The sequence below is a fragment of the Streptomyces sp. NPDC012466 genome (assembly GCF_042955215.1).
Taxonomy (GTDB): Bacteria; Actinomycetota; Actinomycetes; order Streptomycetales; family Streptomycetaceae; genus Streptomyces.
This window is the reverse complement of the sequence record NZ_JBIBEQ010000014.1, coordinates 56,695-112,200: the sequence shown is the minus strand read 5'-3', so window position 1 is coordinate 112,200 and position 55,506 is coordinate 56,695. Positions and strand designations below refer to the sequence as shown.

The following is a 55,506-nucleotide window of genomic DNA, read 5'->3' as shown; positions in this document are numbered from 1 at the left end:
CGTCCTCCAGGGCGAGTTCGGCGGTGGCCTGGCCGCGCAGCCCGAGCTTGCCGTGGACGGTGCGGCGGGTCAGGCCGGGCGTGTCGGCGGGGACGAGGAAGGCGGAGACGCCCTTGTGGCCGGGGGCGTCCGTGGAGCGGGCGAAGAGCAGGACGACATCGGCCCAGGTGCCGTTGGTGATGAACATCTTGCTGCCGTTGATGACGTAGTCGTCGCCGTCCCGCACCGCCCGGGTCGTGAGGCTGCCCGCGTCCGAGCCCGTGCCCGGCTCGGTCAGGCCGAAGCAGCCGACCGACGCGCCGGAGGTCAGCCCCGGCAGCCAGCGCCGCTTCTGCTCCTCGCTCCCCCAGGCGGCGACGGTCTTGGCGACGAGCCCGAGGGAGACCGAGACGATGCCGCGCACGGACGAGTCACCCCGGCCCAGCTCCTCCGTGACCAGGCAGTACGCGAGGTGGTCGCCGCCGGAGCCGCCGTACTCCTCGTCGATCGTCAGACCCAGGAAGCCGACCTCGCCGAGCTTCCCGACGATCGCCCGGTCGACCTCCTCGGCACGGTCCCAGGCGACGACGTGCGGGGTGATCTCGCGCTCCACGAAGTCCCGCGCGAGCTGCCGGACCGCGCTCTGCTCCTCGCTGAGCTCCAGATTCACCACGAGTCACCCCATTTGAAAACCGTACATTTAAATTAGCACTGCTAGTTTTGCGCCCAGCCCTACTATGTGCGCCATGGCCCGACCGCGCAAGCCCCTGCTCAGCACCGACCGGATCGTCGAGACGGCCCGGGCGCTCGTGGACGCGGAGGGTCTGGCCGCCGTCTCCACGCGGCGGCTCGCCGCCGAACTCGGGGTCAGCGGACCGTCGCTGTACAACCACTTCCGCACCAAGGACGAGATCCTGGAGGCGGTGGCCGATTCGGTGAGCGGCCAGGTGGACCTGTCGATGTTCCAGGACGGCCGGGACTGGCGAACCGCCCTGCACGACTGGGCCGTCTCCTACCGGGCCGCGCTGCGGGACCACCCCAACATCGTCCCGGTGCTGGCCCGCGGCCCCGGGCGCCGCCCGGCCGGACTGCGCCTCGCGGACGCCGTCTACGGCGCGATGGTCGCCGCGGGCTGGCCGCCGGCGCAGGCCACGTCCATCGGCGCGCTGATGCGGTACTTCGTGATGGGCTCCGCGCTCGGCTCCTTCGCCGGCGGATTCGTCGACGACGCCAGTGCCTACGACCCCGCCGACTACCCCCACCTCCAGCAGGCCCACCTCCTGGCCGAGCGGCAGGAGAAGATCGACGAGCGCGCCTTCGAGACGGGGCTGAGGGCCCTGCTGGACGGACTGGCGCGGCAGTACGAGCAGGTGCGGCGGACCTAGGACACCGGACGGGACACTTCGGCGACGGCCGAACAGTCCGTGTTCCATGCTGGTGACATGACGACGAGGGACCCGCAGGCCACCGCCCTGGCACGGCTCGCCGCGCTGTTCGCGGACGAGACCCGGGCCGCGTGCCTGCTGGCGCTGCTGGACGGGCGTGCCTGGACCGCGAGCGAGCTGGCGCGGCACGCGGGTGTCGCCGCCTCGACCCTGAGCGAGCACCTGGGCAGGCTCGTCGCGGGCGGACTGCTCGCCGAGGAGCGGCAGGGCCGGCACCGGTACGTCCGGCTGGCCGATGCCCGCGTCGCCCACCTGGTGGAGGACCTGGCCGCCCAGGTCGCGCCGTCCGCGGCCGTACGGCCGCGGAACCTGCGGGAGTCGAGCGCAGGCTCGGCGATGGCCCGGGGCCGGACCTGCTACGACCATCTCGCCGGGCGGCTCGGCATCGCCGTCACCGACGCGCTGACGGCGCGCGGGCTGCTGGAGCAGGAGACCGGGTTCGCGCTCACCGACGCGGGGCTGGCGTGGTTCGCGTCGGCCGGCATCGGCCTCGAACGGCGGGGCCGGCGTCCCCTGGCGCGGGCCTGTCTCGACTGGACCGAACGCCGCCCGCATCTCGCGGGCGTCGCGGGCGCGGCCCTGTGCCGGCACGCCCTGGACACGGGGTGGTGCGTGCGCATCGGCTCGGAGCGGGCGGTGAAGGTCACGGCGGCCGGTGAACGCGCCCTCCTCGATCTGCTGGGCGTCGAGGCCGCCGCCCTGCGCTAGCCGCCCGTCCGTAATCCGCGAGCCTGCGGCCCCCGCCTCCCCCTAGCCTCAGGAGCATGATGAACAACCCCCCGACGTCGTCCCCCCGCCGGGCAGAGCTGCTGGCCGCCGCCGCGGCCGCGGTCACCGTCGTGCTGTGGGCGTCCGCCTTCGTCTCGATCCGCAGCGCGGGTGACGCCTACTCGCCGGGCGCGCTGGCACTCGGGCGGCTGCTGGCCGGCGCCCTGACGCTGGGGATGATCTGCCTGGTGCGGCGGGAGACGTGGCCGCCGCGCCCGGCCTGGCGCGGGATCGCGATATCGGGCGTGCTGTGGTTCGGCTTCTACATGGTCGCCCTGAACTGGGGCGAGCAGCAGGTCGACGCCGGCACGGCCGCGCTGGTGGTGAACACCGGGCCGATCCTGATCGCGCTGCTCGGGGCCCGGCTGCTCGGCGACCCGATGCCGCCGCGGCTGCTGGCGGGGATGGCGGTGTCGTTCGCCGGTGCGGTGACCGTGGGTCTGTCGATGTCCGGCGAGGGCGGTTCCTCGGTGCTCGGGGTGGTGCTGTGCCTGCTGGCGGCGATCGCGTACGCCGGTGGCGTCGTGGCGCAGAAGCCGGCGCTGGGCTCGGCCAGTCCGCTGCAGGTGACGACGTTCGGGTGCCTGGTCGGCGCGGTGCTGTGCCTGCCGTTCGCGGGGCAGCTGGTCCAGGAGGCCGCGAAGGCACCGGCCTCCGCCACCCTCAACATGCTCTACCTGGGCGTCTTCCCGACCGCCCTCGCCTTCACCACGTGGGCCTACGCGTTGTCCCGGACGACCGCGAGCAAGATGGGCGCGACGACGTACGCGGCGCCCGCGCTGGTCGTCCTGATGTCCTGGCTGTTCCTCGGCGAGGTGCCGGGGCTGCTCACGCTGCTCGGCGGTGCGCTGTGCCTGGCGGGCGTGGCGGTGTCCCGGTCGCGCGCGCGGTCGGCGGCCCCGGCCGGGGTTCCGGGAGCGGTGGTGGAACCCCGGCCCGAGCAGACCCCGGACTCAGCTCGCTGACTCGGCCTCCCCGCGGGCCTCGGTCGCGGTCTCCCGCTCCGCCGCACGTGCCCGGTCCGCGAGGATCTTGATCGACACCAGGGCGATCACCGAGAGCGCGACGATGTAGCCGGACACGGCCATCGAGGTGCCCGTCGTCTCCAGCAGCAGCACCATCATGAAGGGCGCGAGCCCGCCGCCCGCGACGGCCGCGATCTGGTAGCCGAGGGAGGCGCCGGTGTAGCGCATCTCGGGCGTGAACAGCTCGGCGAAGAGGGCGGCCTGGGGGCCGTACATGATGCTCAGGAAGCAGCTGGCGACGAACGTGCCGACCGCGAGCCACAGCAGCGAGCGGGTGTCGATCAGCAGGAAGAGCGGCACCGCCCACAGCGCGATGCCGACCGCGCCGAAGGCGTAGACCCGGATGCGGCCGACACGGTCGGACAGCGCGGCGGCGGCCGGGATCAGCACGAGCTGCGTGAGGCTGACGCAGAGGGAGACGGTGAGCACCGCGCCCTTCTTCATGTCCAGCTCTCGGGTCGTGTAGTCGAGGACGCCGGTGATGAGGATGTAGAAGGTGGCGGTGTTCACCGCGAAGGAGCCGCCGGCCAGGAACACCGTGCCCAGGTGGCCGCGCAGGATCGTGCGCAGCGGCGAGTTCTGCTCGGACTTCTCCTTCTCGGCGAGCGCCCGTTCGGCCTCCCGGAACGCCGGGGTCTCCTCGACGCGCGTGTGGATGTACCAGGCGAGGGCGAGGACCAGCAGGCCGACCAGGAACGGTACGCGCCAGCCCCAGGCCGCGAACGCCGCGTCGCTGGTGAACGCACCGGCCAGCAGGAAGACGGTGTTGGCGGTGACCACGCCGATGGGGACGCCCAGCTGGACGACGCTGCCGTAGACACCTCGCTTGCCCTCCGGGGCGTACTCGGTGGCCAGGAGCATCGCGCCGCCCCACTGGGCGCCGACGGCGACGCCCTGCGCCACCCGCAGCAGGACGAGCAGGATCGGGGCGGCCACACCGATGGTGTCGTACGTCGGCAGCAGGCCGATGCCGGTGGTCGCCACGCCCATCAGCGTGAGCGCCAGGACCAGCATCGGTTTGCGGCCGCGCTGGTCGCCGAGGTGGCCGGCGACGATGCCGCCGATGGGGCGGGCGAGGAAGCCGACGGCGAAGGTCGCGAACGAGGCGAGGACGCCTGCCGTGGCGTTGCCGGAGGGGAAGTAGAGGTCGCCGAGCACGAGGGCGGCGGCGATGCCGAAGACGAAGTAGTCGTACCACTCGACGGCCGAGGCGAGTGCCGCGGCGGTGGCCACCCGGCGGCGGTTGCCGACGGCGGGCGTGGTCGTGACGGGCTGAGCGGAAGGTGCCGTGTCCATGTGGTGCACGCTCCGGGGAGTGCGGGGACGGAACGGGGGGTGGCGCGGGTTCCGGGGAACGTACTGACCGGACGGTATGTGCGTCAACGGGTCGTGCACCAGGACTTTTGCCTGTACTTGGCATCGACTGCGGGGCCGGACATGCCGAAGACCCCGGCCTCGCGAGGAGTCCGGGGCGCCGCGGAGACGGGCCTAGAAGACGACCAGGGACCGGCCGCCCTTGCCCGCCAGCATGTTCTCGAAGGCCGCCGGGATGCCGTCGAGGGAGATGCGTTCGGTCACCAGCGCGCTCAGATCCAGACGGCCGGCCCGGATGTGTTCGGCCAGCACCGGGAGGTCCTGGGCCGGGTCGGAGTTGCCGTAGACGCAGCCGGAGAGGGTGCGGCCCCAGTGGAAGATCTCCAGGGCGTTGAAGGTGACCTGCTGGTCCTTGCCGCCGATGCCGACGACCGTGGTGCGGCCGCCGCGCCGGGTGGAGTCCCAGGCCGTGCGGATGCTGACCGCGCGGCCGGCGCACTCCACGGCGACGTCCACGCCCTGTTTCCCGGTGAGGCCGCGGATCTCGCGGGCGGTGGTGTCCGAGGCGACGAGGTAGTCGGTGGCGCCGGCCGCCCGGGCCAGTTCCTCCTTCTCGGCGGACACGTCCACCGCGACGATCTTCGAGGCACCCGCGATCCGGGCCGCCTGGATCGCGGACAGCCCCACTCCGCCGACACCGAACACCGCGACCGTCTCGCCCTGCCGGACGCGGGCCGAGTGATGGACGGCGCCGTAACCGGTGAGGACCGCGCAGCCGAGGAGAGCGGCGTCGGTGAGCGGGACGCCGTCCGGGACGGGCAGGACGCAGGACGTGGAGACGACGGTCTCCTCGGCGAACGCGGCGACGTTCAGGCCGGGGTGGAGGTCGGTGCCCTCGGTGGTGCGGGCGTAGACGTCGGCGGCGCCGCCCAGGGCGTTGGCGCACAGCCACACCTCGCCGAGCGAGCAGGCGTGGCAGGCGCCGCAGGACGGCGCCCAGTTGAGGACGACCCCGTCGCCGGGCGCGACATGGGTGACGCCCTCGCCGACGGCGACGACCGTGCCGGCGCCCTCGTGGCCGAGGACGGCGGGGACGGGCACGCGCATGGTGCCGTCGGACAGGGACAGGTCGGAGTGGCAGACCCCGGCTGCGGCGAGCCGGACGCGGACCTGGCCGGGGCCGGGGTCGGGCAGGTCGATGCCGGTGATCTCCAGCGGGGAGCCGACAGCGGGCAGGACGGCGGCGCGGACAGCCATGACGGAGGGGACTCCCTGGGGCTAGGGCCTGTCGTTCGGATCAGGCCACAGGAAACTGACGGTACTGGTCGATGCCGCGTCTGCGGCGCGATCCGGACGGCGTCCTAGAACTGGAGGGACTTGGTCTGGAGGTACTCGGTCAGGCCGTGCACGCCGAGTTCGCGGCCGACACCCGACTGCTTGTAGCCGCCGAAGGGGGCGAGGGGGTTGAAGCGGCCGCCGTTGATGTCGACCTGGCCGGTCTCCATCCGGCGCGCGAAGGCCACCGCCTGGGCCTCGTCCCCGGCCCAGACGGCGCCGGCCAGGCCGTACACCGTGCCGTTGGCGATGCGCAGGGCGTCCTCCTCGTCCTCGTACTTCAGGATCGACAGGACCGGACCGAAGATCTCCTCCTGCGCGATGGTCATGTCCTCGGTGACGTCGGCGAAGACGGTCGGGCTGACGAAGTAGCCCGTCTCGCGCGGGGCCCCGGGGCCGCCGGCCACCAGCCGGGCACCCTCGGCCACGCCCTTCTCGATGTAGCCGCGCACCCGGGCCTGCTGCCTGGCGTTGACGACCGGCCCGATGCGGTCGCCGTACTTGGCGGCGGCGGCCGCGGCCAGCTCGACCGCCTCGTCGTACTGGTCGCGGTGGACGAGCATCCGCGTCCAGGCGCTGCACGTCTGCCCGGAGTTGGACATGACGTTGGCGACCCCGACGTTGACCGCCTTGGCCAGGTCGGCGCTCGGGAGGATGACGTTGGCGGACTTGCCGCCGAGTTCGAGGGCGACCTTCTTCACCTGCCCGGCGGCGATCGCCGCGATCCCCCGGCCGACGGCGGTGGAGCCGGTGAAAGAGACCAGGTCGACTCCGGGGTGCTCGGCGAGGGCCTGGCCGGCGACCGGGCCGAGACCGGTGACCAGGTTGAAGACGCCCGCCGGGAACCCGGCCTCGTGCACCGCGTCGGCGAGGAGCCGAGCCACCAGCGGGGTGTCCTCGGCGGGCTTCACCACGACCGTGCAGCCCGCCGCGAGGGCCGGGGCGACCTTGGCGACGATCTGGTGCAGCGGGTAGTTCCAGGGTGTGATCGCGGCCACGACGCCGACCGGCTCGTGGTGCACGACCGAGTTGCCGGTCTTCTCCTCGAAGGCATACGTCGCCGCCAGTTCGGCGTACGAGCCCGCGACCGCGATCGGCACACCCGCGTGGACGGCCTGCGAGAACTTCAGCGGCGAGCCGAGTTCCGCCGTGACCGTCTCGGCGATCTCGTCCGCGCGGGCCACGAGCCCGTCCCGCAGGGCCGCCAGACGCGCCGCGCGCTCGGCGGGCGGGGTCGCGGCCCAGTCCGGCAGGGCGGCGCGGGCGGCCCGTACGGCGTGGTCGACGTCCTCGGCGGTGCCTGCCGGGACCGTGCCGATGACCTGCTCGTCGACCGGGTTCACGACCTCGATCACGTCCTGGCCGGCGGCGGGGCGCCAGGCGCCCCCGATGTACATGCCGTCGTGTGCCTTCATCGCGCTTTCCTCCGGGGCGGGGCGTCGTCGTCCGACACATAAACTAGCGGCGATAGTTTTTCGGCGCCAGACGTCCCGGGGTTCCGGCCCCCGGGCATGCCGGGCCATCACAGCACGGTGTGCGCCTCGCCCGGGTGTGCCGCTCCTCACTCCCCCAGGTCGGGAAGGCGCGCCGGGTGCGGGCAGATGCGGTCGCCGTTGTGGTCGAAGACGAAGAGGTGGGCGAGGTCGACCAGGAGCGGCACCTGCATGCCGTGGCGCAGGGCCAGGTCCGGGGTGGTGCGGACGATGAGGTCCCCGGGCAGGCGGGCCTCGGCGGTCACGGCGCCGCTCGGGGTGTCCTCCGGGCGGTCCAGGGCGACGACGGGTCCGGCCCGCCCGGCTCCGGACCGCTCCCGCAGCCGGGTGAGGACCGAGCCGTCGCGACGGCGCCGACGGACGGGGCGGCCGGGGCGGGGGCGCGGGGCCTCCAGCTCGGGGACGACGGCGGGGCTGGAGCCGGTGTTGAAGTGGACCAGGATCTCGTGCCCCTGGAACTCCACGTGCTCCACCAGGCCGGTGATCGGCACCTCGCCGGGGCGGGCCGCGCTGTGCTTGGCGATCCGGACGGCCTCCGAGCGCAGACCGACGATGACCTCGCGGCCCTGCTGGACACGCAGCAGCTGATGGTCCAGGGAGAGCGGCTCGGGCAGGCGCAGGAACTGCTTGCCCAGGCTGATGGTCATCGCCCCGTCGAGCGGGGCGCGCACCAGGCCGCGCAGCAGGTTGATGCGCGGGGTGCCGATGAAGGCGGCGACGAAGACGTTGCTGGGCAGCGCGTAGACCACGCGGGGGGTGTCGATCTGCTGGAGCACACCGCCGCGCAGCACGGCGACCCGGTCGCCGAGCGACATGGCCTCGGCCTGGTCGTGGGTGACGTAGATCGTGGTGACGCCCAGCTCCTGGGTGAGCCGGGAGATCTCGGCCCGCAGATGGGTGCGGAGTTTGGCGTCGAGGTTGGACAGCGGCTCGTCCATGAGGAAGGCGGAGGGGTGGCGGGCGATGGCCCGGCCCATCGCGACCCGCTGGCGTTCGCCGCCGGAGAGCTGACCGGGGAGGCGGTCGAGGAGGTCCTCGATGCCGAGCATGCGGGCGGTGGCGTCGACGCGGGGGCGCGGGTCCGCGCCCGGGTCCTCGATCCGCAGCGGGAAGCCGATGTTGGCACGGCTGGTCATGTTCGGGTAGAGGGCGAAGTTCTGGAAGACCATCGCCATGTCCCGGCCGGACGGCGGCAGGTCGTTGGCGTACCGGCCGTCGAGGAGCAGCCGGCCCTCGTCGATCTCCTCCAGCCCCGCGATCATTCTGAGCACGGTCGACTTGCCGCAGCCGGACGGGCCGAGCAGCACGAGGAACTCGCCGGGCGTGATGTCCAGCGAGAGCCGGTCCACCACACGGACGCCCCGCGTGTAGGCCTTGCTCACGTCGTGCAGGGAGATGGCGCGTGTCATGAGGGGCCCCCGAGGGGTCATCAGGGCGCTGGTGCTCCGCGGTCGGAAGCCCCGTGCGGGTCGTACGGGGCTGTGCGTCACGGAAGTTAACGGAATGTGTGCGGCCTGGGGAAGACACCGGGCAGGATCGGGGGCTCCGGTCCATCTGGTGAGAAGGCGGACGGCCCGGTTCAGGCCCCCGGCGGAACGGCCCGGGTCAGCGGATGCCGGTGAGATGGGCGAAGACGACCAGGTTCCCCGAGTAGCCCTTCCTGCGGTCGTAGCTGCCGCCGCAGGTGATCAGGCGCAGTTCGGGGCGGCCCCGGGTGCCGTACACCTCCTGGCTCGGGAAGTGGGCCTTCTCGTACGACCTGATCTTGTCGACCGTGTAGACGGCGACCCGTCCGTCGGCGCGGCGGGCCTTGACGATGCGGCCCCGTTTCAGCTCGGTCAGTCCCGCGAAGACGGCGGGCCCGCTGTCCGTGTCCAGATGCCCGACGGCCACGGCGGTGCCCTGTTCGCCGGGCGAGGCGCCGTGCCGGTACCAGCCGACGAGCTCGGGGTCGTCGTCCGGGGGTGCGGTGAGGCGGTGGTCGCGATCGAGGCCGAGGTCCATGACCGGGGCGTCGAGACGGAGGTAGGGGATGAGCAGGCGGGTGGCCCGGGAACGGGGCAGGGGGCGGAGACCGGCCGGGGGGCGGGGCTTCCGGGCGGCGGGTACAGGGACGGCGGGCTTGGCAGCGGGGCGTGGGGCGGCGGCTGCGGGGCGCTTGGTGTAGGCGGGCTTGTCCTGACGGGGCCCGGGGGTGGAGGGCCGGGGTGTGCGGGGCCCTTGGGCGCGGGGCCCTGGGGTGTGTGCCGCGGCCTTGCGCGACGCGGGTGCCGGGGGCGGGGCGGCGGCGCGGGGGCCGGATCCGGGGGCGGCGGAGCGGGCGCCGGGGGCTCCCTGTCCGGCGGCCTTGCCCGTGCCGGGAACGCCCGGTGGGGCACCTGCGCCAGGGGCTCCCGGCAGGGCAGCCGTACCCGTGCCGGAACCACCCGGATGGGCGGCCGTGGCGAAGCCCGGCGGGAGGGCCGTGACCGTTCCGCCGGGCTCTTCGCCCCGGTCCCAGCAGACACCGACCACCACCAGCAGCGAGACGGCCACCACGATCGTCCGCGTCAGCCGGTACGCACGCCTCCGGTACCAGGGCCGGCGGGACCGGCGGGACCACGCCCCGGGGACGTCGGCGGACGCGGTGTGCCGCCCCGGCGCGACGGCGCCGCCACCGCCTCCGGAACCCCGCCGGACCACCGGGGCGACAGCGGACCCTGACCCACGCCGGACCACCGGGGCGACAGTGGACCCGGCCCCACGCCGGAGCCCTGCCTCCGCGACCGTCCCGGCCGCACCCCGCCCTGTCGCCGCGCGGCCGGCACCGGCCCCGCGCCTAACCACCGCGGACGCAGCACGTCCGGGATCGCCCCCGCGCCTCGTCCCGGAGCCGGCGGCAGCGCCCCGTCGGCCGACCGGAACCGCGGCAGCCCCGGTTCCGTCCCCGCGCCGCGGCGACGCGTCGGCGGAACGGGAACCGGCCTCACGCCGCACCGCGGGGGCGGCGCCGGCCCCGGCACCACCCCTGCGCCTCACCGACCCGGCGGCAGGCCCGAGCGCGCCCTGTCCCGCCCGGGCGGAGCGATCCGTGGAACGTGGCCTACGCGGCGCCATCGGGGCGGCGACGGAGCCGGAACCAGACCGTCCCGGCGACGGCGGCCAGGCCGACCGCGGCCGCGCCGGTGACCGGCGTGAAGGCCTCACCGCGGGCGATGCCGCCACCGCCCGCCGGCGGGCCGCCGACCGGTGTCGTCGGCTTGGAGGTCGGGCAGTCGACCTTGAACACCTTGAACTTGCCGGCGCCGTGGGCCTGGTCGGTGAGCCACGTCAGCTTGTACTGCCCGTTGGGCAGATCGACGGCCGCGGTACGGCCCTTGCCGGTCGGGTCGGCGGTGAAGGTGCCGGTGCGTGTGGCCCCGCCCGGGACCTCGGGCTCGGTCTGGATGGTCCAGTTGACCTTCTCGCCCGCGTCGAAGTTGAACGCGGAGAGGTAGAAGTCGCAGACCTTCGGGTCGTTGCGCTGATTGTCCGAGGCCGTCGTGCTGGCGTGGATCTTGACGTCTCCGTTGTCCCCCGGGACGGGAGCGGCGACGGCGGACACCCCGCTCAGGGCGGTCCCTGCGAGGGTGAGGGCGGCGAGGGCGGCGGTGCGGGTGCCGGCACGGCGCGCGAGGGGTACGACGGGCATGAACATGCCTCCAAGTCAGATGATTTACATACAAACACCTCGTCACCTGACTCTCTGTCACCTCACCGCCGAAAAGGCGGCAGCACCGCCCTACGACGCGTCAGATATCGCTCTTCCGGCGCAGCGGCACCCCGCGCCGGAGGCCCTTTCGCGGCCCAGGGACCTCACCACCCGCCTCCTCCTGCTCCCGCCGTGACCGGACGGCGACTCCGGCCGACAACAGCAGGAGCACTCCGAGCATCACGAACGGCGCCGCCACGCCCGCGACTCCGGCGATCAGCCCGGCCCCGGCGGGCGCGGCGACCTGGCCGAGCCGGTTGCCGGTCAGGCGCAGGGCGAGGGCCGTGGAGCGGGCGTCGTCGGGGGCGGCCTGGACGACCGTCGTCATGGACAGCGGCTGGCCGACCCCGAGGCAGAATCCCAGTGCGGCCAGCAGCAGTCCGAGCGCCCACACCGGCACCGGCAGCGCGATGCCCGCGCACAGCAGGGCCGCCAGCAGACAGGTGAGCGTCAGCAGCAGGGTCCGGCCGAGCAGCCGCAGCAGGGGCGTCAGCACCAGGCGGCAGGCGATGGTCGCCGCCGCGCGCAGACTGAGCAGGACGCCGATCACAGACGGCGCGATGCCCCGGTGTTCGCCGACCACCGGCAGGTAGGCGGTCAGGATGTCCGTCGCGGACAGCACGGCGAGGCTGATGAAGATGCCCGCCGGTACCCCCCGGGTGCGCAGGATGCCCCGGACCGGGATCCGGTCGGCCTTGTCCGGGCGGGACGGGGACGCCGTACGGCGGTGCTCGATGCGCCACAGGGAGGTGAACGCGACGGCCGCGGTCGCGCCCGCCGCGATGAGGGCGAGCGCGCTGCTGCCGGCCATGTCATCGGCGCCGATCAGCGTCCCCGCGGCGACCGGGCCGACCAGCTGGCCGAGGGCGGCGCCGATGGTGAAGTGGCCGAAGTTGCGGTCCTGTTCGTGCGGCGCGGACTGGCGGGCGACGAGGGACTGGGAGCCGATGACGAAGCACAGGTGCCCGAGTCCCATCACCCCGCTCCACAGGGCCATCGTCCCCAGGGAGCCGGCGACGCCGCTGAGGGCACAGCCGCCGGATATGAGGACGACGCCGACCGGCAGCAGGGGCGCGCAGCGGCCGTGGTCGGTGCGACGGCCGAGCGGCACGGCGGCGAACAGGGGCAGCAGCGCGTAGACACCGGCGATCACACCGATCGCCCGCTCGTCCGCGCCCAGCGCGAGGGCCCGGTAGGAGACGGCGGGCCGGGCCATCGACACCGCCCCCTGCGCGAAGCTGAAGGCGATGACGAGGCGGAGCAGCCAACCGCGGTTCCCACCGGGCCTCACGACGACGTCCTCCATGAAGGGCTCAGATGATCCCGAAGAGCATGCCCGCGCCGAGGATGACCAGACAGGTGAGGGCGGCCCACTTCACGACGAACTTGGTGTGGTCGCCGAACTCCACCTTGGCCATGCCGACCAGGACGTAGACGGCCGGGACGAGCGGGCTGGACATGTGCAGCGGCTGGCCGACCAGCGAGGCGCGGGCCATCTCCAGCGGGGTGACCCCGTGTGCGGCGCCCGCCTCGGCGAGGACGGGCAGGACACCGAAGTAGAAGCCGTCGTTCGACATGAAGTAGGTGAGCGGCAGGCTCAGGATGCCGGTGACGAGGGCCATGTGCGGGCCCATGCTGGCGGGGATGACGTCCACCATCCACTTGGCCATGTGGTCGACCATGCCGGTGCCCTGGAGGACGCCGGTGAAGACGGCGGCGGCGAAGACCATGCCGGAGACGTTCAGGACGTTGTCGGCGTGGGCGGCCAGGCGGGCCCTCTGCTCGGGGATGTGCGGGAAGTTCACCGAGAGGACGAGCGCGGCGCCGATCAGGAACAGCACCGGGATCGGCAGCCACTCCATGATCATGGCGGTGAGCAGGGCGACCGTGAGCAGCGCGTTGAACCAGTAGAGCTTGGGGCGCAGGGTGGCCCGGTTCGGGTCGAGGCCCTGGAAGCCGTCGTCGTCCGCGGAAGCGGTGGAGTCCTCGGCGTGCCCGGGAGCGTCCGTGCCGGAGCCCGCGCCACCCGTGACGCCCGCCGCGGCCGTGCCGCCCTTGCGCATCGAGACCTTGCCGTTGCCGTCGCCGGAGCCGCCGGAGCCGACGAGGACCGTCTCGGCCTCCTTCTCCTCCTCCAGCACCTCGTCCAGCGTCAGCACGCCCAGCCGCCGGCGCTCGCGCACACCGAGCACGTAGGAGAGGCCGAAGACGAAGAGCAGGCCGACCAGGAGCGCCGGGATCATCGGGACGAAGATGTCGCTCGCGTCGAGCTTCAGCGCGGTCGCGGCGCGGGCGGTCGGGCCGCCCCAGGGGAGGGTGTTCATGACGCCGTTGGCCATGGCGGCGACACCGGTCATCACGACCAGGCTCATCTTCAGGCGCTTGTACAGCGGGTACATCGCCGAGACGGTGATCATGAAGGTCGTCGAGCCGTCGCCGTCCAGCGACACGATCGCGGCGAGCACGGCGGTGCCGACGACGATCCGCATCGGGTCGGCTTTGCAGAATTTGAGGATGCCGCGGACGATCGGGTCGAAGAGACCGACATCGATCATCACACCGAAGTAGACGATCGCGAACATGAGCATCGCCGCGGTGGGGGCGAGGCTGGTCACGCCGTCGATGACGTAGTCGCCGAGTTTGGCGCCCTTGCCGACGAACACGCAGAACAGCGCGGGAATCAGCACGAGCGCCGCGATCGGCGACATCTTCTTCATCATGATCAGGACCAGGAAGGTCGCGATCATGGCGAAGCCGAGGATGGTCAGCATGAGTGGATACCTAACGTTCGCCCTTGAACTCCCACCAGGGCCGGCGGTGTCCGAGACGTTAGGTCCGTTCAAGCAGCGTTAACAAGACGTTGACGTGCGAGCAATAAGCGCAAAACTGCTGGTCACAGCTTTGCTCAGGTCAGAGCGGTGAGCTTTTCGGTCACGGAGGCGCCTCCCGTGGCCGGCGCGGGGGCCACCTCGACCGGTACCGCGTTGAGGACCGCGTTGCCCGACAGCGGGTCGAGCAGCCGGCCGTCGAGGAGTTGGTTGACGTTGACGCCGGGGTCCGTGGAGGCGTGGCTGAGGCGGGTGCCGGGACGGTTGTGGCCCCAGCCGTGCGGCAGGCTCACCACTCCCCGGCGCACCGCGTCCGTGACCTCGGCGGGTGCGGTCACCTCTCCCCCGGCGCCCTTGACCCGTACGGCGGCCCCGTCCTCGACGCCCAGCCGCTCGGCGTCCTCCGGGTGGATGTGCAGGGTGCAGCGGTTGGAGCCGCCGGTGAGTGCGGGCACGTTGTGCATCCAGCTGTTGTTGGAGCGCAGATGGCGGCGGCCCACCAGGACGAGTCCCTCGGGGCGTTCGGCCAGGGCCGCGCGCAGGCGGGGCAGGTCGTCCGCGATCGGGCCGGGCAGCAGTTCCACCCGGCCGCTGCGGGTCTTCAGGGGCTGGGGCAGACGGGGCCGGAGCGGGCCGAGGTCGATGCCGTGCGGATGCGCGAGCAGCTTCTCCAGGCCTAGCCCGTCCGGTCGCGCGCCGAAGCCGTCGCCGTAGGGGCCGAGGCGCAGCATCATGTCGAGCCGTCGCTCGGGGCCGGTGTCGCCGGTGAGCCGGGCGGCGAGCTCGCGCGGGTCGCCGCCGTGGACCGGTGAGTGCGGCTCCTCGACCGCCTTCCCGAGGGTCTGGTCGATGACCATCTGGTCGACGGCCGCCGGATCGGCCCCGTGCATGCCGGTGACGGCCAGGATCAGCCGCGCCAGGATCTCCGTCTCGGCCATGCGGCCGGGTTCCAGGGGGACCGCGGGGCGGGTGTAGCGGACCTGGTTGCGGACGGCGAGGGTGTTGAAGGCGAAGTCGTGGTGCGGGCTCTGGGAGGGCGGCGGCGGGGGCAGCACCACGTCGGCGTGGCGCGAGGTCTCGTTGAGGTACGGGTCGACGCTGACCATGAAGTCGAGCGAGTCGAGCGCCTTGTCGAGCCGGTCGCCGTCGGGCGCGGACAGCACGGGGTTGGCGGCGACGGCGATCAGCGCGCGCACCGGCTCGCCCTCCTCGGTGGCGGTGTCGATCTCCTCCGCGAGGGCCGCCAGGGGCAGTTCGCCCTTCGCCTCGGGGTGCCGGCTCACCCGGGAGTGCCAGCGCCCGAGGGCGAAGCCGCGGCCGGGTCCGGCGGGGCGCGGGGTCTTGTCGGTGGCCGCCTGCGGGAAGAGCGCGCCGCCGGGCCGGTCGAGGTTGCCGGTGAGGATGTTCAGCACGTCGACGAGCCAGCTGGCGAGGGTGCCGTGCGGGACGGTGCAGCTGCCGATCCGGCCGTAGACGGCGGCGGTCGGGGCGGCGGCCAGTTCACGCGCGAGGGCGCGGATCGAGCCGGCCTCGACGTCACAGGCCTCCGCGACGGCCTCGGGGGTGAACTCCCGCAGCGCGTCGGACAGTTCCTCGATGCCCTGGGTGTGCGCGGTCGGGTCGACGAGATCCTCGTCGAAGAGCACCCGGGCCATCGCCGCCAGCAGCAGCGCGTCGGTGCCGGGCCGGATCGCGATGTGCCGGTCGGCGAGCTTGGCGGTGCGCGTGCGCCGCGGGTCGATCACGACGAGCCTGCCGCCCCGGGCCTTGAGCGCCTTGAGTTTGCCGGGGAAATCGGCGGCGGTGCACAGGCTGCCGTTGGACTCCAGCGGGTTGGCGCCGATCAGCAGCAGATGGTCGGTGCGGTCGAGGTCGGGAACGGGGATGGCGTTCGCGTCGCCGAAGAGGAGGCCGCTGGAGACGTGCTTGGGCATCTGGTCGACCGTGGAGGCGGTGAAGACGCTGCGGGTGCCGAGACCGGCGAGCAGGACGGGCGGGTAGAGGGCACCGGCCATGGTGTGCACGTTGGGGTTGCCGAGGACGACCCCGACGGAGTGCGGGCCGTGGCGCTCCACGACGGGCCGGATGCCTGCGGCGACCGCGTCGAAGGCCTCCTCCCAGGTGGCCTCGCACAGCTCGCCGTCCCGGCGCACGAGCGGCGTGCGCAGCCGGTCGGGGTCGGAGTCGACGGCCCCGAAGGAAGCGCCCTTGGGGCAGATGAAGCCCCTGCTGAACACGTCGTCGCGGTCACCGCGAGCGTGGGTGACGCGCGTCCCCTCGATGGTGAGGGTCAGGCCGCAGGTGGCCTCGCACAGGGGACAGATACGCAGGGCGGTGCGGGACACGGGTCCTCCCGGGGGGCGGCGGCTACGGTGACGCGCTGACCCGCCCGAGCATACCGACCGGTATGGACGGCGGGGAGGCCCTGGCGGGATCGGGGTCAGTCGAGCGCCCGCGCCAGATAGGCCCGCAGCATCTCCCGGGCCTCGTCGATGATCCGCTCGTCCCCTTCCGGTGCGACCCGGAACGCCAGGTGCACGAGGGTGTCGGCGGTCTCGACGGCGATGAGGAAGACGCGGCGCAGATCCTCGTCGGGCTCGCGCCCGAGATATCCGGAGAGGAGTTCGGTGAGACGGTCGGCGACGCGGTGGTTGGGTTCGGCGCGGCGGGCCCCGACCGGGATCTGGTTGCCGAAGTCGACGAGCGAGAAGCCGGGCGCGGTGCGCTTCATCTCCAGGTACTCGTCGAGCACGGCGTCCATGGCGGTGCGCCAGCCCCCGGCCTGACCGGCCTGCTGGAGGCGCTGGGTGACGCGTACCGAGTACCGCTCGAGGTTGCGCTGGGCCAGGGCGTCGACCATCTGCCGCTTGTTGCCGAAGAAGCGGTAGACCGAACCGATCGGGACCGAGGCCCGCTGGGCGACGGCACGGGTGCTCAGGGCGTCGTAGCCGACCTCGTCGAGAAGGCCGGCACAGGCGTCGAGGATCCTGGTCAGACGTTCGGCACTGCGCCGCTGCACGGGCGCACGACGGAGCGATGTCGCGTGGGGCACGGGCTTCATGATGCCGCTCCGGCGCGCTCCGGTGAACCTCGCCCCCCGATGTCCGTCCCCTGGGTCCGGGCCTTGCGGCGGGAGGCGGCGTCCGGTGTCACGCCCGGGCCGGGCTCCGAGGCGGTGATGTCGGCCGTGCTCTCCACGGGCTTGCCGTCCACCGCCCAGACGGTGGCGTCGTCGGCGTAGAGGCGGGCCGTGACGCGGTGCGTGCCGCGCGGCACGAGGCGGGCGTCCAGCCGGTACGCCGGGGCGCGGAGGCGGGCGACGGGACGGCCGTCGACGTAGAGGTGCGCCAGGCCGCGCCCGGCCACCGCCCGGGCTGCCGCGCCGGCCGGTGAGAAGCGGAAGTTCCGCACGGTCAGGCGTACGTCCCAGCCGCCGGCCGCGTCGGGCTGCACCTCGATCCCGACGTCGGGTGCCTCCTCCGGCCCGACCTCCCGGAAGGGCCGGCCCTCCGGGTCCCGGTCCTCCAGGATCTTGCCGACCGGCGAGGGCGACGCGGCGTCCTCGCGGGCGTCACCGGAGCCACAGCCCGCGGATCCGGCCAGAAGGAGGACACAGCCCGCGAGCGCGGCAACAGATCTCCGTGTCCACGACATGTCGGGGAGCGTAGAACACACGTCCGGCCCGGCGGATCGTTCTCAAGTCGGGTTCAGGTCATCCGTCATGAGGAGGGGCGCGCCCCTCTTGCGTCGGGGAAATCGCAATCCTACGGTACTGCATAGGAATCAACGGCAAGGGAGCAGCGATCATGGGCGATGGGGGCACCACCCGCGCGAGCGGGTTCGAGCGTGGGGAAGCGCGGAAGACCGCCGAAGGGCTGACCTACCTCTCCGGCTTCGGCAACGAGCACAGCTCGGAGGCCGTACCGGGGGCCCTGCCCGAGGGCCGCAACTCGCCCCAGCGGGCCCCGCTCGGGCTGTACGCGGAGCAGCTGAGCGGCTCGGCCTTCACCGAGCCGCGGGCGCACAACCGCCGCTCGTGGCTGTACCGGATCCGGCCGTCGGCCGCGCACCCGGCGTTCACCCGGACCCACAACGGCTCGATCCGCACCGCCCCCTTCACCCAGACCGTGCCCGACCCCAACCGCCTGCGCTGGAACCCGCTGCCCGACCCGGCGCCCGAGACCGACTTCCTGGCGGGCCTGTGGACCCTGGGCGGCAACGGCGACGCCACCCAGCGCACCGGCATCGCCGTGCACCTCTACACGGCCAACGCCTCGATGCACCGGGTCTTCGGCGACGCCGACGGCGAGTTGCTGATCGTCCCGGAACGCGGCGGGCTGCTGCTGCGCACGGAGTTCGGTCTGCTCCACGCGGAGCCGGGACATGTGGCCCTGATCCCGCGTGGGGTCCGCTTCCGCGTGGAGTTGCTCGACGAGTCCGCCCGCGGCTATGTGTGCGAGAACTACGGCGCGCCCTTCCGTCTCCCGGACCTGGGCCCGATCGGCGCCAACGGACTCGCCAACCCCCGGGACTTCCGCGCGCCCGTCGCCGCGTACGAGGACGTCGAGGGCCCGGTCGAGGTCGTGAACAAGTTCTGCGGCAACCTGTGGACGGCCACCTACGACCACTCCCCCCTGGATGTGGTCGCCTGGCACGGCAACCACGTGCCCTACGTCTACGACCTGCGCCGCTTCAATGCGCTCGGCACCATCACCTACGACCACCCGGACCCGTCGATCTTCACGGTGCTGACCTCCCCGTCGGACACCCCGGGGCTGGCCGGGGCCGACTTCGTGGTGTTCGCGCCGCGCTGGCTGGTGGGCGAGGACACGTTCCGGCCGCCGTACTTCCACCGCAACGTGATGAGCGAGTACATGGGCCTGATCGAAGGCGCCTACGACGCCAAGGCCGAGGGCTTCGTCCCGGGCGGCGGCTCGCTGCACAACATGATGTCGGCGCACGGCCCGGACCGGGAGACGTTCGACCGGGCGAGCGCCGCCGAGCTGAAGCCGCAGAAGATCGACGACGGCCTGGCGTTCATGTTCGAGACGCGCTGGCCGCTCACCCTCACCCCGCACGCGGCCCGCGCGGAACACCTCCAGCAGCGCTACGACGACGTCTGGCGGGGACTGGAGCGGCACTTCCGCCCCTTGCACTGATCATTTCCTACCGGTACGGATGGCCCGTGACCTCCTTCGCCCCGGACTCCATCGTCCTGAACCGCAAGCTGCCGCTGTGGTACCAGGTGTCGCAGTCGCTGCGCGCCTCGATCCTCGGCCGCTCGCCCCGGGACCCGCTGCGGCTGCCCACCGAGGAGCAGCTGGCCGGGCACTACGGCGTGAGCGTGCTGACGATGCGGCAGGCGCTGAAGGAGCTGGAGGACGAGGGGCTGATCTCGCGCCACCGCCGACGGGGCACGTTCATCGAGCCGGACGCGCGCAGGGGCTCCCCCGTGCGCCTGCTCGGCTCGGTGGACGCGATCGTGGCCCAGCAGTCGGGCATGACGACCGACCTGCTGGACCACGGCACCACGCCGGTGCCGGGCGAACTCGCCGAGTTCTTCCCGGATGTACGGGAGGTCGCGACCTACCACCGGCTGCGGAGCGACGAGACGACCGGCGAGCCGACGAACCACGCCCGCAACTACGTGCGCCCCGAACTGGCCGCACGGATCGACCTGGACGACCTCGTGCGCTGGCCGATGACCAAGGTGCTGCGGGACGTGGTGGGGGCGGACATCAGCCGCATCACGGACACCGTGGAGGCGCGGCTGGCCGACCCGGAGACCTCGAAACTGCTCCAAGTCCCGCTGCTGAGCCCGATCCTGCACTACACCGGCGTGACGTACGACGCCGGGGGGCGGCCTCTGGACGTGGCCGTCATCCACTACCGCGGTGACCGGTTCTCCTTCACGGTGACCCTGGACGCCACCTGACCCGCGCGTCCTCGGCAGGTCGTACGATGCCCTGCGTGACGCACGACGACGCTCCGCTGCTGGCGGACCTCATGCCGTGGTCCGTCGCACCGCCGCGGCTCGGCCGGGGCTGGCCGGCGGCGCCCGACGCGGCGTCCCTGAAGGCCCGCTGGGACACCTTGGTGAAGGCCGAAGGGCCCGACCGCGAGACCCTGTTCGAGCCGACCCGCTCGCGCACGCTGCACACGGCGGTCGGCCGGCTGCCCGGCCGGACCGGCAGCGGCACGGAGAAGCTGGCCCGCGCCGCGGGGCCCTGCCCGGAGCCGGTGCGCGTCCTGCTCGCGCCCTACGACGAACAGTGGCTGATCCCGGACCAGCGGCTGATCGACGCGGCCCGGCCGGAGCTGTGGCGGGTGGCGGACGAGCGGCAGGTCTTCGTGGTGGAGGCGCCCGGGACCACCCCTCCCCTGCTCGCCACCTCGTTCCTCCCGCTGCTGCGCCCCGGCCGCGTCCGCCCGCTGTACCGGCGTCCCGGGGGCCGCGAGCCGAACCTGGCCCCGGGCCTGCTGGAGCACCTCGGCACCCGTCTGGGCGGCACCCCGGCGCCGCTGGACGTGCTGGCCTGGATCACGGCCACGGCCCGCCCCGACCTCACCGTCCCGCTCACTGGGGACGCCGCCGAGTGGGAGCGGGGCCTGGAGCTGGGCCACCGGCTGCTGTGGCTGATGCGCCGCGACGGCGAGCGCCCGAAGCTCCCCGGCGGCCGCCGCCCCTACGTCCGCGCCCCGCTGCCCTCCCGGCCCGTGGCGCTGCGCTACGACCGGGACGAGGAGGCGCTGTTCCTGGACGAGGGCCGCATCTCCCCCGTGCCGCCGGAGGCCTGGGACTTCGAGGTGGGCGGAGTCCGCGTCCTGGAGCAGTGGTTCGCGACCCGCGTCGCCGTCCCCGAGCCGGGCACCCTGGCGGCGATCCGTCCCCTGACCTGGCCGCAGCCCTGGACGTCGGAGCTCTTGGAGCTGATCACCGTCCTCGCGCTCCTGGCCGAACTGCGCCCCTTGGAAGAGCCGGAGATCCCCGACCCGGTCACGGCCACGGATCTGCGCACGGCGGGCGTCCTGCCGGTACCGGACGCGGCCCGCCGGCCGGCGTCGGTGCTGGAGGAACCCGAGGAGGGCCCCGAGGGGCAACTGGCGCTCCTCTAACGCCGCTCGGGGTCGAAGGCGTCCAGGACGCGTTCGAGGGCCCGCCGGAACACCGCCTCCAGATCCACCGGCCCGCTCTGCTCCATGAAGGCCGCGGTCATCCGCGGATACGCGCCGGTGGCGAGCTGACTGCCCAGATAGGCCATGCGGACCGCGTTCTCCTCCTCCGCCGACCACGGCACGGAGCGGGTGCGTTCGGCGGTCGCGATCTCGTTCCCGGTGTACGTCGTCACGACGCCGTTGAGCAGCGCGATCAGCTCCGTCTTCGTGCCGGCCGGCACGTCGAGCGGTTCGAGGCAGGCCAGGCAGTGCTCCAGATAGCGCAGGGTGTTGGGGCTGAAGCCGAAGACCCCCGGCATCAGGCGCGGCACCCAGGTGTGGCGGCACATGATGGCGCGCGTCTCCTGCGCGTTGCGGAGCATGTCGGCACGCCAGTCGCCCGTGGGTTCGAACATCTCATGCTCGGCGCCGATGGCGTCGATCATCAGTTCGTACAGGTCCTCCTTGCGTGGGACGTAGTTGTACAGCGACATCGTGCCGCAGCCCAGCTCGGCCGCGACCTGCCGCATGGTGACCCCCTCCAGCCCCGACGCGTCGGCGATCCGCACCGCCGCCGCCGCGATGTCGGCGCGGGTGAACGCCGGTTTCGGCCCACGGCCGGTGCGCTCGGGGCGCGCCCAGATCACTTCGGGTACGGCCGCTCGGCCCGCCATCGATCATCACCTCGGCCACCATCCTAGTTACGTACAGCGTACGTAGTGCGCTATGGTCACACCATGACTTCTACGTACGCTGTACTTAGTGAGGGTCTGGAGAAGCGGTTCGGGGAGGTCCGTGCCCTGCGCGGCCTGGACCTCGCGGTCGCCGAGGGCACGGTCTGCGGGATCCTCGGGCCGAACGGTGCCGGGAAGACGACGGCCGTAGGGCTGTTGACCACGCTGCTGCGGCCGGACGCCGGCTCCGCCCGGGTCGCGGGGCACGACCTCGTCCGCGAGGCCGCCGCCGTACGCACGAGGATCGGCGTCACCGGGCAGGACACCTCCATCGACGGGGACCTCACCGGACGGCAGAACCTCCAGTTGTTCGGCCGGCTGCACCGGGTGCGCGGTCCGGCCGGCCGGACCGCGGAACTCCTCGACCGCTTCGGCCTGACCGAGGCCGCCGACCGCCCCGCCGCCACCTACTCCGGCGGCATGCGCCGCCGCCTGGACCTCGCGGCGAGCCTCATCCGCCGCCCCGACGTGCTGTTCCTGGACGAGCCGACGACCGGCCTCGACCCGGTCAGCCGCACCCTCATCTGGGACGTGGTGCGCGGCCTGACCGCCGAGGGCACGACCGTGCTGCTCACCACCCAGTACCTGGAGGAGGCCGACCGACTGGCCGACGACATCGCCCTGGTGGACCGGGGGCGGGTCGCGCACTCCGGGTCTCCGGCGCAGCTCAAGTCGCTCGTCGGGGCGCACGCCGAGGTCGTCGTGCCGGACGGGGATGTGCTCGCGAAGGCCGCGGCCGTGCTCGACCGGCTGACGGGCGCGCAGCCGTCGTTCGACCACGAGCGCAACGCCGTCGGCGCGGTCAGCAAGGACCCGACGCTCACGATCCCGCTGCTGGTGCGCGCCCTGGACACGGCCGGCGTGCCGCTGCTCGACGTGAGCCTGCGCCCGCCGACCCTCGACGACGTGTTCCTGCGTCTGACGGAGACCACGCCCGAGACGACCGACGAGAAGGAGCGTGCCGCATGAGCATGCTGGCGTACGACGGGACCGCGATGCTGGGCCGCCAGCTGCTGCGGATGCGGAACAACCCGGGGCTGCTGATCCTCACCCAGACGATGCCGATCAGCATGCTGCTGTTCTTCGGCTACGTCTTCGGCAGCGCGCTGGCGGTGCCGGGCGAGGCCTACCGGTCCTTCCTCGTGCCGGGTCTGCTGGTGGCGACCGCCTCGGGCGGGATCATGACCGGGATGTTCCAGGCGGCCCAGGACACCCACCGGGGCGTGACGAACCGCCTCCGCACCCTGCCGATGAGCCGGGCTGCCGTACCCCTGGGGCAGGCCGCCGCGGACGTGGTGGCCACGGCCGTCGGGACGGTGCCGTTCCTGCTGGTGGGACTCGCGGTGGGCTGGCGGGTCGAGGGGGGCCCGCTCCAAGCGCTGGGGGCGTTCGCGCTGCTGATGCTGTTCCGCTTCGCGTGCACCTGGGCCGGGATCTACCTCGGCCTGCTCACCCGCAACGAGGAGGCGGCCGGCCAGCTGGGCGGAGCGACGTTCCTGCTGCCGCTGCTGTCCAGCGCCTACATCCCGACGAGCGGGCTGCCGGGCTGGCTGCGGACGGTCGCCGAGTGGAATCCGATCAGCGCGGTGGCCACGGCCCTGCGCTACCTCCTCGGCAACGCGCCCGTGCCGGACGGGGCGGCCTGGCCGGTGACCCATCCCCTCGCGGGGTCGCTGATGTGGTGCGCCGTGCTGCTCGGGGTGTTCGTGCCGCTGGCCGTGCGCCAGTACGCACACGGGGAGCGGTGAGCGGGCGTCCGCGGACGTCGCCCCCGGTCACTGCCGGGCGGGGATGGGCACCGACAGGGGGCGTGCCGCGCTCGGGAACACACCTGGCGCCGCTGCGTGCCGCGGGGTGACGGACGACGGGTGTCGCAGCGCTGTCGCCGGGGGCGGTGTGACCGCCCGAGCGCGGGCCCCTACCTGCTTCCGAACAGCGAGCGACGCAGCCGGCGCAGCGGCGCGAAGAGCGAGACGCGACGCACGCGCGCGCCCCTGCCACTGCGGTCGTGCGGCCGACGCGCGGTCAGTTCCCGCATGAGCGAGGTCGCCTCGACCGTCTCTCGCTGAGGGACGGCGGGACCGCCCAGCACCGAGAGGTGGCGGTCGAGGCGCGAACTGGTCGCGCTGCTCCCGCAGGTGATCGCAGGGACCCTGGCCCTGCTGCGCACTGTTATCTGATCCATGTCACTCCCCACCCGTACGAGTCCACCCGGCCCGGGCAGGTTAACCCTATCGCCCCGTCCGGGCACTCGTGTATCGCGGTCACAGGATTCACCTTCCCCATAAGGGGGTTGACGATGTATCTCCGATTACTCTCCGAATCCAACAGATTTCAGGGCGAGTTGGACGATCGGCTGGGTAGTGGGCTGCGGCGATCCCCCGGCGGGCTCGACGGTCACGGCCAGTGACGTCGCCGAGGTGCCGAGATCCGTTGCGACCAGGGGCGTGTCGCCCTCGAAGAGCCCCAGGGAGCGCGGTTGCGCGCCCGGGCGCATGAGCCACAACTGGTGCACGCGGCCGCCCGACGGGTCGCCGTATCCGCCCAGGGTGACCACCGCACTCCCCTCCGTGGCGGAAGCGATCACTCCGATGGTGCGCCCCCGCCCGTCCCGGCCGCTGCTCGCGCGGGCGTCCGGAGCCGCCAGAACGTGGGCGATCTCACGTGACCGATCTTGCTCGGCGGCCAGCCGGTCCTGCGCCCGGTTCGCCTGCACGGCGAACAGTGAGGCGACGACGAGGGCCGCGGCGGCGGTGGCCGTCGCGAAGGGCACGAACAGCGGGATCCGGCGCCGCTGCCGCTGCCGGGGCGGCGGCCGGGTGCCCCACACGTGCGGCGGCAGCTGCGTCGCACGCGCGCGGGCCGGCTCGCGCGCCGCACCCTGCGGTGCCGGATCCTGCGGAGTCGTTTGTACGGCGAGCATGACCCGGTCGCGCAGCGCGGCGGGGGCCGGGGCGGCCGTGGACCAGGCGAGCCGGACGGCGTCCTCGGTCAGGGCGCGCACCTCGGCGGCGCAACGGCCGCAGTCCCGCAGATGCTTCTCGAAGCGCACCCGCTCCGGCGGCCCCAGGGCGTCGAGCGCGTAGGGCGCGGCGAGCGAGTGCAGGTCCTCGCGGCGGAAGAGGCTCATGCCACACCTCCGAGGCACTCGCGCATCCGGGTCAGCCCGTCGCGCATCCGGGTCTTGACGGTGCCCAGCGGCAGGGAGAGCTGCTCGGCCACCTCACGGTACGTGTAGCCCTCGTAGTAGGCGAGGGTGACGGACTGGCGTTGCAGGACCGTGAGCCGGTCCAGACAGCGGCGTACCCACTCGCGTTCGAGTCCGGCCTCGACCTCCTCGGTGACCTGGTCGAAAGCGGTCTGGTTCGCGCGGAGCGCCTCGCGCTGCTCGCGCTCCCCGGCCGCGCGGGCGCTGCGCACCCGGTCGACGGCGCGGCGGTGGGCGAGGGTGAGGACCCACGACATCGCGCTGCCCCGGCCCGGGTCGAACTTCGCCGCGGACCGCCACAGTTCGAGCAGCACCTCCTGCGCCACCTCCTCCGACTGGGCGGGATCGCGCACCACGCGCCGTACGAGCCCGAACACGGGGCCGGACACCAGTCCGTACAACCCCTCGAAGGCCTGCTGGTCCCCGCCCGCCACACGCAACAGCAGTTCGTCCGCCTCCATTCGGTCCCCCTCTCCGAGGCCGCACCGGGCCTGTCCCCTCGCACGAGGCATTCGCACCACACACACCTCCGGCAGGGGTTACGGATCAGCGCGCCGAAAACGCGGGTCGCCCGGCGATGAAACAACTTCCCCCTCTCGCCGTAAGAACGTTTGAGATTCGACCAATCCGCTTCGCCGACCGCTCCGAATGGCGTGTGTCAGGCAAGTTGGCACGGAGGACGGACGGCATGACACCTATCTCCAGGACCGGTGCGGGACGCGCGAGCATCGCGACCGTGATCTGTGGCGCGCTGGCCACCGGCGGGCTCGCGGCCGCCGGTGTGACCGCGCTGGAACCTGAGGCGGCCTCCGCCTCCAGCCACCGCGAGGCCCCGCTGATCTCGGGAACCCCGCAGTACGACAACACCGACGTGTACGCGTTCGTCAGCCCGGACAAGCCGGACACGACGACCATCGTCGCGAACTGGATCCCCTTCGAGGAACCGGCCGGCGGGCCCAACTTCTTCCCGTTCGCCGAGGACGCCCAGTACGACCTGCGCATCGACAGCAACGGTGACGCGAAGGAAGACCTGCTCTTCCGGTACACGTTCAAGACGCACACGAAGAACGACAAGACGTTCCTGTACAACACGGGCCCGGTCGAGAGCCTCGACGACCCCGACCTGAACATCACGCAGACGTACGACCTCGAACTGATCAAGCTGCGGAACCTGAAGGCCGTGTCGAAGACCAAGGTCGCCGACGACGTGCCGGTGGCGCCGTCGAACGTCGGCAAGGCGTCGATGCCGGACTACAACACCCTGCGCAAGCAGGCGGTGCACAAACTCGCGGGCGGCGCCCAGACGTTCGCCGGACAGGCCGACGACCCGTTCTTCCTGGACCTGCGCGTCTTCGACCTGCTGTACGGCGGGAACCTCTCCGAGGTCGGCAACGACACCCTCAAGGGCTACAACGTCAACTCCATCGCCCTGCAGGTCCCCAACAGCTTCATCACCGAGTCCCACGAGCAGCCGGTCGTCGGCATCTGGTCGACGACGCAGCGCAAGAACGCCCGGGGCTACTTCTCGCAGGTCTCGCGCCTCGGCAACCCGCTGGTCAACGAGGTCGTCAACCCGCTGAAGGACAAGGACACGTTCAACGCGTCCGCGCCGCGGGACGACGCGCAGTTCCTGAAGAACGTCACCAACCCGGAGCTGCCCAAGCTCATCGAGGCGATCTACAAGATCCCGGCGCCGAAGGAGCCGCGCAACGACCTGGTCGACGTCTTCCTCAAGGGCGTCAAGGACCTCAACCAGCCGCCGCACGTGACGCCGTCGGAGCAGCTGCGCCTCAACACCTCGATCAAGCCGGCCGCGAAGCCGAAGCGACTGGGTGTCCTCGACGGCGACAACGCCGGCTTCCCCAACGGCCGTCGCCTCAGCGACGACGTGATCGACGCCTCGCTCCAGGTCGTCGAGGGCGAGCTGCTGGGCGCGAAGAACGACCTCGGTGACGCGGTCGACAAGAACGACAAGGACTTCGAGAAGGCCTTCCCGTACGTCGCCCTGCCGACGGAGGGTTCACGCGGTCCGCTCGCCAAGGGCGTGGACGGCGGCAACGACGTCCGCAGCCAGCTGGGCGACGCGCTCCAGCCGGCCGGTGCGCAGGGCTCGGACGACATGCGCCTGATCGCCGCGTCCGCCGGTGCCGGAGCGGGCGGCATCGTCCTGGTCGGCGCGGCACTGATGTGGTGGCGCCGCATGCGGAACCGGGCGTACTGACCCGCTCCGCTCTCCCCGCCGGCGCGGCCCGTACCCCCGACCCCCCACGGCACGGGCCGCGCCCCCGAACCCCGCACCAGCACATCCGACCGAGGAGAGGTCATGCCTCCGCGTACGACCGACAGCACACCGCAGAGGCGTGACGACGACGGAGCGCCGTCGACGGCCCCGGAACCCGGGAACACCGGGGAGCGGGAGGCTTCGGCTGCCGGAACGGAGGCCGGCTCCGGTACGGGCGGCGACGACACTCACGGCGCCCGCCCCACCGAAGGCCGCTCCGGACCCGGCACCGGTCAGCGGGTCGCCACCCTGCGGCGGGCCGCCGACGGGGGGCGACGGTGGCGGGCGCTGCACCTGGCCGGGTGCGCCGCGCTGCTGGCGGTCGCGGTGACCGGTGGGGCCATCGCGGTCGGGGGTGTGCAGGACCGCGGGGCCGGCGTCACCGCCGTGTCCGCGGCCGGGGCGTTGTCCCCGGGCGATCTCGCCCGGGGGGACCTCGACGCGGGCATCGCGTCCCTGCAGAGGCATCTCCGCGCCCAGCCGAGGGACTTCGGCAGTTGGGCCACCCTCGGCGTCGCCTACGTCGAGCAGGCCCGGACGAAAGGCGATCCCTCCCGGTACCCGCAGGCCGAGCGCGCCCTGAAGCGCTCGCTCGAACTGGAGCCCGGCAACGACCAGGCCCTGGCCGGCCGGGCCGCCCTCGCCGCCGCCCGCCACGACTTCCCGGGTGCCCTGACGTACGCAGGCCGGGCGCTCGAACAGAACCCGTACAACGAACGCGCCCTGTGCACCCGTATCGACGCCCTCGTCGAACTCGGCCGGTACGACGACGCCGCCGAGGCCGCCGACACCGCCGACGACAGGCGCCCGGGCGTGCCCGTCTTCACGCGGTACGCGTACGTGCGCGAGCTGCGCGGCGACGTCCGCACGGCGCGTGCCGTACTGGAGCGCGCCCTGGACTCCGCGAACGCGCCCGCCGACGTCGCGTACGTCGCCACCGCCCTCGGTCAACTCGCCTGGAATCAGGGCGAGTACAAGACCGCGCTCGGCCACTACGCCCGCGCCCTCGCCGCCGACGACGCGTACCTGCCCGCCCTGGAGGGCCGTGCCCGCGCCCACGCGGCGAGCGGTGACCGGGCGGCCGCCGTGCAGGGGCTGGAGCAGGTCGTCGCCCGCTTCCCGCTGCCCGGCCCGCTCGTCGCCCTCGGCGAGCTCTACGAGGACCGCGGCGCCGACGGCGACCGGGCGAAGGCCGGCGACCAGTACGCGCTCGTCGACGCCTGGACGGCCCTCGCCCGCGCCGGCGGTGTCAACGCCGACCTCGACACGGCCATGGCCGCCGCCGACCACGGTGACGGGAAGGAGGCCCTGCGAGCCGCCCGCGCCGAGTGGGACCGGCGCCACAGCGTGCACACCGCCGACGCCCTCGCCTGGGCCCTGCACGTCAACGGCCGTGACGAGGAGGCCCTGCCGTACGCCCGCCGGGCGACGGCCACCGGCTATCGCAACGCCGTCTTCCTCTACCACCGCGGTGTCATCGAGCGCGCCACCGGCGACAAGCGCGCGGCCCGCACGCATCTGAAGGCCGCGCTGGACCTGAACCCCGGCTTCTCGCCCCTCGGGGCGCGTGAGGCCCGTACCGCACTCAAGGACCTGGAGGGGAACCGGTGACCCTGCGCCGGCTGTTCGCGTCCGGCGCCGCCGTCCTCACGGCCGCCTGCGCGCTCACCCTGCTGCCCGCCGCCACGGCGAGCGCCCACCCGCTGGGCAACTTCACCGTCAACCGCTACGACGGCCTCGTCGCCGCCCCCGGTGAACTGCGGGTCCACCACGTGGAGGACCTCGCCGAGATCCCGGCGACGCAGGCGGGTCCGGACATCGAACGGCTGGGCATCGCCCTGTGGGCCCGCGAGCGGTGCGCCACGGCCGCCGAGGACAGCAGGGCGACCGTCGACGGCCGTGGGGTGGCCCTCACCGCCGAGCGCAGCCACGCGCGCGTGCGGCCCGGGCAGGCGGGGCTCGACACCCTCCGTGTGGAGTGCGAGCTGACCGCTCCTCTCCCGTCGGGGAAGGGGACCGTGTCCCTCGGCTTCCGCGGCGCGGGTGCCTCCACCGGCCCGGGCTGGCGGGAGATCACGGCTCGGGGCGACCGGATGACGCTCGCCGCGTCGGACGTGCCGGAGAAGTCGATATCGGCCGAACTGACCAGCTACCCCGAGGAGTTGCTGTCCTCTCCGGCCGACACCGCGTCGGCCGCCCTGCGCGTGCGCCCGGGCGGCGCCGCCCTGGGCGAGGAGGAGTCGGACGCCCCCGCGGCCTCCGTGCTCCCGCGCGGCGCGGATCGCTGGACGCGCGCCCTGGACGACCTGGTCGCCCGACAGGACCTCACCGCCGGCTTCGCCGCGCTGGCCCTCCTCATCGCCGTCGTCCTGGGTGCGATGCACGCGCTCGCCCCGGGCCACGGCAAGACCATCATGGCCGCGACGGCGGCGGCCCGGGGCGGCCAGGCCCGGATGAAGGACGTCCTGCCCATGGCCGCCTCGGTGACGGTCACGCACACCCTGGGCGTGGTCGCCCTGGGCCTGCTGGTCACGGCCGGCTCGGCGGCGGCGCCCTCGGTGATCGCCTGGCTCGGCGTCGCCAGCGGTCTGCTCGTGACCCTGGCGGGCGCGAGCCTGGTCCGCCGCGCCCTGCGCAGCCGCGCGCACACCCAGCACCCGCACGGCCGTCATCACGACCACGGAAGCCACACGCACGGCCACGACCACCCGCACGACCACGGTCACGGCCCTGACCACAAGCACGACCACGACCACGACCACCAGCACGATCACAGCCACCCGCACGATCACAGCCACCCCCACCCGCACCCCCACGCGATCGAGCACACCCACGGTGGTTCCACGCACAGCCACCCCGTCGCCCCCACCCTCCGCGGCACGATCCTCATGGGCTTCGCGGGCGGTCTCGTGCCCAGCCCGTCGGCCGTGGTGGTGCTGGTCGGCGCCGCGGCCCTCGGGCAGGCCTGGTTCGGTCTGCTGCTCGTCGTCGCCTACGGCGTCGGACTGGCGCTCACCCTCACGGCCGCCGGATACGCCGTCGTCAAGGCGGGCAGCGGCATGACCCGGCTGCTGGACCGGCGCCCCCGCTGGACGGCGGGCCCGATGGCGGCCCTGGTGCGCCGGACCGCACCGCTCGGCTCGGCCTTCGCCGTGGTGGTCCTCGGAGCCGGACTCGTGTTCAAGGGGGCGGCATCCGCACTCGGCTGAGTTACGTTCGTGAGGCATCGGACGTCAGGAGAAAAGCGGACGTCGTGAGGAAATCCGACCTCATGGGGAAAACACACCTCATGGAGATTTCGCCCGGCTGCGAATGGGGGCGCCGTGTTCGAAGAACCGGGCCATGAGCGCGTGATCGCGGGCCGCTACCGGCTCCTGGCACCGCTCGGTGAGGGCGGTATGGGCACGGTGTGGCGCGCCCTCGACGAGGTGCTGCACCGTGAGGTCGCCGTCAAGGAGGTGCGCGCCCCGGCCGGTCTGGCGGGCGACGACGTGCAGCGGATGTACGCACGCCTGGAGCGGGAGGCGTGGGCGGCTGCCCGGGTCACCAACCGCAACGTGGTGACGGTGTACGACGTGGCGACGGACGACGGCCGGCCGTGGATCGTCATGGAACTGGTCCGCGGTCTCTCCCTCGCGGAGGTCCTGGACGCCGAGGGCCCGATGGCACCGCAGCGTGCCGCGCACATCGGCGCCGAGGTGCTGGCCGCGCTGCGGTCCGCGCACGAGGCCGGGGTGCTGCACCGCGACGTGAAGCCGGCCAACGTGCTGATCTCGAACGACGGCCGGATCGTGCTCACCGACTTCGGTATCGCCATGGTCGAGGGCAGCTCCGCCCTGACCATGACCGGGGAGGTCATCGGCTCGCCCGAGTTCCTCGCCCCGGAGCGGGCGCTCGGCCGCACACCGGGCCCGGAGTCCGACCTGTGGTCGCTCGGGGTGCTGCTGTACGCGGCGGTCGAGGGCCACTCCCCCTTCCGTCACGACACCCCGCTGAGCACGCTGCGGGCGATCGTCGACGAGGAGCTGCCGCCGCCGTACCGGGCCGGTCCGCTCGCTCCGGTGATCGAGGGGCTGCTGCGCAAGGATCCCGAGCAGAGGCTGCCGCCCGAGCGGGCCGAGCAGGATCTGCGGGTCGTCGCCGCGGGCGGCTCGCCGGGCGCGGACACCACACGGGCGGTTCCGTTCCCGCCGGCGGCCGCGGGTCGTCCCGAGGCCGCGCCCACACCCCCGATGCCGTTCCCGGGCCGGCCGGCGGCGTCCGGTTCGGGTGCCACCACGACGGCCACCGGCCCGGACCGGGACCGCCGGGCCGGCCGGGTGCTGGTCGCGGGCGTGATCGCGCTGGCGCTCGCGGTGGGCGGGCTGACGTACAAGCTGCTCAACGACGGAGACGGTTCCGGCGGCAACGACCGGGGGGCCGGGGAGAGTACGCCCACCGCCATCAAGAGCCCGCCGCGCAACACCGGGACGGAGAAGTCCAGCCCGTCGCCGACGCCGAGCAGGACGAAGGAGAGCAGTCCGCCGCCGCAGTCGGTGCGGGTCGCCCTGGAGGGCCGGCGCACGGACTACTCGGGGACGTGTCCACCGCCCAGCGCCCAGGCGCCCGAGTTCACGGCGACGCTCACGGTGGGGCGGCTGCCGGCCGAGGTGAGCTACCGCTGGGTGACGCGGGACGGACAGGTGCTCGACGGGGGCTGGAAGACGCTGTCGTTCACGGAGGGCGGCGGCCGTTCGAAGCGGGACACGGTACGGGTGACGACCGAGGCGGAGACCGGGACGTTCGCGAACGAGATCAGCGTCGAGGTGCGCGAGCCGGTGCGGACCACGTCCGAGTCGGTGCCGTTCTCGGTGACGTGCGAGACGGAGACCCCGACGGGCGGGGCCTCCCCTTCTCCTTCTCCTTCCGGCACGGACCCCGAGCCGGAGTCGGAGTCGGACTCGAACTCGGACTCCGGCTGAGCGGTCAGTCGTTGTTGTTGAGCACGGGCAGGTAGCCGCCCGACTGGCCGGGTGCCTTCGGGTGGTACGACTCGCCGATGTTCAGCCAGCTGACGCTGTGCAGCCAGGAGTCGCCGGAGCAGATCTCGTGGCCGGTGAAGGTGGTGCGTACGTCACCGAAGGCGAAGCCGTGGTCGGCGGAGCGCTTGGCGATGGCGGTGTTGAGGTGGTCGGAGGCGTCGTTGATGGCCTTGCGCTTGGTCTCGGACAGGCCGAGGCAGGTGGCGCCGAGCTTGTAGAAGCGGGGGTAGCCGAGGACGACGACCCGGGCGGCGGGGGCCTTGGAGCGGATCGCCGCGTACACGCTGTCGAGTTTGCCGGGCAGCGTGGAGTCCACGTACGCCCGGGCGGTGTTGATGCGGGAGACGCAGGAGCTGTCGGACTGGGTCACGCAGGTCGTCATCACGTCGGCGAAGCCGGCGTCGTTGCCGCCCACGCTGATCGAGACGAGGGCGGTGGAGGCGCTGAGCGGGGCGAGCTGACTCGCCAGAACATCACCCGTTCGGGCGCCCGAACAGGCCGTGAAGTCGAAGGTCGAGGGTGAGTGGGCGGCGGCCCAGAGGTAGGGGTACGCCTTGGTGCTGCGCTTGCAGTCGCCGCTGGAGCTGATGTAGCTGCCGGCTCCGACTCCGGAGGAGTAGGAGTCACCGAGGGCCACATAGCCGCCAGTTGCGGCGAGTGAGGACGCCTGCGCCGTCGCTGCCCCGGTGAGGGCGGTGCCGACGGCGAGGAGGAGCGAGCTCACGAGGACGACAAGTCGGGAACGTCTCATGGAACCTCCCTTTAGCAGGATCTCTGCCGTAACCGTCGTAGCAGCTACGCGTGTTGACAGGAAGTGTCCATGCCAAGCCTTTTCGGCCTCTCCCCGGACACTTGGCGCATTCACCACGGCTCGTGCCACACACCGGACCTCTCTTGTTACGTGCTCATGACAGGTTTGTTGACTGATGCTCAACTCCCTTGTTCTACGCCGGTAGTTGGACGACGCTTTACTCCGGCCGGGAGCGGAACGCGACACTCCCCGGCCCGTGTGCGCGAACACGCGCACACCCCCCCACATGACGCGCGTCCCACCCAGGCGCGCGCCGCCTAGAGGAGGACTCCCTCGTAATGGCACAACTGCGCAGCAAGAGACTCGGGTTCGTCGCACTCACCTCGCTGGCGACCGCCGCCCTCGTGGGCGGGCTCACCACCCTCCCCGCCCAGGCCGCACCCGCCGAGGGCCGGGTGCTCGCCGCCGACTCCCCGACCGCGATCAAGGACAGCTACCTCGTCACGCTCAAGAAGAGCGCGGGCCTGAAGGCGGCCTCGGCCGCGGGCAAGGGCCTGGTGAAGGAGTACGGCGGCTCGGTCGACAAGACGTTCGGCAAGGCACTGAACGGCTGGTCCGCCACCCTCTCCGCCACCGAGGCCCGGCGGCTCGCCGCGGACCCGGCGGTGGCGTCCGTCGAGCAGAACCAGCGCGTCACGCTCGCCGCCACCCAGAGCAACGCCCCGTGGGGACTGGACCGCATCGACCAGACCTCGCTGCCGCTGTCCGGCACCTACACCTACCCGGACAGCGCGGGCAGCGGTGTGACGGTCTATGTGATCGACACCGGTGTGCGCATCACCCACCAGCAGATCAGCGGCCGCGCCTCCCACGGCTACGACGCCGTCGACGGCGACAGCGACGCCTCCGACGGCAACGGCCACGGCACCCATGTGGCCACCACGATCGCCGGCTCCACCTACGGCGTGGCCAAGAAGGCGAAGATCGTGGGTGTGCGCGTGCTGAACAACAGCGGTTCCGGCACCACGGCCGGCGTGATCGCGGGCATCGACTGGGTGACGAAGAACCACTCCGGTCCCTCGGTCGCCAACATGTCGCTCGGCGGCGGCGCCTCCGCGACCCTGGACACGGCGGTCCGCAACTCCATAGCCAGCGGCGTCACGTACGCCGTCGCCGCGGGCAACAGCAGCACCTCCGCCTCCTCGTCCTCCCCGGCCCGGGTCGCCGAGGCGATCACGGTCGGAGCGACCACCAGCACGGACGCCAAGGCGAGCTACTCCAACTACGGATCCGCCCTGGACATCTTCGCGCCCGGCTCGTCGATCACGGCCGGCTGGCACACCAGTGACACCGCGACCAACACCATCTCCGGCACCTCGATGGCGACCCCGCACGTCGCGGGCGCGGCGGCGGTCTACCTGGCGGGTCACACCTCGTCGACCCCGGCCCAGGTCGCGACGGCCCTGGTGAACGGCGCCGTCACCGGCAAGGTCACCAGCGCGGGGTCCGGTTCGCCGAACCGCCTGTTGCAGATCGTCCCGTGACCGACGTCCGCACCCGCGCCCGTACCCGCACCTGAACACACGTTCCCCGGAGGCCCTGATCGCCTCCGGGGAACGCATGTTTATGAAACGGGAACGTGCAACTTGCGTCGCACGAGCGGTCCCTCGCAACGACCAAACCAACAAAAACGTGAGAGGCCGTTCCAGGTCTTGCCATACGGGTTCAATCGTCAATACCGTCATACATCTCACCCGCATCGGTCCGTCAGTACGCGGCTCCAGGGGAGGGCTCAAGGACCGCGACGAACCGGCGCGGGGCGCGGTAGGGGGGTGCCGTGCTCGGTGACCGCAATTGTCTCCGGGCCGTGCCGCGCGGTCGGCTGCCGTTTTTTCGCGGCCGGCCAGTTTTGCCAGCTCACCCGGCGTGCCCGAAGCTCCATCTCGGCGTGCCACGGGTGAGAACCCCCCTTTCGAACCGGACTGGATCCGGACTGCCCTGGGGGGGCGGTCCACCGGACGAGAGGGACCAGACTCATGAGTTCCGTACTGCAGCCGGCCGCGACGGACCCGCATCCGCCGACCGCCGGGAAGTACCGGCCCGTCTCCACCCACCTGGCCATAGCGCCGCCGGTGAGCGTGGTGATCCCGGCCATGAACGAGGCGGAGAACCTTCCGTACGTCTTCAAGACCCTGCCCGACTGGATCCACGAAGTGGTCCTGGTCGACGGCAACTCCACCGACAACACCGTCGAGGTGGCCCGCGAGCTGTGGCCCGAGGTCAAGGTGGTCGAGCAGCGGGGCAAGGGCAAGGGCGACGCCCTGATCACCGGCTTCCAGGCCTGCACCGGCGACATCATCGTGATGGTCGACGCGGACGGCTCGGCGGACGGCGGCGAGATCCTCTCCTACGTCTCCGCATTGGTCTCCGGCGCGGACTTCGCCAAGGGCTCCCGCTTCGCCAACGGCGGCGGCACCGACGACATGACCTTCATCCGCAAGCTCGGCAACTGGGCGCTGTGCACGGTCGTCAACCGCAAGTTCGGCGCCCGCTACACCGACCTCTGCTACGGCTACAACGCGTTCTGGCGCCACTGCCTCGACAAGATCGACCTCGACTGCACCGGCTTCGAGGTCGAGACGCTGATGAACATCCGGGTCGTCAAGGCCGGGCTCAAGGTGCAGGAGATCCCGAGCCACGAGTACCTGCGCATCCACGGCGTCAGCAATCTGCGGGCCGTGCGGGACGGGCTGCGCGTGCTCAGGGTGATCCTTCAGGAACGTTCCAACCGCCGCGCCCTGCGCCGTCGTTCGCCCCACTCGCCGATGCTGGACACCATGCGGGGAGAGGTGTCTTGAGCGGTCCCGGCATCTCCGTCGTGATCTGCGCGTACACCGAGGACCGCTGGGAGGACGTCCTCGCGGCGGTCTCCTCGGTCCGCGCGCAGTCACGGCCGGCCCTGGAGACGCTGCTGGTCGTCGATCACAACGAGACGCTCCGGGAGCGTCTGGCCAAGGAGTACAAGGAGTCCTCCGACGGCACCGTGGTGCGGGTGCTCGCCAACGCGGGCCCCCGCGGCCTGTCCGCCGGCCGCAACACCGGCATCGCCGCCGCCCGCGGCGAGATCGTGGCCTTCCTCGACGACGACGCCGTGGCCGAACGCGACTGGCTGCGGCACTTCGCCGAGGCGTACGACGACCCGCGGGTGATGGCGGTCGGCGGGCGCACCGTGCCGGTCTGGGCGTCGGGGCGGCGGCCGGTCTGGTTCCCGGAGGAGTTCGACTGGGTGGTGGGCTGCACGTACCGCGGCCTGCCGCGCGGCAGGGTGCGGGTGCGCAACGTGCTCGGCGGCAACGCCTCGTTCCGCCGCAGCGCCTTCGACGCGGCGGGCGGCTTCGCCACCGGCATCGGCCGGGACGGCGACAAACGCCCACTGGGCTGCGAGGAGACGGAACTGTGCATCCGCCTCAGCCGCGCCCGGCCCGACGCGGTCCTGCTGATCGACGACCGGGCGGTGATCCACCACCGGGTGCCCGAAATCCGGGAGCGGTTCCGCTACTTCCGCACCCGCGCCTACGCGGAGGGCCTGTCCAAGGCCCTGGTGGCCCGGAGCGTGGGGGCCGAGAAGGGCCTGGAGTCCGAGCGCCGGTACGCCACCCGGGTCCTGCCGGCCGGGGTGGCCCGGGGTCTGCGGGACGCCCTGCTGGCCCGGCCGGGCGGTGCCGGACGGGCCGGGGCGATCGTGGCCGGGGTGCTGACGGCGGCGGGCGGTTACGTCGTCGGCAGCGCCCGGGCACGCCGGAGCGGGACCACGTTCGCGGTGCCGCGGGTGGAGGTGACGGCCCGTGAGTGACGCCCGCGTACCGATCCTCATGTACCACGCGGTCGCGACCGACCCGAACGAGGCGACCCGCGCCCTGTCGGTGACCCCGGAGGCGTTCGCCGAGCAGATGGCGGTGCTCGCCGACCGGGGCCGCACCCCGGTCACCACGGCCGAACTGGCGGCGTGCTGGCGCTCCGGCCGCGCGCTGCCCGAACGGCCGGTCCTCATCACCTTCGACGACGGCTACGAGGGCGTGCACCGGCACGCCCTCCCCGCGCTCGCCAAGCACGGCTTCCCGGCCACCCTGTTCGTCTCCACCGGGTGGCTCAGGGGCCCGTACGACACCGGAGGCGGCCTGGACACCATGCTGGACTGGGACCAGGTCCGCGAACTCGCGGCGGCGGGCGTCGAGATCGGGGGGCACAGCCACAGCCACCCACAGCTCGACCAGGTCTCCGAGGCCACCCTGCGGTTCGAGCTGATCCACTGCAAGGAGATCGTCTCGGACCAACTGGGCGCCGTACCGGCCTCGTTCGCCTACCCCTACGGCTACTCCAGCCGCCGGGTCCGGCAGGCGGTGCGCGAGACGGGGTACGCCCAGGCCCTCGCCGTCGGCAACGGCCTCGCACGCCGGGCGCAGGGGCCGTACGCCCTGCGGCGGGTGACGGTGCGCCGCAGTACCGGCGTCGAGGAGTTCGAGCGGGTGGTCGAGGGCCGCGCGATCGCCCGTACGTTCGCCCGGGACCGTGTCCTGACCAAGGGGTACGCCGTGGTCCGCAGGACCCGGCAGGCACGCCGGCTGGTCTCCCGGACCGGGGGCTGACCTGCGCGGGACGACATGCCGCGTGCACAGGGAAACCGGGTGCACGCGGCGCCCCCGTGCCGGATCATGGCGGCATGTCTGACAACCCGCACGAGGCGCTGCCGATCCGGCTCAACGTCGACGACTCCGACTCCCCGTCCGACGTCGTCGACGCGCTGTTCCTCGGCCGCTTCGCGACGGGCGAGCAGCCGTTCTCCCACGCGGTGAACATCGACCGCGTCAGGTCCGGGGCGACGCTGCTGCCGTCCGGCGCCCGCCTGCTGCGCGTCGCCCGGGACGACGACCGCAGCGCGACCCTAGCCGAGGGCGACGGCTGGACGCTGCTGGTCTCCCGCTGGAACCGGGGCGCCGACGTCACGGTGACGGCGACCAGCGAGGAACTGGCGAAGAAGGTCCTCGACCAGGCCACGGACGGCGCGGCGGACGAGCCCGAACCGCAGCCGGAGAACGTCACGATGGGCTTCTGGTACGTCTCCCCGCGCCGCGGCCCGCACCGCACGACCCGCCAGATCGCGGCGGGCACCTGGGACGAGGTCCGGTCCAACTACACCGCGCCGGTGGCGGACGCCATGGACCGCCTCATGAAGACGACCCCCGAGGACATCGCGGGCCGTCTCCTGCTGCTGCACGGCCCGCCGGGCACCGGCAAGACGTCGGCGCTGCGGACGCTGGCCCGTTCCTGGCGCGACTGGTGCCAGGTGGACTGCGTCCTGGATCCCGAGCGGCTCTTCTCCGACGTCGGCTACCTCATGGACATCGCCATCGGCGAGGAGGACGCGACGGGCAAGGGCCGCTGGCGGCTGCTGCTCCTGGAGGACTGCGACGAGCTGATCCGCGGCGAGGCCAAGCACACGGCGGGCCAGGCCCTGTCGAGGCTGCTGAACCTGACGGACGGCCTGCTCGGCCAGGGCCGCAACGTCCTGGTCGGGGTCACCACCAACGAGGACCTGGAGCGCCTGCACCCGGCCGTGGTCCGCCCCGGCCGCTGCCTCGCCCGGATCGAGGTCGGTCCGCTGACCCGCGGCGAGGCGGTGAACTGGCTGGGCCGGGAAGACGGGGTCGGCCGCGAGGGCGCGACGCTGGCGGAGCTGTACGCGCTGCGCCGGGGCACGTCCCCGACCTCCCTGCCGGAGCCGCGCGGGGGCGTCGACGCGGGGCTGTATCTGTAGCGAGGCCACCCGCCGGGGTCGCTCACAACCGCTTCTCACCTCCCTGTTAACCGGGCGTGCCACAGTGTCCGGCGGAGCGACGCCGAGCTCCGCATGGACCAGGGAGGCATCCGATGGCACACACGGCACCCACCGTGTTCAGCGAACCGGCCCACCGCGTCGCGCGGTGGGTCCTGCCCGTCGTCCTGGGGGTCGTCTACGGCAACTGGGTCGCGGTGAACCGGCGTCACGGCGGCCCGATCACCGGACCGGATGTGGCGTCGGGCGTGTGGAGCGCGCTGGCCTTCATGGCCCTGTGCATCGCCGTGGTCCAGGCGACCCGGCGTCTCAGGCGCGACCTGCACGCCCTGCACGCCCTGCTCCGGGCCGTGTTCGCCGGCGCCGCGCTGGGCTTCCTCTACAGCCAGACCGGGGACGACCTCCGCCCGGTGGTCATCACGGCGCTGCTGGTCACGGCAGCCGTCTTCCTGCTGCTGTTCTACCGCTTCCACACGCGCACCGAGGTGTAGCGGGGGCCGGAAGGCCGGGCCGCCGCTGCCGCCCTCCAGGGCGCCTGGTGTTTTCATAGGGGTATGACCCTGTTCGTCGGCACGTCCGGGTGGCAGTACAAAGACTGGCGGGACGTCCTGTACCCGTCCGGGCTGCCGATGCGGCTCTGGCTGGAGGAGTACGCGGGGCACTTCGCCACCGTCGAGATCAACAACGCCTTCTACCGGCTTCCGGCCCGGGAGACGTTCGAGGACTGGCGGGGACGGGTGCCCGCGGACTTCGTCGTCGCGGTCAAGGCGAGCCGCTATCTGAGCCACATCAAGCGGCTCAAGGACCCCGAGGAGCCGGTGCACCGGCTGATGAGCCACGCGGCGGGCCTCGGCGACCGCCTGGGTCCGGTCCTGCTCCAGCTCCCGCCCACCCTGCGCGCCGACCCGGGCCTGCTGGACGCGTGCCTGGCCTGCTTCCCGGCCCCGACCCGGGTCGCGGTCGAGCCGCGCCACGACTCCTGGTGGACACCGGAGGTCCGCCGGGTCCTGGAGTCCCGGGGCGCCGCCCTGTGCTGGGCCGACATCCTGGCCCGCCCGGCCACACCGCTGTGGCGCACCACCGACTGGGGCTACGTCCGCTTCCACCAGGGCCGTGCCCGGCCCTGGCCCCGCTACGGCCGCCGCTCCCTCGCCACCTGGCTCGACCGCATCGCCACGACCTGGTCCGACGGCGAGGACGTCTTCGCGTACTTCAACAACGACCCGGGAGGCGCCGCGGTGGCGGACGCGACGGCGTTCGCACGGGCGGGGAGGTCGGCGGGTCTGGACATCACACGGACACCGGAGCGGCTGACGCAGCCGTCCGGCTGAGAGGCCCTACGCCTCGTGAGCCGCCCGCAGGGCGTCCCGGACCGCTGCGAGCGCGACATCCTCGCCCAGCCCGAGCCTCCTGGCCCGCTCCGCGTAGGTCTGTGCGGCCGCGGCCAGTTCGCGGTCCGCCGCCGAGCCGGCCGCGGCCACGAAGGTGCCGTTGCGGCCCCGCGTCTCGATCACCCCGTCCGCCTCCAGCGCCCGGTAGGCCTTGGCGACCGTGTTCGCGGCGAGGCCCAGCGACTCGGCCAGTCCCCGCACGGTCGGCAGCCGGTAGCCCACCGGCAGCGCACCCGACCGCGCCTGCTCGGAGATCCGCGCCCGCACCTGCTCGTAGGGCGGGGCACTGTCGTCGATGTCGATCTTCAAGGTCACACGCCGATTGTCGCGCACCCGGCGGAAAATGAGAGGCACCCCCGAGGGGTTCACACGTAGCGTGCGCCTCCATGACCGTGATCGTGCGTGACCTGCGCCCCGATGTACCAGCCGACGCCGAGGGGTTCTCCACCACCCGCCGCCTCGCCCTTCCGTACATGCTCTCCACACCCGAGTCCGTGGTGCACACCCTGACGCACGCCCACCCGGACGCCCACTTCGGGCAGCTCGTCGCCGAGGAGGACGGTGAGATCATCGGCACGGCTCAGGTCAGCGTCGCCCACGACAGCCCGGAGCCGGGCCAGGGCTCGGCCAACATCTACGTCCGTCCCGGCCACCGGGGTCGCGGCGCCGGTTCGCTCCTGCTGCGCACCGCCGAGGAGCGCCTGGGGCGCCTGGGCGTCACGAAGCTGTTCACCTGGGTGCTGGACGAGCCGGACAACCGTGCCTTCGCCGAGCGGCACGGCTTCCGGGCCAGCCGTTCCGCCTGGTTCCTGCGCCTGGACCTGGCGGCCGGCACCCTGCCGCCCCGCCAGGACCTTCCGGCGGGAGTCGAACTGCGCACGGCCACCGACTTCGCGGACGACCCGCGCCCGATGTTCGAACTGGACGCGGAGACCTCGTCGGACGAACCGAGCGACATCGACGTGGAGTTCACGGACTACGAGGCCTGGGTCGAGGAGCACTGGAAGCACCCGCTGCTCAACCGCGACCTGACCACGGTCGCGGTCGTCGACGGCCGCCCCGCCGCGTTCAGCGTGGCGTACACCGACGGCGACTCCCGCTACGGCACCGCCATGACCGGCACCGCCCGCGCGTTCCGCGGCAGGGGCCTGGCGAAGCTCGCCAAGAACGACTCCCTGCACCGGGCACGCGCCGCGGGGTACACGGAGGCGTTCACCGGCAACGACACCGGAAACGAGCCGATGATCGCCATCAACAAGTGGTTCGGCTACGAAGTCTGCGCGAAGGAAGTGCGTTATGTCCGCGAACTCGGCTGACGGGCCCGCCCGGCTGGACGTCGTCCTCGTCAAGGCGGGCCGTACGAAGATCCGTTACACCGGCGAGCTGCTGGCGGACGACGGCACCCGCGTCGCGGTACGCGCCCCCTGGGCGGGCTCCGGCGTCCGCGACTTCGGCTTCGTCCGCTTCGAGCCCGGGGACGTCTTCACGGAGTACTACTGGCGCGACCGCTGGTACGCGGTGAAGGAGGTCCGCTCGGCGACGGGCACGCTGAAGGGCTGGTACTGCGACGTCACCCGCCCCGCCCGGCGCTCCGGCCCGGAACTGGTCGTGGAGGATCTCGACCTGGACCTGTGGCGCTCCGCGGACGGCACGGACGTACGGCGCCTGGACGAGGACGAGTTCGCCGAGAGCGGCCTCGGCGAGTCGGACCCCGAGGCGGCACAGGCCGCCCTGGCCGCGCTCGACGAGCTGGAGTCACTGGCCCGCGGGGGCGGATTCACCGCGCTCCTGGCCTGACGCCCGGGCCTGCGCGATCACCGCGTACCGCTCGTCCGCCACCGCCCCGCCCCACAGCAGCGGATCGCCGGAGAGCCGCTCCACGCGTACCTGCCCGGCGATCGGACCGAGCAGGCGCGTGATCCGCTCGGCCGGTATGCCGACCGGCGCGTCGCTCCCCCACACACCCTCGACCAGCACGAGCCGCCCTCCCGGCCGCAGCAGCCCGCACCAGCGCGCGAGGGCGCGGCCGGGGTCGGGCAGGGCCCACAGGACGTGCCGGACGAGCACGGCGTCGAACCGCTGCTCCCCGACCGGCGGTGACGCGGCGTCCCCGACGAGGAACACCGCGTCGCGTCCGGCCAGCTTCTCCCGGGCGAGCGTCACCATCGCCGGGGAGAGGTCCACGCCCGTGACGCGGTGCCCCTGCTCGGACGCGAGGAGTGACAGGCTGCCGGTGCCGCAGCCGAGGTCGAGGACGTCGCCCGCGCGCCCCGGCAGCCAGCCGCGCAGCCGCCCTGCCCAGGCGCGGCGCACGTCGGGGTCGCGCAGGCCGTGGTCGGGTTCGTCGTCGAAGGAGGCCGCCTCGGCGTCCCAGTCGACGTCGAAGCAGGTCACCGGCTCACTGTCGTTCGTCATGGCCCAAGAGTGACACCCGCCACTGACACTCGAATCGTGACTGCCGCCACTGACAGACCAGGAGCGATGAGTAACCCTCCCCCGAAAGGTCTACCTCCGTGAGAACGCGGAACCCGGTAGACCCTTAAGGAGGCAGCCATGCGCCGTGTGACCGTGCAGAAGCCCCTGAAGAAGACGGACGTCCGCCGGGTCCGCGACGAAGCCGACGAGCGCCCCGCGGGGCGCCCGGAGGTCCGCAAGGACATCGCACGCACGTGGTGGCCGGACGCCTGAGCGGCCGGTGCCGGTCATGAGACGCGTCGCAGCGGCCGCCCGCGGGGGTCAGAGCAGCCGCTTGCGGTAGTGCACGCGGTCATAGGGCCCGTCCACGCGGCGCTCCACCCGTTCGTAGCCATACCGCGGGTAGATCTTCTGGTTCTCCCACATCAGCGCGTTGGTGTAGAGCCTGATCTCGGGCAGCCCCAGCGCACGCGCGTGTGCCTCCACGAACCGCAGCAGGCGCCGCCCCACTCCCCCGCCGTGTGCGGTGGGGTGGACGGCGATGGTGTCGAGGAAGAGGTGGTCCTCGAACGCCTCGACGACGACGAGCCCGGTCACGGGATCGCCCGTCACGAACACCTTGCCCGCGGCCACGTTCGCCGCGTGGTCCTCCTCCATGGGTTGCGGCACCCGCCCGATGCGCTCGATGTAGGGGCGGAAGGCCGCGTCGACCACGTCCGCGACGACCGGTACGTCGGCGGCCCCGGCCGGCCGGATCTCCTCGTCTGCCATGCCGTGACGGTACCTACCTGATGACAGTCCGAACACTCCCTTAAGCGGGCCATAAGGATCTCCTCCCCCCGCCCTCAGCAGGCGATTTCCCGGTTTTCAGGGGCTAGCTTCGGGACCACCCCACGGGATCCGGCCCCTTCGGGCCCGGCCCTGTCCCCTGCACCGTTTCGAGGAGTTCCCGCATGCCCGCACGCCGCAAGGCCGCCACCGTCGCCGCCCTCGGCGGCCTCCCGTTCGCCCTGACCGCGCTGACCGCCGCCCCGGCCGCCGCGCACGGCTCGATGGGCGACCCGGTCAGCCGGGTCGCGCAGTGCTACGCCGAGGGCCCCGAGAGCCCCAGGTCGGCCGCGTGCAAGGCGGCGGTCGCGGCCGGCGGCACCCAGGCCCTCTACGACTGGAACGGCATCCGCATCGGCGACGCGGGCGGCCGGCACCAGCAGCTCATCCCGGACGGCAAGCTGTGCAGCGCGAACAGCGAGGAGTTCAAGGGCCTCGACCTGGCCCGCGCCGACTGGCCCGCGACCGGCGTGAACAGCGGCTCGCACACCTTCAAGTACCGCGTGACCGCGCCTCACAAGGGCACCTTCACGGTGTACATCACCAAGCCCGGCTACGACCCGGCCAAGCCGCTCGCCTGGAAGGACCTGGATCTCGCGCACCCCGTCGCGACGTCCACGAACCCGGCCGCCACCGGCGGCTTCTACACGTTCTCCGGCACCCTGCCCCAACGCTCCGGCAAGCACCTGCTGTACGCGGTCTGGCAGCGTTCGGACAGCCCGGAGGCCTTCTACTCCTGCTCGGACGTCAGCTTCGGCGGCGATGGCGGCGCGGCGGGCGGCGCCGCCCCGGCCCCCTCCGCCTCCGCTCCCACCAACGAGCAGATCGAGGAGGGCAACGGCAAGTCGACGATCGAGCACCACGGGCACGGTGACGACGACCCCAGCACCTCGGCCGAGCCGGCCGCGGCCCCGAAGGGGAGCACTGCGGTCCGGCCGAAGGCCGCCGCATCCGCGCCCAACCGGCCCGAGGCGGCCGGTGCCACCGAGAACCTCGCCGAGACCGGCGGTGACAGCGGCACCACTTACCTCGCGATCGGCGGCGCGGCGGCCCTGGCGCTCGGCTCGTCGGCCCTGTTCCTGTCGGCCCGGCGCCGGACGGAGAGCGCCGGACGGCACGGCCGGTGAACCACGGTCCGGTGGACGGGGCCCGTTGACCCGGTCCACCGCCCCCTGACCAGGGGCCTGTCCGGCGGCTCAGGCCGGACAGGCCCCGAACGTCTCCCTGACACGTGTCATCCGGTGACACGTGTCATTCGAAGGCCGATGCACAGGTGGTGGGCCTGGCCCGCCCCGGATCGAGGGCGTTGGCCACCTCGTGGAAGGCGACCCGGTCGAGCAGCCCGACGGCCACGTGCTCGGACAGGTCGACGGGGCACAGGTCCTGGAGCAGGACGTTGCGCACGTCCGGCCCGTTCAGGTACTGGCTGCGCCACGGTGTGACCACCTCGTCGTACCGGGTGGCGATGACGGTGTAGCGCACGCCGGGCACCGTGTCGCCGCCCGTGTTGAGCTTGGTGAGGAAGGCGGAGCCGGTGACCTGGTCGGCGAGGGCGGGGGTGTTCTTCGTCAACAGGTCCGCGGCGCCGGGGAAGTAGGGCAGCAGGTGGGTGAGACCGCTCAGGGTGGTGCCGTGGTTGCTGGGCGCGATACCGACCAGGGCGTTCACCTTGGCTGCCCCGCCGAGGAACCTCACGTAGTAGCGGGGCATCATGCCGCCCTGCGAGTGCCCGACGACGTCGGTCTCGGTGGCGCCGGTGGCCGCGAGCACCCGGTCCACGAAGTCCTTCAGCTGTCCGGCGGACTTCTCGACGGGTCCGAGGCCGTGGAAGAAGGGGACGCCCTCCAACTGGCCGTAGTCGAGGGAGAAGACGCAGTAGCCGCGGACCTTCAGGTAGGGGGCGAGGCCCAGCCAGTTGTCGACGGAGTTCCCGAGGGTGCCGTGGACCAGGACGACGGGGCGGGGGTGGGCGGCGGACGGCTTGCAGGAGTAGTCGTTCCAGCCTCCCCCAAGCTCTCGGCTTCGCTCGAGCAGGGGGGACCCCCAGCTCGGGGCGCCGGAGGCCTGGGCGGTGGTGGCGGGGACGGTGACGGCGGCGGCGGTCAGCAGCAGCGCGGCCAGGGGTCTGAGCACTCGTTTCCAGGGCAGCATCGGGTGATCTCCTTGCGGCTCAAAGGGGGCGCGACGGCACTGGGCCCTGTGATCCGGATCACGAGGATGCTGTTCACTCGTCAAGTTACGGGCGAGTAGTCAAACTGGGAAGTTACGCGTCAGTAAAAACTTCCAGTGATAACCGCCGCCGGGGACCCACCCTCACCAGGCGGGCCGAATGGGCCCGCGAGGAGCGACGCGCAGCAACTGCTCTCCCAGGAGGCGCAGTTCCTCCTCCCCCACTACCGCACCCCATTCCCGCACCACCTCGGCCGCCGCCTCTTCCGCGGCCCGCGTGCAGTCCCAGCCCCGCCCGGTCAGCACGACCAGCCGCGCCCGCGCGTCCCCGGGGTGCGGCCGCCGCTCGGCGTACCCCTTGCGCACCATCTCGTCGACGAGCTGGCTCGCGGCCTGTTTGGTCACCCCGAGATGGACGGCGAGGTCGGTGACCGTCGCGCCGTCCGGAGCGAGCCGGGCGAAGGCGAAGCCGTGCGCGGGCCGCAGCCCCTCGAAGCCACGGGCGATCACGCCCTCGTGGATGCGTTGCGTGAGCCCGCCGGCGGCGGCGAGCAGGGCGGCGGACAGGGCCATGGCCTCGGAGTTGTGCACGCATGCATTGAAACACCCTTGACGCGATGGTCAAGCTGCTTGACTATATAGTCAAGCAGCTTGACCACTTGGAGGCCTCATGCCCATCGTCCGATCGTCCGAAGCCGTCACCCACGAGATCCACGGCGCCCGTTTCGTCTCGTACGCCACCCCGAGCAGCGGCAGCAAGGAGCTGTGCGCCTGGCGCGGTGAGCTCCCGCCCGGCCTCAAGGCGCCCGCGCACACGGTCAGCCGGGAGGAGATCTTCCATCTGCTCGACGGCGAACTGCTGATCACCCTCGACGGCCGCACCGAGCGGATCGCCGCGGGCGACACGGTGATCATCAACCCCGGCGCCACCCTGACCGTCGAGAACCCGACCGACCGGACCGCGTACTCCTGGGTCACCACCTCGATCGGCCTCGAGGCACGGCTGGCCGACGGCACCCGCATCGTGCCGCCGTGGGCCAACTGACGTCACGCGGAAGGCTCTACGCCGCCCGCCCCCCTAGCCCCCCGGGCATCACCGCCCGCGGCCCGAACTTCGCTCGCGCGCGATCCGCGACCTCCTCGATACGGCGGACCTTCTCGTCCACCGGGTCGAAGGTCAGCTGATGGGAGGCCTGGTCGGCGGGGTCGAGCCCCTCGGCGCGCAGGGCGATCGCCCGCACCCGGGCCCGCTGCAGTCCGAGCGCCTCGTACATGCCGTACACGGCCCTGGTCAGCGCCGGGGAGTGCGCGGTCGGTTCGGGCAGGGTGCGACTGCGGGTCGTGGCGGACCGGTCGGCGTAGCGCACGGTCAGGGTGAGCGTGCGGCAGACCTTCTCCAGGGCGCGCAGCCGGGCGCCGATCTCCTCGGCGGCCGACAGCAGCGCCCGGCGGTGCCGGTCCGGGTCCAGTTCGTCGCGCCCGAAGGGGCGTTCCGCGGCGAGGGACCGGGAGACGGCGTTCGGCACGACCCGGCCGCGGTCGACGCCGTTCGCCTTCTCACGCAGCTCGCGGCCGGCCTTGGCGCCGATCAGCCGCTGGAGCGTGGACAGCGGTGCGGCGGCGACCCGGCCGAGGGTGTCCAGGCCGTAGTCGCCCAGCGTGCGGGCGGTCGCGGTGCCCACGCCGGGCAGCTCGGCGACGGGCTTCTCCGCGAGGAACTCCGTGATGGCGCCCGGCTCGTCGGGCACCGCACACGTCACCCCGGGCACGGCGTCATGCAGCGCCATCCGGGCCAGCATCGGCCCGGGCCCCGCCCCGATCACGCAGTCGACGCCGTACAGCGCGAGCGACCGCACCCGGATCACCGAGGCCAGTTCGACGGCGTCCCGCCCGAAGTACCGCTCGGCGCCGCGCAGGTCGGCCAGCGCCCCGTCCGGTGGCAGTGCCTGGACGACGGGGGTGAACTCCTCGAGCATCCCGAGCAGCTGGGGCAGGTCGGCCTCGCTCGTCGGAGGCAGCTGGAAACGTACGCAGAGGATGGTCATCCCGCACTCCCCGGACTCTGGTGCCACAACTTCCTCGTGTTCGCGGGCCCTTCGCCCGCCGGACGCAGATCGGCCCAGGGGTGCATCTCGTACCCCGTGGGCATGCGGATCTTCCGCTGCTCCATCGGATCCCTGGCCGCGGAGCCCGTCGGCGCGGGCGCTCCGTCCGACCCGGCGAGCCGCCGGCGCGCGGCACCCTCGCCGTCGTCGCCGGAAGCGTCATCGCCGGAACCCTCATCACCGGTACCTCCTCCGCCGGGGCCGGCCAGCCGGGCCGCGACCCCCTCCAGCCCCTCCTCCCGGCGCACGTCCAGCAGATCCGCGAGGTTCCAGGCGGCGGCGCCCACCACGCTGAGGCTGCGCGGGCCGCGGCGCTGCACCACCCCGCGCACCAGCAGCAGCCAGGAGTGGAAGACGGTGTGGGCGCAGGCGTCGTGGGAGTCGTCGAAGAAGGCGAGGTCGACCAGGCCCGTGCCGTCGTCCAGGGTGCTGAAGATGACCCGCTTGCCGGACCGGATCGGCGGTGTCTGGGTGGCCGCCTTGGCGCCCGCGACCAGCACCGTCTCCCCGTGCCGGGCCTCGCGCAGCCGCCGCGCCGACACCACGCCCAGCTCGTCGAGGAACTGCCGGTGGTCGTCCATCAGATTGCGTGAGGCGTCCATGGACAGCACGCCCAGTTCGGCGCTGAGCCGTTCCGAGGAGGTGAGATCGGGCAGCCCGGCCGGAGCGGTCTTCCGGCCTCCGGCCAGGGGGAGCTGCCCGCCGCCCGCACCCCGGGCGCCCCGGTGCAGCTCGGTCAGATGCAGTTGCAGATCCCGGCGGTTGGCGCCGAACGCGTCCAGCGCTCCCACCTGCGCGAGCCGCTGGGCCAGCGGACGGCTGGGGCGGCCCCGCTCCCAGAAGTCGACCAGTGAGGCGTACGGCTGCCCCTCGGCGATCCGGGCCGCCTCGGCCTCGCTGATGCCGTGCACGTCGGAGAGCGCCAGCCGCAGCCCCCACTTACCGGACACCAGTTCGATACGGTGTGCGACTCCCGATGTGTTCACATCCAACGGCAGCACGGGCACCCCACGCCGCCGCGCGTCCGCCAGCAGCAGCCGCTTGGGGTACATCCCGGGGTCGTGCGTGAGCAACCCCGCGTAGAAGGCAGCCGGGTGATGGGTTTTCAGCCACGACGACTGGTACGTCGGCACGGCGAAGGCGACGGCGTGCGCCTTGCAGAAGCCGTACGACCCGAAGGCCTCGACGATCTCCCAGGTCCGCTGGATCGTTTCCGCGTCATAGCCGTTCGCCGCCGCGTGCTGCGCGAACCACACCTTGATCCGCCCCTGCGACTCCGCGTCCGACAGCCCGCGCCGCACCCGGTCGGCCTCGCCGCGCCCGCAGCCGGTCATGATGTCGACGATGTCGATGATCTGCTCGTGGAAGACGACGACCCCGTAGGTCTCCTTCAGCGGCCCCTCCAGATCCGGGTGCGGATACCGGATCGGCGCCCGTCCGTGCCGCGCCTCGATGAACGGCCGCACCATGTCGGCCGCGACCGGGCCGGGCCGGAACAGCGAGATGTCGACGACGAGGTCGTGGAAGCCGGCCGGCTGGAGCCGCCCGACCAGATCCCGCTGCCCGGGCGACTCGATCTGGAAGCACCCGAGCGTCTCGGTGGACTGGATCAGCCGGTACGTCGCGGGGTCGTCCGGGGGCAGCGCGTCCAGATCGACCCTCTTCCCCGAGACCCGCTCCACCTCCTGCACCGCGTGCGCCATGGCCGACTGCATCCGCACCCCCAGCACATCGAGCTTCAGCAGCCCGAGCTCCTCGACGTCGTCCTTGTCGAACTGCGACATCGGAAAGCCCTCGCCGCTGGTCGGCATGACCGGGGTACGGGCCAGCAGGGAGGCGTCGGACAGCAGCACCCCGCACGGGTGCATGGCGACCCCGCGCGGCAGGGCGTCCAGCGCCTCGACCAGCTCCCACAGCCTCCCGTACTTCTCCTTCTCCCCCGCCAGCGCGCGCAGTTCGGGCAGTTCCTCCAGCGCGGCGCGGGCGCCCCGTGCCCGGATGTGCGGAAAGGACTTGGCGATGCGGTCGATCTCGGCCGGGTCCATGGACAGGGCGGCCCCCACGTCACGGATGGCGTGCCGCACGCGGTACGTCTCCGGCATGGCGACCGTCGCGACCCGTTCGGTGCCGAACCGGTCGATGATCGCGCGGTAGACCTCCAGCCGGCGCGCGGACTCCACGTCGATGTCGATGTCGGGCAGCACGACCCGCTCCTTCGACAGGAACCGCTCCATCAGCAGCCGGTGCTCGATGGGATCGGCGTGCGCGATGCCGAGCAGGTGATTGACGAGCGATCCGGCCCCGGAGCCCCGGGCTGCGACCCGGACGCCCATCTTCCGTACGTCGTCGACCACTTGGGCGACGGTCAGGAAGTAGGAGGCGAATCCGTGGTGGGCGATGATGTCCAGCTCGTGGTGCATCCGCTCCCAGTACTCCCGTCGCCGGTCGTATCCGCGCAGCACCATCCCGGCAGCAGCCCGTGAGGCCAGCGTCCGCTGGGCGGTGCGGTGCCCGGCGCCGACCAGATGCGGCTCGGGAAAGTGCACGGTGCCGATCCCGAGATCGCTCTCGGGGTCCACCAGGCACTCGGCGGCCGTGGCCTCCGTCTGCTCCACCAGCCGGTGAGCGGTCTCCCGCCGGAACCCCGCGGCCTCCACGATCCGCTCCGCCGCCCCGACCATGTCCCCGGCGCCCTTGAGCCACGCCTCGCCGGAGTCCAGCTCCCCGGCCGGATCGATGGGCACCAGTCGCCGGGCGGCGTCCAGAACGTCGACGACCGGCCCCAGCCCGGGATCGGCGTACCGCACCGCGTTGGTGAGCACGGGCCGGATCCGCTGCTCGGCGGCGAAGCCGACGGTACGGGCGGCCAGCCGCAGCGACCCGGGCCCCGTACCCTTCCGGCCGTGCCAGACGGCCTCCAGCCGCAGGTCGTCGCCGTAGCTCTCCCGCCAGGGCACGAGCAGCCGCGCCGCACGGTCGGGACGCCCCGCGGCCAGGGCGCGCCCGACATCCGATTCCGGCCCGAGCAACACGGTCAGCCCTTCGGCATGATGGCGCCCCCAGGGCAGCAGGGGCGTCGCCCCCTCCCCCTCGTGGGCGGCCGAGACGAGCCGGCACAGCTCCCCCCAGCCCCGGGCACCGTCCCGGGCGAGGAAGATCACACGAGGGGCCGATTCGTCGACGAAGGCACCACCCCGCACCGGGGTCCGGCGCCGCCGCCCCTGATGCTCGGCTCCGGGCTCCGCACCCGCCACGGCCAGATCGACCCCGAACAGCGGACGGACCCCCGCCTTCCCGCAGGCCTTGGAGAACCGGACCGCGCCGGCGAGCGTGTCGCGATCGGTCAGCGCCAGGGCGTCCATGCCCCGCTCGGAGGCACGCTCGGCCAGTCGCTCCGGGTGCGAGGCTCCATGACGCAACGAGAATCCGGAGACGGTGTGCAGATGCGTGAACCCCGGCACACGCACCTCCCGCACTCGTGAGCCACACCAGCTCTCGAACATCTGTTCCCAACTACCTCACCCCCACCATACCCCCATCCTCGAATGTATGTGCGACATCCGTTCGGCCCCGCCCCACCTGCGGAAACACCCCGCGAGCCCCGACCGTGGAGGCATGCCGCACAGCTCGTTCCTCGCCGAGGTGAGAGACGCCGTCACCCCGCGGGCCACCCTCCTCATCGTCGGCGTGATCGCGCTCCAGCTGCTGTTCATCGCGTCCTACGTGGGAGCACTGCACGACCCGAAGCCCAAGGACGTGCCCTTCGGCCTGGTCGCCCCACAGGCCGCGGCCCAGCAGGCGGTCACCCGGCTGGAACGTCTTCCCGGCTCCCCCCTGGACCCCCGCGCCCTGCCCGACGAGTCGACGGCCCGGACCCGGCTCGCCCACCGCGACATCGACGCCGCCCTGATCATCGACCCCAAGGGCAGCACCGACACCCTCCTGGTCGCCTCCGGCGGCGGCAGGGTCCTCTCCACCACACTGACGGCCCTCGTCACCACCCTGGAGAAGTCCGAGCGGCGCACCATCCGGACGATCGACGTGATCCCGTCCGCACCCCACGACCCCAACGGGCTGTCGTCCTTCTACCTGGTGATCGGCTGGTGCGTGGGCGGCTACCTGGGCGCCGCGGCCCTGGCCATCAGCGCCGGGGCGAAACCCTCCAACCCCACGCGCGCCGCGATCCGCCTGGCGGTCATGGCCCTGGTCGCGATCACCGGCGGTCTCGGCGGAGCCCTCATCACCGGCCCGATCCTGGACGCCCTGCCGGGCAGCACCGCGGCCCTCTGGGGCCTGGGCACCCTGATCATCTTCGCCGTGGGCGCGGCCACCCTCGCCCTCCAGGGGCTCTTCGGCACGATCGGCATCGGCCTGGTCATCCTGCTGGTGGTCATCCTCGGCAACCCCAGCGCGGGCGGCGCCCTGCCGCCACCCCTCCTCCCGCCCTTCTGGAAGGCGATCGGCCCGGCCCTGCCCCCGGGCGCCGGCACCTGGGCGACGCGCTCCATCGCCTACTTCGGCGACAACGCGATGACGACGTCTCTCCTGGTCCTGTCGGCGTGGGCGGTGGCGGGAGCCGCGATCACCCTGGCGGCAGCCGCACTGCGCAAAGGGGCGAACACGACGCCGTAACCACAGCGGTTCGGCGGCTCCCCACGAAAACCCACACCCAGCAAAACCCACACCCCGCACAACCCACACTTCGCAAAAGCCCGCCCCACGCAAAAGTCCCGCCCCTCGCACAAGGGGCGGGACTTCACACACTCAGCGTGTCAGCCGATCTGCGTCCCGGTCGCCGACAGCGCCTCGGTCACCGGCTGGAAGAACGTCTCCCCGCCCGAGGTGCAGTCACCGCTGCCGCCGGACGTGAGCCCGACCGCCTTGTCGCCCGAGAACAGCGACCCGCCACTGTCACCGGGCTCCGCGCACACGTCGGTCTGGATCAGCCCGTTGACGATGTCGCCGTTGCCGTAGTTCACGGTGGCGTCCAGTCCCGTGACCTTGCCCTCGTGCACCTGCGTGGTCGATCCGCTCCGGGTGACCGCCATGCCGACGGTCGCGTCCGCGGCGCCCGAGATCTTCTGGGTGGACCCGTTGTACAGGTTCACCTCGCTCGGGTGGGCGACCTCCGCGGTGTACTTGACCAGCCCGTAGTCGTTGTCCGGGAAGCTGGAGTCCGCGTTGGTGCCGATCGCCTTGCCGCTGGAGTCCGACCAGGCGGAGATGCCCTCGGTGCAGTGCCCGGCGGTCAGGAAGAACGGCTCGCCGCCCTTGACCACGTTGAAGCCGAGCGAGCAGCGCCCGCTGCCACCGGTGATCGCGTCGCCACCGGCGATGAAGGGCTTGTACTCCCCCTTCGACCGCTTGAGTTCGGCCTTCGCCCCGAGCCCGTCCACGACCTTCGTCAGCGTCGCCCACTCGGCCTTGGAGACCGTACGGTCGGCGGTGACGACGACCTTGTTCGTCGTCGGGTCGGTCACCCAGGCCGTGCCCGGGATCGTCGCGTCCTGCTTCAACGTGCTGCGGGCGCTCTTGAGTTCGGCGAGGGAGTTCGCCACGACTCTCGCCTTGGCGCCGGCCTTCTCGACGGCCTGCGCGGCGGCCTCGTCGAGCACGTTCACCACGAGGCTCTTGCTCTTGGTGTCGTAGTACGTTCCGGCCGCGTCGCCGCCCAGGTCCTCGGCCAGCGCCGAGGCGAGCTTTCCGGCCGCCGTGACCGACAGGGTCCGGGGTGCGGACGCCTCAGGGGTCTCACTGGCGTTCGCGGTCTGGAACGTCACTCCCGCGGCGACCAGCGCGGCGATGCCCGCGCCTGCCACGGCTGCACGCCGCTTGGGTATGCGTCGGTGCTTCAACTTCTGTCCTCCTGTGGGGGGTCGGCGCGAGAGGTTGTGGGGACCTCACGAGCCGGAAGGGCCTCGTTGACGAGCGCCCACTATTCCGAGGACAACGGGGAGCACACAAGGGTGAGTTCGAGACGCGCGTAGACAGCGCTTCGCACGCCCCCTCAATTTGATCGTCCACGGTCAAATCGGACCCAACTCCCGCGCGTTCACACTGCAAACATTACGCGCGAGTAATGTAGGCGTACTCTGCGAGGTCTACCCATGGCCGAATTTCGCCCCCCTGCCGCCCCGTTCGGAAGGGCGCCCGCACACAGCGTGAAGCCCCCGCACGCGGTGCGTGCGGGGGCCACGAAGTGCTGCGAACTGCCGCCGGGGGGCCTAGTAGACGCTGACGCCGTAGGCGCTCAGGGCCTCCGTGACGGGCTGGAAGAACGTCGTGCCGCCGGAGGAGCAGTTGCCGCTGCCGCCGGAGGTCAGACCGTACGCCGTGCCGTTGCTGCCGTAGAGCGAACCGCCGGAGTCACCGGGCTCGGCGCAGACGGTGGTCTGGATCAGGCCGGAGACGATGTCGCCGCCGCCGTAGTTGACGGTGGCGTTGAGGGCGGTGACACGGCCGCTGTGCGTACCGGTCGTGGACCCGTCGCGGATGACGGTGGTGCCCACGCTCGGGGTGGCCGCGCGCGTGATGTCCACGCCGTTCGCGGTGCCGGGGCGGCTGACGGACCCGCTGTAGCGCACGAGACCGTAGTCGTTGCCGGGGAAGCTGGAGCCGGCGGTCGAGCCGATGACCGTGGTGCGGCCGGAGTTGGAGTACCAGGTGCCCGCGCCGTCGGTGCAGTGACCGGCGGTCAGGAAGTACTCGGTGCCGTTGCTGGCACGGACGTTGAAGCCGAGCGAGCAGCGCCAGCTACTCGCATAGATGGCGTCGCCGCCCTGGATGAGCTTGCTGAACTTGCCGGGGACGCGCTTGATCGTGAGCGCGTCGGCGTTGGCGCCGGCCTGCTGCTTGATCTTCGCTATCTCGGACTGGGTGACCGTGCTGTCGACGGTCAGGAGCACGCGGTCGGTCTTGCTGTCGACGGCCCAGGCGGTGCCCGGGACGTCGGCCTTCAGCAAGGAACCGCTGGCACTCTTGAGTTCGGCGGCGCTGAAGGTGGTGGGGGTGTCGGAGGCGTTCGCGCTGGGGATCGCGATCGCTGCGGCGGCGACGAGGCCGGTGGAAACGGCGATCAGCCGGGTCCGTCTCGAAATGCCACTGCGGGGGGTGGTGCGCTTGATCCTCACTTTTCGTTCCTCCACAAAGGAAGTCGGGGGCCCTCGTGGGGTTGCGGGCCCGTGAGGCGCAGTCAGAGACCAGCTGTCCGGATTCCGAACACGCCGTGCCCCTGACAAGCGCTGAGGGGGAGTATTCGGCCGAACGGCCGGTCGGCGCAAGAGGGCCTTTCGGACTTCAATCTTTGGGGGTTCTTTACGAAGCCCGCCCCGCGGCCGGCCTCCGGGCCCCCGTCCGCACCTCACACCAACGTGCGCTCCATCGCCACGACCTCGACCTCCGGCGCGTTCCCCGGCGGCGGGAAGGTCCGGACGAAGTGGTCGGCGAGGAGGTGGCGTTCGTCCCCTGAGCGTGCGACCGGTGCCGTACGGCGTGAAGCGCCCCGACGCCGCCCGGCGCGGGTCGCACGCGTGACCCCGAGGCCGCGGAACACCCGGCGCGCGGCGGACTCCGGGGCGCGGTCGCGCACGCCCCCGCCCTCTCGCGCACCGGCACGACCAGCCGTGCCTCGCCGTGCGCCACCCAAGCGCCGCTTACGGAGCCCGGGTCGGCCGCGAGCCGCACCTCACCGTCGAAGGG

52 protein-coding genes (1 of these 52 only partly in view) are annotated in these 55,506 nt (G+C 72.5%); 25 read left to right on the top strand and 27 right to left on the bottom strand.

Annotated features, from left to right (window positions below):
* Window positions 1-649, bottom strand: partial view of an acyl-CoA dehydrogenase family protein gene (locus ACFY9E_RS36975; RefSeq protein WP_390992332.1) — the 5' portion only. It extends 503 nt beyond the left edge of the window; the window shows 649 of its 1,152 coding nt (coding positions 1-649); its start codon is at window positions 647-649; the stop codon falls past the left edge of the window.
* A gap of 76 nt (window positions 650-725) precedes the next feature.
* Between ACFY9E_RS36975 and ACFY9E_RS36970 the strand changes: the two genes are divergently transcribed.
* From ACFY9E_RS36970 to ACFY9E_RS36960, 3 genes are read left to right on the top strand one after another with little or no spacing between them, the layout of a single operon-like run.
* Window positions 726-1,364, top strand: a complete 639-nt coding sequence (locus ACFY9E_RS36970; protein ID WP_390992205.1) for a TetR/AcrR family transcriptional regulator C-terminal domain-containing protein — start codon at window positions 726-728, stop codon at window positions 1,362-1,364.
* A gap of 57 nt (window positions 1,365-1,421) precedes the next feature.
* On the top strand, window positions 1,422-2,132 hold the full coding sequence (locus ACFY9E_RS36965) for a helix-turn-helix domain-containing protein (protein WP_390992202.1): 711 nt from the start codon (window positions 1,422-1,424) through the stop codon (window positions 2,130-2,132).
* Window positions 2,133-2,188: 56 nt separating this feature from the next.
* Window positions 2,189-3,157 (top strand): EamA family transporter, encoded by a 969-nt coding sequence (locus ACFY9E_RS36960; RefSeq protein WP_390992199.1) that lies wholly within the window; start codon window positions 2,189-2,191, stop codon window positions 3,155-3,157.
* On the opposite strand, the gene ACFY9E_RS36955 is transcribed toward ACFY9E_RS36960, so the two are convergent.
* The 11 genes from ACFY9E_RS36955 to ACFY9E_RS36905 form a co-directional block, all read right to left on the bottom strand.
* Window positions 3,146-4,513, bottom strand: coding sequence for an MFS transporter (locus ACFY9E_RS36955; RefSeq protein ID WP_390992196.1), 1,368 nt, complete (start codon window positions 4,511-4,513; stop codon window positions 3,146-3,148). The two genes, ACFY9E_RS36960 and ACFY9E_RS36955, sit on opposite strands and share 12 nt — an antisense overlap.
* Window positions 4,514-4,705: 192 nt before the next feature.
* Window positions 4,706-5,788, bottom strand: a complete 1,083-nt coding sequence (locus ACFY9E_RS36950; RefSeq protein WP_390992193.1) for a zinc-binding dehydrogenase — start codon at window positions 5,786-5,788, stop codon at window positions 4,706-4,708.
* A gap of 104 nt (window positions 5,789-5,892) precedes the next feature.
* Window positions 5,893-7,281, bottom strand: a complete 1,389-nt coding sequence (locus ACFY9E_RS36945) for an aldehyde dehydrogenase family protein (protein ID WP_390992190.1) — start codon at window positions 7,279-7,281, stop codon at window positions 5,893-5,895.
* Between the two features lie 146 nt (window positions 7,282-7,427).
* Window positions 7,428-8,768: an ATP-binding cassette domain-containing protein gene (locus ACFY9E_RS36940; protein WP_390992187.1), complete on the bottom strand. Its 1,341-nt coding sequence runs from the start codon at window positions 8,766-8,768 to the stop codon at window positions 7,428-7,430.
* Between the two features lie 196 nt (window positions 8,769-8,964).
* Window positions 8,965-9,897, bottom strand: coding sequence for a class F sortase (locus tag ACFY9E_RS36935; protein ID WP_390992184.1), 933 nt, complete (start codon window positions 9,895-9,897; stop codon window positions 8,965-8,967).
* A gap of 544 nt (window positions 9,898-10,441) precedes the next feature.
* A complete protein-coding gene (locus ACFY9E_RS36930) occupies window positions 10,442-11,029 on the bottom strand; it encodes a hypothetical protein (RefSeq protein ID WP_390992181.1) in 588 nt (195 codons plus the stop codon).
* A 100-nt stretch (window positions 11,030-11,129) separates the two neighbouring features.
* Entirely contained in the window at window positions 11,130-12,380 is a 1,251-nt protein-coding gene (locus tag ACFY9E_RS36925; RefSeq protein ID WP_390992178.1) for an MFS transporter, read from the bottom strand.
* 22 nt (window positions 12,381-12,402) lie between these two features.
* On the bottom strand, window positions 12,403-13,860 hold the full coding sequence (locus ACFY9E_RS36920) for a citrate:proton symporter (RefSeq protein WP_390992176.1): 1,458 nt from the start codon (window positions 13,858-13,860) through the stop codon (window positions 12,403-12,405).
* A gap of 134 nt (window positions 13,861-13,994) precedes the next feature.
* Window positions 13,995-16,262 (bottom strand): molybdopterin-dependent oxidoreductase, encoded by a 2,268-nt coding sequence (locus ACFY9E_RS36915; protein ID WP_390992173.1) that lies wholly within the window; start codon window positions 16,260-16,262, stop codon window positions 13,995-13,997.
* A 95-nt stretch (window positions 16,263-16,357) separates the two neighbouring features.
* Entirely contained in the window at window positions 16,358-16,978 is a 621-nt protein-coding gene (locus ACFY9E_RS36910; RefSeq protein WP_390992171.1) for a TetR family transcriptional regulator, read from the bottom strand.
* Window positions 16,975-17,571 carry a hypothetical protein gene (locus tag ACFY9E_RS36905; RefSeq protein ID WP_390992168.1) on the bottom strand — a complete coding sequence of 199 codons (597 nt, stop codon included), beginning with the start codon at window positions 17,569-17,571 and terminating at the stop codon, window positions 16,975-16,977. Before ACFY9E_RS36905 ends, ACFY9E_RS36910 begins: the two co-directional genes overlap by 4 nt.
* Before the next feature lie 152 nt (window positions 17,572-17,723).
* Here ACFY9E_RS36905 and hmgA point away from each other — a divergent pair, with 152 nt between their 5' ends.
* Genes hmgA through ACFY9E_RS36890 form a run of 3 tightly spaced genes read left to right on the top strand, consistent with a single transcriptional unit; the run spans window position 17,724 to window position 21,033 of the window.
* Entirely contained in the window at window positions 17,724-19,076 is a 1,353-nt protein-coding gene (hmgA, locus tag ACFY9E_RS36900; protein ID WP_390992165.1) for a homogentisate 1,2-dioxygenase, read from the top strand.
* Between the two features lie 26 nt (window positions 19,077-19,102).
* On the top strand, window positions 19,103-19,852 hold the full coding sequence (locus ACFY9E_RS36895; RefSeq protein ID WP_390992162.1) for a UTRA domain-containing protein: 750 nt from the start codon (window positions 19,103-19,105) through the stop codon (window positions 19,850-19,852).
* Window positions 19,853-19,878: 26 nt separating this feature from the next.
* Window positions 19,879-21,033 carry a type ISP restriction/modification enzyme gene (locus ACFY9E_RS36890; protein ID WP_390992159.1) on the top strand — a complete coding sequence of 385 codons (1,155 nt, stop codon included), beginning with the start codon at window positions 19,879-19,881 and terminating at the stop codon, window positions 21,031-21,033.
* Here the strand turns inward: ACFY9E_RS36890 and ACFY9E_RS36885 are convergent.
* A complete protein-coding gene (locus ACFY9E_RS36885; protein ID WP_390992156.1) occupies window positions 21,030-21,746 on the bottom strand; it encodes a TetR/AcrR family transcriptional regulator C-terminal domain-containing protein in 717 nt (238 codons plus the stop codon). The two genes, ACFY9E_RS36890 and ACFY9E_RS36885, sit on opposite strands and share 4 nt — an antisense overlap.
* Before the next feature lie 63 nt (window positions 21,747-21,809).
* Here ACFY9E_RS36885 and ACFY9E_RS36880 point away from each other — a divergent pair, with 63 nt between their 5' ends.
* Together ACFY9E_RS36880 and ACFY9E_RS36875 are read left to right on the top strand one after the other, a co-directional pair.
* On the top strand, window positions 21,810-22,775 hold the full coding sequence (locus tag ACFY9E_RS36880) for an ATP-binding cassette domain-containing protein (protein WP_390992153.1): 966 nt from the start codon (window positions 21,810-21,812) through the stop codon (window positions 22,773-22,775).
* Window positions 22,772-23,554, top strand: coding sequence for an ABC transporter permease (locus tag ACFY9E_RS36875; RefSeq protein WP_390992150.1), 783 nt, complete (start codon window positions 22,772-22,774; stop codon window positions 23,552-23,554). The genes ACFY9E_RS36880 and ACFY9E_RS36875 overlap by 4 nt, the downstream gene beginning before the upstream one ends.
* A 170-nt stretch (window positions 23,555-23,724) precedes the next feature.
* Here ACFY9E_RS36875 and ACFY9E_RS36870 read toward each other — a convergent pair whose 3' ends face one another.
* The 3 genes from ACFY9E_RS36870 to ACFY9E_RS36860 all read right to left on the bottom strand — a co-directional run bounded on the left by ACFY9E_RS36870 (window position 23,725) and on the right by ACFY9E_RS36860 (window position 25,475).
* The gene (locus ACFY9E_RS36870; RefSeq protein ID WP_031141653.1) at window positions 23,725-23,991 is read right to left on the bottom strand and encodes a hypothetical protein; all 267 of its coding nucleotides are present in this window, start codon (window positions 23,989-23,991) and stop codon (window positions 23,725-23,727) included.
* A 126-nt stretch (window positions 23,992-24,117) separates the two neighbouring features.
* Window positions 24,118-24,936: an anti-sigma factor domain-containing protein gene (locus ACFY9E_RS36865; protein ID WP_390992147.1), complete on the bottom strand. Its 819-nt coding sequence runs from the start codon at window positions 24,934-24,936 to the stop codon at window positions 24,118-24,120.
* Entirely contained in the window at window positions 24,933-25,475 is a 543-nt protein-coding gene (locus tag ACFY9E_RS36860; protein ID WP_390992144.1) for an ECF RNA polymerase sigma factor SigK, read from the bottom strand. Before ACFY9E_RS36860 ends, ACFY9E_RS36865 begins: the two co-directional genes overlap by 4 nt.
* A 227-nt stretch (window positions 25,476-25,702) precedes the next feature.
* On the opposite strand from ACFY9E_RS36860, the gene ACFY9E_RS36855 reads away from it, so the two are divergent.
* The 4 genes from ACFY9E_RS36855 to ACFY9E_RS36840 all read left to right on the top strand — a co-directional run bounded on the left by ACFY9E_RS36855 (window position 25,703) and on the right by ACFY9E_RS36840 (window position 32,256).
* On the top strand, window positions 25,703-27,235 hold the full coding sequence (locus tag ACFY9E_RS36855) for a DUF4331 family protein (RefSeq protein ID WP_390992141.1): 1,533 nt from the start codon (window positions 25,703-25,705) through the stop codon (window positions 27,233-27,235).
* A 102-nt stretch (window positions 27,236-27,337) separates the two neighbouring features.
* Window positions 27,338-28,906 carry a tetratricopeptide repeat protein gene (locus tag ACFY9E_RS36850; protein WP_390992139.1) on the top strand — a complete coding sequence of 523 codons (1,569 nt, stop codon included), beginning with the start codon at window positions 27,338-27,340 and terminating at the stop codon, window positions 28,904-28,906.
* Complete coding sequence (locus ACFY9E_RS36845) at window positions 28,903-30,504, top strand: nickel transporter (RefSeq protein WP_390992136.1); 1,602 nt, start codon at window positions 28,903-28,905, stop codon at window positions 30,502-30,504. Before ACFY9E_RS36850 ends, ACFY9E_RS36845 begins: the two co-directional genes overlap by 4 nt.
* Window positions 30,505-30,645: 141 nt before the next feature.
* A complete protein-coding gene (locus ACFY9E_RS36840; RefSeq protein WP_390992329.1) occupies window positions 30,646-32,256 on the top strand; it encodes a protein kinase in 1,611 nt (536 codons plus the stop codon).
* Window positions 32,257-32,260: 4 nt separating this feature from the next.
* On the opposite strand, the gene ACFY9E_RS36835 is transcribed toward ACFY9E_RS36840, so the two are convergent.
* Window positions 32,261-33,067: a GDSL-type esterase/lipase family protein gene (locus tag ACFY9E_RS36835; RefSeq protein ID WP_390992134.1), complete on the bottom strand. Its 807-nt coding sequence runs from the start codon at window positions 33,065-33,067 to the stop codon at window positions 32,261-32,263.
* A gap of 338 nt (window positions 33,068-33,405) precedes the next feature.
* On the opposite strand from ACFY9E_RS36835, the gene ACFY9E_RS36830 reads away from it, so the two are divergent.
* From ACFY9E_RS36830 to ACFY9E_RS36800, 7 genes are all read left to right on the top strand, one after another.
* On the top strand, window positions 33,406-34,611 hold the full coding sequence (locus ACFY9E_RS36830) for a S8 family serine peptidase (RefSeq protein WP_390992131.1): 1,206 nt from the start codon (window positions 33,406-33,408) through the stop codon (window positions 34,609-34,611).
* A gap of 492 nt (window positions 34,612-35,103) precedes the next feature.
* Window positions 35,104-35,925, top strand: coding sequence for a glycosyltransferase (locus ACFY9E_RS36825; RefSeq protein ID WP_390992128.1), 822 nt, complete (start codon window positions 35,104-35,106; stop codon window positions 35,923-35,925).
* Window positions 35,922-36,920 carry a glycosyltransferase gene (locus ACFY9E_RS36820; protein WP_390992125.1) on the top strand — a complete coding sequence of 333 codons (999 nt, stop codon included), beginning with the start codon at window positions 35,922-35,924 and terminating at the stop codon, window positions 36,918-36,920. The genes ACFY9E_RS36825 and ACFY9E_RS36820 overlap by 4 nt, the downstream gene beginning before the upstream one ends.
* The gene (locus tag ACFY9E_RS36815) at window positions 36,913-37,713 is read left to right on the top strand and encodes a polysaccharide deacetylase family protein (protein WP_390992122.1); all 801 of its coding nucleotides are present in this window, start codon (window positions 36,913-36,915) and stop codon (window positions 37,711-37,713) included. Before ACFY9E_RS36820 ends, ACFY9E_RS36815 begins: the two co-directional genes overlap by 8 nt.
* A gap of 74 nt (window positions 37,714-37,787) precedes the next feature.
* On the top strand, window positions 37,788-38,882 hold the full coding sequence (locus tag ACFY9E_RS36810; protein ID WP_390992119.1) for a DUF5925 domain-containing protein: 1,095 nt from the start codon (window positions 37,788-37,790) through the stop codon (window positions 38,880-38,882).
* Window positions 38,883-38,995: 113 nt separating this feature from the next.
* Entirely contained in the window at window positions 38,996-39,391 is a 396-nt protein-coding gene (locus ACFY9E_RS36805) for a hypothetical protein (RefSeq protein ID WP_390992116.1), read from the top strand.
* Between the two features lie 63 nt (window positions 39,392-39,454).
* The gene (locus ACFY9E_RS36800; protein ID WP_390992114.1) at window positions 39,455-40,231 is read left to right on the top strand and encodes a DUF72 domain-containing protein; all 777 of its coding nucleotides are present in this window, start codon (window positions 39,455-39,457) and stop codon (window positions 40,229-40,231) included.
* A 6-nt stretch (window positions 40,232-40,237) separates the two neighbouring features.
* On the opposite strand, the gene ACFY9E_RS36795 is transcribed toward ACFY9E_RS36800, so the two are convergent.
* Window positions 40,238-40,606, bottom strand: a complete 369-nt coding sequence (locus ACFY9E_RS36795; RefSeq protein WP_390992111.1) for a GntR family transcriptional regulator — start codon at window positions 40,604-40,606, stop codon at window positions 40,238-40,240.
* 71 nt (window positions 40,607-40,677) lie between these two features.
* On the opposite strand from ACFY9E_RS36795, the gene ACFY9E_RS36790 reads away from it, so the two are divergent.
* Complete coding sequence (locus tag ACFY9E_RS36790) at window positions 40,678-41,607, top strand: GNAT family N-acetyltransferase (protein WP_390992108.1); 930 nt, start codon at window positions 40,678-40,680, stop codon at window positions 41,605-41,607.
* Complete coding sequence (locus ACFY9E_RS36785) at window positions 41,588-42,088, top strand: DUF402 domain-containing protein (protein WP_390992105.1); 501 nt, start codon at window positions 41,588-41,590, stop codon at window positions 42,086-42,088. The genes ACFY9E_RS36790 and ACFY9E_RS36785 overlap by 20 nt, the downstream gene beginning before the upstream one ends.
* On the opposite strand, the gene ACFY9E_RS36780 is transcribed toward ACFY9E_RS36785, so the two are convergent.
* Window positions 42,047-42,706, bottom strand: coding sequence for a methyltransferase domain-containing protein (locus tag ACFY9E_RS36780; RefSeq protein ID WP_390992102.1), 660 nt, complete (start codon window positions 42,704-42,706; stop codon window positions 42,047-42,049). The two genes, ACFY9E_RS36785 and ACFY9E_RS36780, sit on opposite strands and share 42 nt — an antisense overlap.
* A 138-nt stretch (window positions 42,707-42,844) precedes the next feature.
* Here ACFY9E_RS36780 and ACFY9E_RS36775 point away from each other — a divergent pair, with 138 nt between their 5' ends.
* On the top strand, window positions 42,845-42,979 hold the full coding sequence (locus ACFY9E_RS36775; RefSeq protein ID WP_107308287.1) for a hypothetical protein: 135 nt from the start codon (window positions 42,845-42,847) through the stop codon (window positions 42,977-42,979).
* Between the two features lie 48 nt (window positions 42,980-43,027).
* On the opposite strand, the gene ACFY9E_RS36770 is transcribed toward ACFY9E_RS36775, so the two are convergent.
* Window positions 43,028-43,477, bottom strand: a complete 450-nt coding sequence (locus tag ACFY9E_RS36770) for a GNAT family N-acetyltransferase (protein WP_390992099.1) — start codon at window positions 43,475-43,477, stop codon at window positions 43,028-43,030.
* 182 nt (window positions 43,478-43,659) lie between these two features.
* Here ACFY9E_RS36770 and ACFY9E_RS36765 point away from each other — a divergent pair, with 182 nt between their 5' ends.
* On the top strand, window positions 43,660-44,661 hold the full coding sequence (locus ACFY9E_RS36765) for a lytic polysaccharide monooxygenase (protein ID WP_390992096.1): 1,002 nt from the start codon (window positions 43,660-43,662) through the stop codon (window positions 44,659-44,661).
* A 124-nt stretch (window positions 44,662-44,785) separates the two neighbouring features.
* On the opposite strand, the gene ACFY9E_RS36760 is transcribed toward ACFY9E_RS36765, so the two are convergent.
* Complete coding sequence (locus ACFY9E_RS36760) at window positions 44,786-45,685, bottom strand: alpha/beta fold hydrolase (protein WP_390992093.1); 900 nt, start codon at window positions 45,683-45,685, stop codon at window positions 44,786-44,788.
* Window positions 45,686-45,847: 162 nt separating this feature from the next.
* A complete protein-coding gene (locus tag ACFY9E_RS36755) occupies window positions 45,848-46,294 on the bottom strand; it encodes a MarR family transcriptional regulator (RefSeq protein WP_390992090.1) in 447 nt (148 codons plus the stop codon).
* 79 nt (window positions 46,295-46,373) lie between these two features.
* Between ACFY9E_RS36755 and ACFY9E_RS36750 the strand changes: the two genes are divergently transcribed.
* Window positions 46,374-46,748, top strand: coding sequence for a cupin domain-containing protein (locus tag ACFY9E_RS36750; RefSeq protein ID WP_390992087.1), 375 nt, complete (start codon window positions 46,374-46,376; stop codon window positions 46,746-46,748).
* Between the two features lie 16 nt (window positions 46,749-46,764).
* Here ACFY9E_RS36750 and ACFY9E_RS36745 read toward each other — a convergent pair whose 3' ends face one another.
* The gene (locus tag ACFY9E_RS36745) at window positions 46,765-47,748 is read right to left on the bottom strand and encodes a hypothetical protein (protein ID WP_390992084.1); all 984 of its coding nucleotides are present in this window, start codon (window positions 47,746-47,748) and stop codon (window positions 46,765-46,767) included.
* Window positions 47,745-51,269 (bottom strand): DNA polymerase III subunit alpha, encoded by a 3,525-nt coding sequence (locus tag ACFY9E_RS36740; protein ID WP_390992082.1) that lies wholly within the window; start codon window positions 51,267-51,269, stop codon window positions 47,745-47,747. Before ACFY9E_RS36740 ends, ACFY9E_RS36745 begins: the two co-directional genes overlap by 4 nt.
* A gap of 154 nt (window positions 51,270-51,423) precedes the next feature.
* On the opposite strand from ACFY9E_RS36740, the gene ACFY9E_RS36735 reads away from it, so the two are divergent.
* Window positions 51,424-52,440, top strand: a complete 1,017-nt coding sequence (locus ACFY9E_RS36735; protein WP_390992079.1) for a DUF3533 domain-containing protein — start codon at window positions 51,424-51,426, stop codon at window positions 52,438-52,440.
* Between the two features lie 140 nt (window positions 52,441-52,580).
* Here ACFY9E_RS36735 and ACFY9E_RS36730 read toward each other — a convergent pair whose 3' ends face one another.
* The 3 genes from ACFY9E_RS36730 to ACFY9E_RS36720 form a co-directional block, all read right to left on the bottom strand.
* Window positions 52,581-53,663: an alpha-lytic protease prodomain-containing protein gene (locus ACFY9E_RS36730; protein WP_390992076.1), complete on the bottom strand. Its 1,083-nt coding sequence runs from the start codon at window positions 53,661-53,663 to the stop codon at window positions 52,581-52,583.
* 369 nt (window positions 53,664-54,032) lie between these two features.
* On the bottom strand, window positions 54,033-54,938 hold the full coding sequence (locus ACFY9E_RS36725; protein WP_390992073.1) for a trypsin-like serine protease: 906 nt from the start codon (window positions 54,936-54,938) through the stop codon (window positions 54,033-54,035).
* A 230-nt stretch (window positions 54,939-55,168) separates the two neighbouring features.
* Window positions 55,169-55,396 (bottom strand): hypothetical protein, encoded by a 228-nt coding sequence (locus ACFY9E_RS36720; RefSeq protein ID WP_390992070.1) that lies wholly within the window; start codon window positions 55,394-55,396, stop codon window positions 55,169-55,171.
* Window positions 55,397-55,506: the final 110 nt, after the last annotated feature.

What these genes read in the sequence shown, in the direction of transcription:
- ACFY9E_RS36970 (WP_390992205.1), top strand. Translation starts at nt 726, where the DNA reads ATGGCCCGACCGCGCAAGCCCCTGCTCAGCACCGACCGGATCGTCGAG.
- ACFY9E_RS36965 (WP_390992202.1), top strand. Translation starts at nt 1,422, where the DNA reads ATGACGACGAGGGACCCGCAGGCCACCGCCCTGGCACGGCTCGCCGCG.
- ACFY9E_RS36960 (WP_390992199.1), top strand. Translation starts at nt 2,189, where the DNA reads ATGATGAACAACCCCCCGACGTCGTCCCCCCGCCGGGCAGAGCTGCTG.
- ACFY9E_RS36955 (WP_390992196.1), bottom strand. Translation starts at nt 4,513, where the DNA reads ATGGACACGGCACCTTCCGCTCAGCCCGTCACGACCACGCCCGCCGTC.
- ACFY9E_RS36950 (WP_390992193.1), bottom strand. Translation starts at nt 5,788, where the DNA reads ATGGCTGTCCGCGCCGCCGTCCTGCCCGCTGTCGGCTCCCCGCTGGAG.
- ACFY9E_RS36945 (WP_390992190.1), bottom strand. Translation starts at nt 7,281, where the DNA reads ATGAAGGCACACGACGGCATGTACATCGGGGGCGCCTGGCGCCCCGCC.
- ACFY9E_RS36940 (WP_390992187.1), bottom strand. Translation starts at nt 8,768, where the DNA reads ATGACACGCGCCATCTCCCTGCACGACGTGAGCAAGGCCTACACGCGG.
- ACFY9E_RS36930 (WP_390992181.1), bottom strand. Translation starts at nt 11,029, where the DNA reads ATGCCCGTCGTACCCCTCGCGCGCCGTGCCGGCACCCGCACCGCCGCC.
- ACFY9E_RS36920 (WP_390992176.1), bottom strand. Translation starts at nt 13,860, where the DNA reads ATGCTGACCATCCTCGGCTTCGCCATGATCGCGACCTTCCTGGTCCTG.
- ACFY9E_RS36910 (WP_390992171.1), bottom strand. Translation starts at nt 16,978, where the DNA reads ATGAAGCCCGTGCCCCACGCGACATCGCTCCGTCGTGCGCCCGTGCAG.
- ACFY9E_RS36905 (WP_390992168.1), bottom strand. Translation starts at nt 17,571, where the DNA reads ATGTCGTGGACACGGAGATCTGTTGCCGCGCTCGCGGGCTGTGTCCTC.
- hmgA (WP_390992165.1), top strand. Translation starts at nt 17,724, where the DNA reads ATGGGCGATGGGGGCACCACCCGCGCGAGCGGGTTCGAGCGTGGGGAA.
- ACFY9E_RS36890 (WP_390992159.1), top strand. Translation starts at nt 19,879, where the DNA reads ATGCCCTGCGTGACGCACGACGACGCTCCGCTGCTGGCGGACCTCATG.
- ACFY9E_RS36885 (WP_390992156.1), bottom strand. Translation starts at nt 21,746, where the DNA reads ATGGCGGGCCGAGCGGCCGTACCCGAAGTGATCTGGGCGCGCCCCGAG.
- ACFY9E_RS36880 (WP_390992153.1), top strand. Translation starts at nt 21,810, where the DNA reads ATGACTTCTACGTACGCTGTACTTAGTGAGGGTCTGGAGAAGCGGTTC.
- ACFY9E_RS36875 (WP_390992150.1), top strand. Translation starts at nt 22,772, where the DNA reads ATGAGCATGCTGGCGTACGACGGGACCGCGATGCTGGGCCGCCAGCTG.
- ACFY9E_RS36870 (WP_031141653.1), bottom strand. Translation starts at nt 23,991, where the DNA reads ATGGATCAGATAACAGTGCGCAGCAGGGCCAGGGTCCCTGCGATCACC.
- ACFY9E_RS36865 (WP_390992147.1), bottom strand. Translation starts at nt 24,936, where the DNA reads ATGAGCCTCTTCCGCCGCGAGGACCTGCACTCGCTCGCCGCGCCCTAC.
- ACFY9E_RS36860 (WP_390992144.1), bottom strand. Translation starts at nt 25,475, where the DNA reads ATGGAGGCGGACGAACTGCTGTTGCGTGTGGCGGGCGGGGACCAGCAG.
- ACFY9E_RS36855 (WP_390992141.1), top strand. Translation starts at nt 25,703, where the DNA reads ATGACACCTATCTCCAGGACCGGTGCGGGACGCGCGAGCATCGCGACC.
- ACFY9E_RS36850 (WP_390992139.1), top strand. Translation starts at nt 27,338, where the DNA reads ATGCCTCCGCGTACGACCGACAGCACACCGCAGAGGCGTGACGACGAC.
- ACFY9E_RS36835 (WP_390992134.1), bottom strand. Translation starts at nt 33,067, where the DNA reads ATGAGACGTTCCCGACTTGTCGTCCTCGTGAGCTCGCTCCTCCTCGCC.
- ACFY9E_RS36830 (WP_390992131.1), top strand. Translation starts at nt 33,406, where the DNA reads ATGGCACAACTGCGCAGCAAGAGACTCGGGTTCGTCGCACTCACCTCG.
- ACFY9E_RS36825 (WP_390992128.1), top strand. Translation starts at nt 35,104, where the DNA reads ATGAGTTCCGTACTGCAGCCGGCCGCGACGGACCCGCATCCGCCGACC.
- ACFY9E_RS36810 (WP_390992119.1), top strand. Translation starts at nt 37,788, where the DNA reads ATGTCTGACAACCCGCACGAGGCGCTGCCGATCCGGCTCAACGTCGAC.
- ACFY9E_RS36805 (WP_390992116.1), top strand. Translation starts at nt 38,996, where the DNA reads ATGGCACACACGGCACCCACCGTGTTCAGCGAACCGGCCCACCGCGTC.
- ACFY9E_RS36800 (WP_390992114.1), top strand. Translation starts at nt 39,455, where the DNA reads ATGACCCTGTTCGTCGGCACGTCCGGGTGGCAGTACAAAGACTGGCGG.
- ACFY9E_RS36790 (WP_390992108.1), top strand. Translation starts at nt 40,678, where the DNA reads ATGACCGTGATCGTGCGTGACCTGCGCCCCGATGTACCAGCCGACGCC.
- ACFY9E_RS36785 (WP_390992105.1), top strand. Translation starts at nt 41,588, where the DNA reads ATGTCCGCGAACTCGGCTGACGGGCCCGCCCGGCTGGACGTCGTCCTC.
- ACFY9E_RS36780 (WP_390992102.1), bottom strand. Translation starts at nt 42,706, where the DNA reads ATGACGAACGACAGTGAGCCGGTGACCTGCTTCGACGTCGACTGGGAC.
- ACFY9E_RS36775 (WP_107308287.1), top strand. Translation starts at nt 42,845, where the DNA reads ATGCGCCGTGTGACCGTGCAGAAGCCCCTGAAGAAGACGGACGTCCGC.
- ACFY9E_RS36770 (WP_390992099.1), bottom strand. Translation starts at nt 43,477, where the DNA reads ATGGCAGACGAGGAGATCCGGCCGGCCGGGGCCGCCGACGTACCGGTC.
- ACFY9E_RS36765 (WP_390992096.1), top strand. Translation starts at nt 43,660, where the DNA reads ATGCCCGCACGCCGCAAGGCCGCCACCGTCGCCGCCCTCGGCGGCCTC.
- ACFY9E_RS36760 (WP_390992093.1), bottom strand. Translation starts at nt 45,685, where the DNA reads ATGCTGCCCTGGAAACGAGTGCTCAGACCCCTGGCCGCGCTGCTGCTG.
- ACFY9E_RS36750 (WP_390992087.1), top strand. Translation starts at nt 46,374, where the DNA reads ATGCCCATCGTCCGATCGTCCGAAGCCGTCACCCACGAGATCCACGGC.
- ACFY9E_RS36745 (WP_390992084.1), bottom strand. Translation starts at nt 47,748, where the DNA reads ATGACCATCCTCTGCGTACGTTTCCAGCTGCCTCCGACGAGCGAGGCC.
- ACFY9E_RS36735 (WP_390992079.1), top strand. Translation starts at nt 51,424, where the DNA reads ATGCCGCACAGCTCGTTCCTCGCCGAGGTGAGAGACGCCGTCACCCCG.